Origin of the sequence: Pseudomonas sp. SMV7, from assembly GCF_052041995.1 — a bacterium.
Lineage (GTDB): Bacteria > Pseudomonadota > Gammaproteobacteria > Pseudomonadales > Pseudomonadaceae > Aquipseudomonas.
This window is the reverse complement of record NZ_JBKGGT010000018.1, coordinates 54,862-109,615: the sequence shown is the minus strand read 5'-3', so window position 1 is coordinate 109,615 and position 54,754 is coordinate 54,862. Positions and strand designations below refer to the sequence as shown.

The 54,754-nt window shown below is 63.5% G+C and carries 54 protein-coding genes and 1 other RNA gene (2 of these 55 running past the window's edge); 41 read left to right on the top strand and 14 right to left on the bottom strand.

The features are described from left to right. Window positions 1-44: the 5' end (the start) of an EVE domain-containing protein gene (locus tag ACLEJP_RS20365; protein WP_440809256.1), read on the bottom strand. 406 nt of this gene lie to the left of the window's left edge; only the first 44 of its 450 coding nucleotides appear in the window; its start codon is at window positions 42-44; its stop codon lies beyond the left edge, outside the window. 178 nt (window positions 45-222) lie between these two features. Between ACLEJP_RS20365 and ACLEJP_RS20360 the strand changes: the two genes are divergently transcribed. Further along, on the top strand, window positions 223-375 hold the full coding sequence (locus ACLEJP_RS20360; protein WP_170033651.1) for a hypothetical protein: 153 nt from the start codon (window positions 223-225) through the stop codon (window positions 373-375). A 19-nt stretch (window positions 376-394) separates the two neighbouring features. On the opposite strand, the gene ACLEJP_RS20355 is transcribed toward ACLEJP_RS20360, so the two are convergent. From ACLEJP_RS20355 to ACLEJP_RS20340, 4 genes are all read right to left on the bottom strand, one after another. Next, window positions 395-1,003: a 5-formyltetrahydrofolate cyclo-ligase gene (locus ACLEJP_RS20355; protein ID WP_289133465.1), complete on the bottom strand. Its 609-nt coding sequence runs from the start codon at window positions 1,001-1,003 to the stop codon at window positions 395-397. Window positions 1,004-1,084: 81 nt separating this feature from the next. Next, window positions 1,085-1,264, bottom strand: a non-coding RNA gene (gene ssrS, locus ACLEJP_RS20350) — 6S RNA. A gap of 17 nt (window positions 1,265-1,281) precedes the next feature. After that, the gene (locus ACLEJP_RS20345; protein WP_440809253.1) at window positions 1,282-1,602 is read right to left on the bottom strand and encodes a cell division protein ZapA; all 321 of its coding nucleotides are present in this window, start codon (window positions 1,600-1,602) and stop codon (window positions 1,282-1,284) included. Beyond that, the gene (locus ACLEJP_RS20340) at window positions 1,599-1,781 is read right to left on the bottom strand and encodes a TIGR02449 family protein (protein ID WP_170034340.1); all 183 of its coding nucleotides are present in this window, start codon (window positions 1,779-1,781) and stop codon (window positions 1,599-1,601) included. Before ACLEJP_RS20340 ends, ACLEJP_RS20345 begins: the two co-directional genes overlap by 4 nt. Window positions 1,782-1,966: 185 nt before the next feature. Between ACLEJP_RS20340 and ACLEJP_RS20335 the strand changes: the two genes are divergently transcribed. From ACLEJP_RS20335 to gcvP, 10 genes are all read left to right on the top strand, one after another. Beyond that, window positions 1,967-2,521 (top strand): YecA/YgfB family protein, encoded by a 555-nt coding sequence (locus tag ACLEJP_RS20335; RefSeq protein ID WP_225779697.1) that lies wholly within the window; start codon window positions 1,967-1,969, stop codon window positions 2,519-2,521. A 20-nt stretch (window positions 2,522-2,541) separates the two neighbouring features. Then, window positions 2,542-3,876 carry a Xaa-Pro aminopeptidase gene (gene pepP / locus ACLEJP_RS20330; protein WP_440809250.1) on the top strand — a complete coding sequence of 445 codons (1,335 nt, stop codon included), beginning with the start codon at window positions 2,542-2,544 and terminating at the stop codon, window positions 3,874-3,876. Beyond that, a complete protein-coding gene (ubiH, locus tag ACLEJP_RS20325) occupies window positions 3,873-5,072 on the top strand; it encodes a 2-octaprenyl-6-methoxyphenyl hydroxylase (RefSeq protein ID WP_440809247.1) in 1,200 nt (399 codons plus the stop codon). The genes pepP and ubiH overlap by 4 nt, the downstream gene beginning before the upstream one ends. Then, window positions 5,069-5,554 carry a DUF4442 domain-containing protein gene (locus ACLEJP_RS20320; RefSeq protein WP_186684121.1) on the top strand — a complete coding sequence of 162 codons (486 nt, stop codon included), beginning with the start codon at window positions 5,069-5,071 and terminating at the stop codon, window positions 5,552-5,554. Before ubiH ends, ACLEJP_RS20320 begins: the two co-directional genes overlap by 4 nt. Before the next feature lie 9 nt (window positions 5,555-5,563). Then, entirely contained in the window at window positions 5,564-6,781 is a 1,218-nt protein-coding gene (locus tag ACLEJP_RS20315) for a 2-octaprenyl-3-methyl-6-methoxy-1,4-benzoquinol hydroxylase (protein WP_440809244.1), read from the top strand. A 211-nt stretch (window positions 6,782-6,992) separates the two neighbouring features. After that, window positions 6,993-7,994, top strand: a complete 1,002-nt coding sequence (locus ACLEJP_RS20310; RefSeq protein ID WP_440809242.1) for an extracellular solute-binding protein — start codon at window positions 6,993-6,995, stop codon at window positions 7,992-7,994. 161 nt (window positions 7,995-8,155) lie between these two features. Further along, window positions 8,156-9,778, top strand: a complete 1,623-nt coding sequence (locus ACLEJP_RS20305; protein ID WP_440809239.1) for an ABC transporter permease — start codon at window positions 8,156-8,158, stop codon at window positions 9,776-9,778. 125 nt (window positions 9,779-9,903) lie between these two features. Beyond that, window positions 9,904-10,986: a glycine cleavage system aminomethyltransferase GcvT gene (gcvT, locus tag ACLEJP_RS20300; RefSeq protein WP_440809237.1), complete on the top strand. Its 1,083-nt coding sequence runs from the start codon at window positions 9,904-9,906 to the stop codon at window positions 10,984-10,986. 51 nt (window positions 10,987-11,037) lie between these two features. Continuing rightward, window positions 11,038-11,421, top strand: a complete 384-nt coding sequence (gene gcvH, locus ACLEJP_RS20295; RefSeq protein WP_440809236.1) for a glycine cleavage system protein GcvH — start codon at window positions 11,038-11,040, stop codon at window positions 11,419-11,421. Between the two features lie 177 nt (window positions 11,422-11,598). After that, window positions 11,599-14,472, top strand: a complete 2,874-nt coding sequence (gene gcvP / locus ACLEJP_RS20290; protein WP_440809234.1) for an aminomethyl-transferring glycine dehydrogenase — start codon at window positions 11,599-11,601, stop codon at window positions 14,470-14,472. 76 nt (window positions 14,473-14,548) lie between these two features. Here gcvP and ACLEJP_RS20285 read toward each other — a convergent pair whose 3' ends face one another. From ACLEJP_RS20285 to ACLEJP_RS20275, 3 genes are all read right to left on the bottom strand, one after another. After that, window positions 14,549-14,863: a DUF2388 domain-containing protein gene (locus tag ACLEJP_RS20285; protein WP_225779688.1), complete on the bottom strand. Its 315-nt coding sequence runs from the start codon at window positions 14,861-14,863 to the stop codon at window positions 14,549-14,551. Between the two features lie 91 nt (window positions 14,864-14,954). Then, window positions 14,955-16,640 carry a GspE/PulE family protein gene (locus ACLEJP_RS20280; RefSeq protein ID WP_440809232.1) on the bottom strand — a complete coding sequence of 562 codons (1,686 nt, stop codon included), beginning with the start codon at window positions 16,638-16,640 and terminating at the stop codon, window positions 14,955-14,957. A 131-nt stretch (window positions 16,641-16,771) separates the two neighbouring features. Continuing rightward, on the bottom strand, window positions 16,772-17,077 hold the full coding sequence (locus ACLEJP_RS20275; protein WP_289133477.1) for a hypothetical protein: 306 nt from the start codon (window positions 17,075-17,077) through the stop codon (window positions 16,772-16,774). Between the two features lie 126 nt (window positions 17,078-17,203). Here ACLEJP_RS20275 and ACLEJP_RS20270 point away from each other — a divergent pair, with 126 nt between their 5' ends. Next, window positions 17,204-17,674, top strand: coding sequence for an Lrp/AsnC family transcriptional regulator (locus ACLEJP_RS20270; protein ID WP_043198918.1), 471 nt, complete (start codon window positions 17,204-17,206; stop codon window positions 17,672-17,674). 117 nt (window positions 17,675-17,791) lie between these two features. Here ACLEJP_RS20270 and ACLEJP_RS20265 read toward each other — a convergent pair whose 3' ends face one another. Beyond that, on the bottom strand, window positions 17,792-19,159 hold the full coding sequence (locus tag ACLEJP_RS20265) for a CYTH domain-containing protein (RefSeq protein ID WP_440809229.1): 1,368 nt from the start codon (window positions 19,157-19,159) through the stop codon (window positions 17,792-17,794). A 115-nt stretch (window positions 19,160-19,274) separates the two neighbouring features. Here ACLEJP_RS20265 and argE point away from each other — a divergent pair, with 115 nt between their 5' ends. After that, window positions 19,275-20,417 carry an acetylornithine deacetylase gene (argE, locus tag ACLEJP_RS20260; RefSeq protein WP_440809226.1) on the top strand — a complete coding sequence of 381 codons (1,143 nt, stop codon included), beginning with the start codon at window positions 19,275-19,277 and terminating at the stop codon, window positions 20,415-20,417. Window positions 20,418-20,541: 124 nt separating this feature from the next. Next, entirely contained in the window at window positions 20,542-21,840 is a 1,299-nt protein-coding gene (gene argA / locus ACLEJP_RS20255) for an amino-acid N-acetyltransferase (protein ID WP_170033615.1), read from the top strand. A 151-nt stretch (window positions 21,841-21,991) separates the two neighbouring features. Here the strand turns inward: argA and ACLEJP_RS20250 are convergent, their stop codons facing one another. Beyond that, window positions 21,992-23,368, bottom strand: a complete 1,377-nt coding sequence (locus ACLEJP_RS20250; protein ID WP_225779682.1) for a glutamine synthetase family protein — start codon at window positions 23,366-23,368, stop codon at window positions 21,992-21,994. 574 nt (window positions 23,369-23,942) lie between these two features. Here ACLEJP_RS20250 and ACLEJP_RS20245 point away from each other — a divergent pair. From ACLEJP_RS20245 to ACLEJP_RS20215, 7 genes are all read left to right on the top strand, one after another. Then, window positions 23,943-25,301, top strand: a complete 1,359-nt coding sequence (locus ACLEJP_RS20245; protein ID WP_440809223.1) for a glutamine synthetase family protein — start codon at window positions 23,943-23,945, stop codon at window positions 25,299-25,301. 46 nt (window positions 25,302-25,347) lie between these two features. Then, on the top strand, window positions 25,348-26,709 hold the full coding sequence (locus ACLEJP_RS20240; RefSeq protein ID WP_225779680.1) for an aspartate aminotransferase family protein: 1,362 nt from the start codon (window positions 25,348-25,350) through the stop codon (window positions 26,707-26,709). A 169-nt stretch (window positions 26,710-26,878) separates the two neighbouring features. Beyond that, entirely contained in the window at window positions 26,879-27,976 is a 1,098-nt protein-coding gene (locus ACLEJP_RS20235) for a polyamine ABC transporter substrate-binding protein (protein ID WP_440809220.1), read from the top strand. Window positions 27,977-28,135: 159 nt separating this feature from the next. Then, on the top strand, window positions 28,136-29,230 hold the full coding sequence (locus ACLEJP_RS20230) for a polyamine ABC transporter substrate-binding protein (RefSeq protein WP_440809218.1): 1,095 nt from the start codon (window positions 28,136-28,138) through the stop codon (window positions 29,228-29,230). A gap of 71 nt (window positions 29,231-29,301) precedes the next feature. Further along, complete coding sequence (potA, locus tag ACLEJP_RS20225; protein ID WP_186672017.1) at window positions 29,302-30,444, top strand: polyamine ABC transporter ATP-binding protein; 1,143 nt, start codon at window positions 29,302-29,304, stop codon at window positions 30,442-30,444. A 35-nt stretch (window positions 30,445-30,479) separates the two neighbouring features. Continuing rightward, window positions 30,480-31,361, top strand: a complete 882-nt coding sequence (locus ACLEJP_RS20220) for an ABC transporter permease subunit (RefSeq protein WP_225780768.1) — start codon at window positions 30,480-30,482, stop codon at window positions 31,359-31,361. Then, entirely contained in the window at window positions 31,358-32,251 is an 894-nt protein-coding gene (locus ACLEJP_RS20215) for an ABC transporter permease subunit (RefSeq protein WP_186672019.1), read from the top strand. Before ACLEJP_RS20220 ends, ACLEJP_RS20215 begins: the two co-directional genes overlap by 4 nt. Window positions 32,252-32,357: 106 nt before the next feature. Here the strand turns inward: ACLEJP_RS20215 and ACLEJP_RS20210 are convergent, their stop codons facing one another. Further along, on the bottom strand, window positions 32,358-32,813 hold the full coding sequence (locus tag ACLEJP_RS20210) for an REP-associated tyrosine transposase (protein WP_440809214.1): 456 nt from the start codon (window positions 32,811-32,813) through the stop codon (window positions 32,358-32,360). A gap of 315 nt (window positions 32,814-33,128) precedes the next feature. On the opposite strand from ACLEJP_RS20210, the gene ACLEJP_RS20205 reads away from it, so the two are divergent. The 13 genes from ACLEJP_RS20205 to ACLEJP_RS20145 all read left to right on the top strand — a co-directional run bounded on the left by ACLEJP_RS20205 (window position 33,129) and on the right by ACLEJP_RS20145 (window position 46,622). Continuing rightward, complete coding sequence (locus tag ACLEJP_RS20205) at window positions 33,129-34,217, top strand: efflux RND transporter periplasmic adaptor subunit (protein ID WP_440809213.1); 1,089 nt, start codon at window positions 33,129-33,131, stop codon at window positions 34,215-34,217. Then, window positions 34,214-35,281, top strand: coding sequence for an efflux RND transporter periplasmic adaptor subunit (locus ACLEJP_RS20200; RefSeq protein ID WP_440809210.1), 1,068 nt, complete (start codon window positions 34,214-34,216; stop codon window positions 35,279-35,281). The genes ACLEJP_RS20205 and ACLEJP_RS20200 overlap by 4 nt, the downstream gene beginning before the upstream one ends. Then, the gene (locus tag ACLEJP_RS20195) at window positions 35,278-38,340 is read left to right on the top strand and encodes an efflux RND transporter permease subunit (protein WP_440809208.1); all 3,063 of its coding nucleotides are present in this window, start codon (window positions 35,278-35,280) and stop codon (window positions 38,338-38,340) included. Before ACLEJP_RS20200 ends, ACLEJP_RS20195 begins: the two co-directional genes overlap by 4 nt. A gap of 237 nt (window positions 38,341-38,577) precedes the next feature. Then, on the top strand, window positions 38,578-38,760 hold the full coding sequence (gene oscA, locus ACLEJP_RS20190; protein WP_003258557.1) for a sulfur starvation response protein OscA: 183 nt from the start codon (window positions 38,578-38,580) through the stop codon (window positions 38,758-38,760). A gap of 47 nt (window positions 38,761-38,807) precedes the next feature. Then, window positions 38,808-39,815 (top strand): sulfate ABC transporter substrate-binding protein, encoded by a 1,008-nt coding sequence (locus tag ACLEJP_RS20185; RefSeq protein WP_289133488.1) that lies wholly within the window; start codon window positions 38,808-38,810, stop codon window positions 39,813-39,815. 187 nt (window positions 39,816-40,002) lie between these two features. Then, on the top strand, window positions 40,003-40,821 hold the full coding sequence (cysT, locus tag ACLEJP_RS20180) for a sulfate ABC transporter permease subunit CysT (protein WP_289133489.1): 819 nt from the start codon (window positions 40,003-40,005) through the stop codon (window positions 40,819-40,821). Window positions 40,822-40,832: 11 nt separating this feature from the next. Then, window positions 40,833-41,705: a sulfate ABC transporter permease subunit CysW gene (gene cysW, locus ACLEJP_RS20175; RefSeq protein ID WP_225779670.1), complete on the top strand. Its 873-nt coding sequence runs from the start codon at window positions 40,833-40,835 to the stop codon at window positions 41,703-41,705. Window positions 41,706-41,708: 3 nt separating this feature from the next. Then, the gene (locus ACLEJP_RS20170; RefSeq protein WP_114171931.1) at window positions 41,709-42,698 is read left to right on the top strand and encodes a sulfate/molybdate ABC transporter ATP-binding protein; all 990 of its coding nucleotides are present in this window, start codon (window positions 41,709-41,711) and stop codon (window positions 42,696-42,698) included. Between the two features lie 296 nt (window positions 42,699-42,994). After that, a complete protein-coding gene (locus tag ACLEJP_RS20165; RefSeq protein WP_440809204.1) occupies window positions 42,995-43,792 on the top strand; it encodes an energy transducer TonB in 798 nt (265 codons plus the stop codon). A 30-nt stretch (window positions 43,793-43,822) separates the two neighbouring features. Then, window positions 43,823-44,542 carry a MotA/TolQ/ExbB proton channel family protein gene (locus ACLEJP_RS20160; protein WP_440809202.1) on the top strand — a complete coding sequence of 240 codons (720 nt, stop codon included), beginning with the start codon at window positions 43,823-43,825 and terminating at the stop codon, window positions 44,540-44,542. 1 nt (window position 44,543) lies between these two features. Next, window positions 44,544-44,945, top strand: a complete 402-nt coding sequence (locus ACLEJP_RS20155; RefSeq protein WP_440809200.1) for an ExbD/TolR family protein — start codon at window positions 44,544-44,546, stop codon at window positions 44,943-44,945. Window positions 44,946-45,147: 202 nt separating this feature from the next. Then, the gene (locus ACLEJP_RS20150; RefSeq protein ID WP_440809197.1) at window positions 45,148-45,729 is read left to right on the top strand and encodes an alpha/beta hydrolase; all 582 of its coding nucleotides are present in this window, start codon (window positions 45,148-45,150) and stop codon (window positions 45,727-45,729) included. A 62-nt stretch (window positions 45,730-45,791) separates the two neighbouring features. Further along, window positions 45,792-46,622, top strand: a complete 831-nt coding sequence (locus ACLEJP_RS20145; RefSeq protein ID WP_289133494.1) for a sigma 54-interacting transcriptional regulator — start codon at window positions 45,792-45,794, stop codon at window positions 46,620-46,622. Here ACLEJP_RS20145 and ACLEJP_RS20140 read toward each other — a convergent pair. Then, window positions 46,619-46,798 carry a hypothetical protein gene (locus ACLEJP_RS20140; RefSeq protein WP_440809194.1) on the bottom strand — a complete coding sequence of 60 codons (180 nt, stop codon included), beginning with the start codon at window positions 46,796-46,798 and terminating at the stop codon, window positions 46,619-46,621. The genes ACLEJP_RS20145 and ACLEJP_RS20140 overlap by 4 nt on opposite strands. Between ACLEJP_RS20140 and ACLEJP_RS20135 the strand changes: the two genes are divergently transcribed. The 5 genes from ACLEJP_RS20135 (at window position 46,797) to ACLEJP_RS20115 (ending at window position 50,756) form a co-directional block, all read left to right on the top strand. Continuing rightward, window positions 46,797-47,582, top strand: coding sequence for a MetQ/NlpA family ABC transporter substrate-binding protein (locus ACLEJP_RS20135; RefSeq protein ID WP_225779664.1), 786 nt, complete (start codon window positions 46,797-46,799; stop codon window positions 47,580-47,582). The two genes, ACLEJP_RS20140 and ACLEJP_RS20135, sit on opposite strands and share 2 nt — an antisense overlap. A gap of 229 nt (window positions 47,583-47,811) precedes the next feature. After that, window positions 47,812-48,477, top strand: a complete 666-nt coding sequence (locus ACLEJP_RS20130) for an amino acid ABC transporter permease (protein WP_440809271.1) — start codon at window positions 47,812-47,814, stop codon at window positions 48,475-48,477. Further along, window positions 48,458-49,117, top strand: a complete 660-nt coding sequence (locus ACLEJP_RS20125) for an amino acid ABC transporter permease (protein ID WP_440809191.1) — start codon at window positions 48,458-48,460, stop codon at window positions 49,115-49,117. Before ACLEJP_RS20130 ends, ACLEJP_RS20125 begins: the two co-directional genes overlap by 20 nt. After that, on the top strand, window positions 49,114-49,887 hold the full coding sequence (locus ACLEJP_RS20120; RefSeq protein ID WP_440809188.1) for an amino acid ABC transporter ATP-binding protein: 774 nt from the start codon (window positions 49,114-49,116) through the stop codon (window positions 49,885-49,887). Before ACLEJP_RS20125 ends, ACLEJP_RS20120 begins: the two co-directional genes overlap by 4 nt. Further along, the gene (locus ACLEJP_RS20115) at window positions 49,884-50,756 is read left to right on the top strand and encodes a transporter substrate-binding domain-containing protein (RefSeq protein ID WP_440809186.1); all 873 of its coding nucleotides are present in this window, start codon (window positions 49,884-49,886) and stop codon (window positions 50,754-50,756) included. Before ACLEJP_RS20120 ends, ACLEJP_RS20115 begins: the two co-directional genes overlap by 4 nt. A 99-nt stretch (window positions 50,757-50,855) precedes the next feature. Here ACLEJP_RS20115 and ACLEJP_RS20110 read toward each other — a convergent pair whose 3' ends face one another. Continuing rightward, window positions 50,856-53,219: a penicillin acylase family protein gene (locus ACLEJP_RS20110; RefSeq protein ID WP_440809185.1), complete on the bottom strand. Its 2,364-nt coding sequence runs from the start codon at window positions 53,217-53,219 to the stop codon at window positions 50,856-50,858. Window positions 53,220-53,305: 86 nt separating this feature from the next. Here ACLEJP_RS20110 and ACLEJP_RS20105 point away from each other — a divergent pair, with 86 nt between their 5' ends. After that, window positions 53,306-53,872 carry a sugar O-acetyltransferase gene (locus tag ACLEJP_RS20105; protein ID WP_440809182.1) on the top strand — a complete coding sequence of 189 codons (567 nt, stop codon included), beginning with the start codon at window positions 53,306-53,308 and terminating at the stop codon, window positions 53,870-53,872. Here ACLEJP_RS20105 and ACLEJP_RS20100 read toward each other — a convergent pair. After that, window positions 53,851-54,420 carry a DUF6436 domain-containing protein gene (locus ACLEJP_RS20100; RefSeq protein WP_440809180.1) on the bottom strand — a complete coding sequence of 190 codons (570 nt, stop codon included), beginning with the start codon at window positions 54,418-54,420 and terminating at the stop codon, window positions 53,851-53,853. The genes ACLEJP_RS20105 and ACLEJP_RS20100 overlap by 22 nt on opposite strands. Window positions 54,421-54,542: 122 nt before the next feature. Here ACLEJP_RS20100 and ACLEJP_RS20095 point away from each other — a divergent pair, with 122 nt between their 5' ends. Further along, window positions 54,543-54,754: the start of an alpha/beta hydrolase gene (locus tag ACLEJP_RS20095; protein WP_440809177.1), read on the top strand. 715 nt of this gene lie beyond the right edge of the window; 212 of the gene's 927 nt are visible here — the first part of the coding sequence; its start codon is at window positions 54,543-54,545; its stop codon lies beyond the right edge, outside the window.

Below are 54,754 nucleotides of genomic sequence, written 5' to 3'. Positions count from 1 at the left end.
ATGGAGAGCTCGTCGGGCTCGGACTTCATCAGCCAGTAGGCCATGAATGTGCTCCTGAAAAAGTTTGAAATAACCTGTTGCACGAAACCGACAGCCGGTTGACGTCAAGGTTTGCGTGTAGACGCAGGTTGTCGGAAAATGCGCCCCGTTAAAAGCGCGATGCTCCGGCGGTACCCAGAAAATCGCCGAGTACTGAACAGTTTGCCGGGGGGGCAATCTTCGATGAATCAACGCAACAAGCCAGACTTGCTGTGGGTCCTGGTGTTCATTTTCGGCCTGGGTGTGGTCACTACCGGTTATGCGCAAGGGTTCTGGGAGCGCAAGCTGGACAACGCCTACCAGATGCCGGTCGACGCCAGCCAGCCACAACGTTGATCTCCCTCGCTGGCGCCCTTCAGCGTGGCGCCAGGTACCAACCGCGGTCCGAGACCGTGCCCTGCAGTGGTACATCCCAGCTGGCCTGCGCCAGCCGCTCGACCTTCTGGCATTCATGCGCCAGCCCTAACAGCAATGGCTTTTTCCAGGTCTGGCGACGCGCCTGGTAGGCCAGGCTGCGATCATAGAAGCCGCCGCCCATCCCCAGGCGCCCGCCCACTTCGTCGAAACCGACCAACGGTAGCAAAATCAGGTCCAGCGACCAGATCGGGCGCTGGCGCTTGCGCTCGGTGACAGGCTCGGGAATGCGAAAGCGGTTGGGCTTGAGTTTTTCACCCTGGTCGAAGCGCTGGAACACCATCCGTGTGCGGGGCCAGGCGTGGAGTACCGGCAGGTAGACGCGCTTGCCACGGCGCTGGGCCTCGCGCAGCAGCAGGGCGGGGTCAATCTCGCCGTCATTGGGCAGGTACAGGGCAATGTGCCGGGCTCGACGGAACAGCGGGTGTTGCGCCAACTGGCGGTACAGGCCGACAGCGGCCTGGCGTTGCTGGGCCGGGGTGAGGGCGCGGCGGGCATTGCGCAGCAGGCGACGAAGCTGGGGGCGGGTGAGCGGCGCGGTGTCGGTCATGGCACGAGCGGTCCCAAGTGCGTTGGCCGGCATGGCCGACCAAAACGAATTGCCCGCCGGTAGAGGCGGGCAAGAGAATTCAGGCTCCCCGATAAGACCGCTATCGGTGTAGCCCTTGAACCCGAAAGTTCAAGGTGGAGATTGCAGGGGGCGTTAAGGCTTTCCGTCGGGCGGACATGCACACCGGCCCCAGCGTGCAACCCCCGTGGTTGTGCGTATCGGCTCAGGGACATAACCGACTGGCGCATCCCCCAGGGAGTGGCGCCAGTATAACAACCTCAGCCGATTTTGGTATCCGCATCGTCGGACAGCGCCTGGTCGACCCGCTCCAGCAGGTCGCGCACCTGTTCGCGGGTGGTAGCGCCGGCCGGTGCATCGTTGCGATCTTCCTGGCGGTGCAGCATTTCGTGGGTGATGTTCAACGCTGCCATGACCGCGATGCGGTCGGCGCCGATCACCTTGCCGCTGCTGCGGATTTCGCGCATCTTGCCGTCCAGGTAGCGCGCTGCGCTGACCAGGTTGTTGCGCTCTTCCGGCGGGCAGATGATCGAGTATTCCTTGTCGAGGATCTGCACGGTGACGCTATTGCTTGAACTCATGAGTCTTGCTCCAGAGCCTTGAGGCGTAAAATCATCGACTCGACCTTGCGCCTGGCGATCTCGTTCTTTTCGATGAGGTGGGCGCGCTCTTCGCGCCAGGATTTTTCCTGAGCTACTAGGAGTGCATTTTGCCGTTTTAGTTGCTCGACGCGTTGGATCAGCAACTCGAATCGGCTCATCAGTGCCTGCAGGTCGTTGTCTTGCGTGGATTGCACTCGATTCGCTCCGTCGTTGAGTCACCGTGGCGATGATGATGCGTCTCGCCGGGCGGCGACGGCCAGTGCCGATGGTCTTGGCGCGCCTGCCGGTGCTAGGATACAAGGTCTCCATTCTAGTCATTGCGCCGTCTGGCGCCTAGCTGCCCATGCCCAATACCCAATCGCCTTACGTTGCCTTCGCCATGCTGCTGTCCAGCAATGGCCATCCTGTCACCCCGGCCGAACTGCACGGCCTGCTGATCGGCCGCAGTTGCGCCGGTGCCGGCTTCGACGCCGAAGGCTGGCTGGCCGATGCCGCCCAGCTGCTCGAAACCGAGCCTGGCGACACGGTGCGCAACGCCCTGGTCGGCCTGCAGGAAATGGTCAAGGGTGAGCTGACCAGCGACGACATGGCAATCGTCCTGCTGCTGCCTTCCGACGACGCCGCCCTGGGCGACCGTGCCACCGCACTGGGCCAGTGGTGCCAGGGCTTCATTACCGGGTTCGGTCTGAATGCCGGGGGCAAGGACCTGTCCAGCGAGGCCAAGGAAGTGCTGCAGGACCTGGTGGCCATTTCCCAGGTCCAGGAAGCTCTCGAAGAGTCCGAGGACGGCGAGAGCGACTACATGGAGGTCATGGAATACCTGCGTGTGGCGCCGCTGCTGCTGTTCTCCGAGCTGGCCAAGCCGGCCGCTCCCGCGCCCAAGCCATCGCTGCACTGATCAACCGGGGTAGTCTGCCCATGAGCCACATTCCCAAGGCCGAATATGCCCGTCGGCGCAAGGCGCTGATGGCGCAGATGGTCCCCAACAGCATTGCCATCCTACCCGCCGCTGCGGTTGCCATCCGTAACCGCGACGTCGAGCACGTGTATCGCCAGGACAGCGATTTCCAGTACCTCAGCGGCTTCCCCGAGCCGGAGGCGGTGATTGCGCTGATTCCGGGGCGCGAGCATGGCGAATACGTGCTGTTCTGCCGTGAACGCAACCCCGAGCGCGAGCTATGGGACGGCCTGCGTGCCGGCCAGGAGGGCGCGGTGCGCGACTTCGGCGCCGACGATGCCTTCCCCATCACCGATATCGACGAGATCCTGCCGGGCCTTATCGAAGGCCGTGAGCGGGTCTACAGCGCCATGGGCAGCAACCCTGAATTCGACCGCCGGCTGATGGACTGGATCAACGTGATCCGCTCCAAGGCACGCCTGGGCGCCCAGCCGCCGAACGAGTTCGTTGCGCTGGATCATCTGCTGCACGACATGCGTCTGTATAAATCAGCGGCGGAAGTAAAGGTGATGCGCGCTGCCGCAGACATTTCGGCACGCGCCCACGTGCGCGCCATGCAGGCCTGTCGGGCCGGGCTGCATGAATACAGCCTGGAAGCCGAACTGGATTACGAATTCCGCAAGGGCGGGGCGAAGATGCCGGCCTATGGCTCGATCGTCGCGGCCGGGCGCAATGCCTGCATCCTGCATTATCAGCAGAACGACGCCCCGCTCAAGGATGGCGACCTGGTGCTGATCGACGCCGGCTGCGAGATCGACTGCTACGCCAGCGACATCACCCGTACCTTCCCGGTCAGCGGGCGTTTTTCGCCCGAGCAGAAGGCCATCTACGAGCTGGTGCTCAAGGCCCAGGCCGCGGCGTTTGCCGAAATCGCCCCGGGCAAGCACTGGAACCACGCCCACGAGGCGACCGTGCGGGTCATCACCGAGGGCCTGGTGGAACTGGGCCTGCTCGAAGGCGACGTGCAGGCGCTGATCGACAGTGAGGCTTACCGGGCCTTCTACATGCACCGCGCCGGGCACTGGCTGGGCATGGATGTGCACGATGTGGGCGAGTACAAGGTTGGCGGCGAATGGCGGGTGCTTGAACCCGGCATGGCGCTGACCGTCGAGCCGGGCATCTATATCGGCGCCGACAATCAGGCCGTGGCGAAGAAGTGGCGCGGCATCGGCGTAAGAATCGAGGACGACGTGGTGGTGACCAGGCAAGGCTGTGAAATCCTGACTTCGGGCGTACCGCGTACGGTCGCCGAAATCGAGGCGCTGATGCAGGCTGCGCGCAAGGACGTCGCATGAACCGGGTAAACCTGGCGATCATCGGTGGCGGCCTGGTCGGGGCAAGCCTGGCCCTGGCCCTGCAGGCCGGGGCCAAGGCGCGCGGCTGGAAAATCCTGCTGATCGAGCCGTTCGCCCCCGGCGACAGCTTTCAGCCCAGCTACGATGCGCGCTCGTCGGCGCTGTCGTTCGGCACCCGGCAGATCTACCAGCAGTTGGGCTCGTGGCAGGCGATCGAGGGCCGCGCCGAGCCGATCCGGCAGATTCACGTTTCCGACCGCGGCCGTTTCGGCGCTACTCGCCTGGATGCCCAGGAAGAAGGCGTGCCGGCGCTGGGCTACGTGGTGGAGAACGCCTGGCTGGGCCAATGCCTGTGGCAAGGGCTGGACAGCGAAGTGGTGAGCTGGCGCTGCCCGGCGGAAGTGACCTCGATGCAAGCAATCGAAGGTGGCTACCGCTTGCTGCTGAACGACGACACGCCACTGGAGTGCGACCTGGCGGTGCTCGCCGACGGCGGCCGCTCCGGCCTGCGCGAACAGCTGGGCATCCATGTGCGCCACACGCCTTACCAACAAAGCGCGTTGATCGCCAATGTCACCCCGGGCGAGGCCCACGGCGGCCAGGCCTTCGAGCGTTTCACCGAAGACGGCCCCATGGCCTTGCTGCCGCTGCCGGAGAACCGCTGCGCCTTGGTCTGGACCCGCCAGGGCATGGATGCGCGGCGCCTGGCCGATATCGACGAGTGCCAGTTCCTGCGCGAGTTGCAGGCAGTGTTCGGCTACCGCCTGGGCGCGCTGCGCCAGGTCGGTGCGCGGCACCTCTATCCGCTGTCGCTGATCGAGGCCGAGGAGCAGGTGCGGCCGCATCTGGTGGTGCTGGGCAACGCCGCGCACAGCCTGCACCCCATCGCCGGGCAGGGCTTCAACCTGTCGCTGCGTGACGTGCAGGCGCTGGCCGAGGCATTGCTGGCCGGCCCGCAGCGGCCTGGCGACCTGACCACCTTGCAGGCTTATCAACAGCGCCAGCGCCTGGACCAGGCCCTGACCATCGGGTTTTCCGATCAGGTTACCCGCCTGTTTGGCAGCAGCCAGCCATTGCTGGCCGCCGGGCGCAACCTCGGGCTGCTAGGGCTCGACCTGCTGCCGCCGGCGAAAAGCTGGTTTGCCCGCCAGGCCATGGGCCTGGGTACCCGCGCCGATTCGCGGGGGCAGGCATGACCGCTGATGCACGCCGGCTGGCGCGCCGCGCGCGCCTGTTGCGCTGGCGCCTGAACCTGTTCCCGCCGCACCTCGGCGCCGGTATTCGCGTGCAGCACATCAGCGCTGACCTGCGTAGCGTCAAGGTCGCGATGAAGCTGACCCGCTGGAACCGCAACTACGTCGGTACCCAGTGCGGCGGCAGCCTGTACGGCATGGTCGACCCGTTCTACATGCTGTTGCTGATCGAGCAGCTGGGGCGCGACTACATTGTCTGGGACAAGGCCGCCAGTATCGATTTCATTTCACCGGGCAAAGGCCCGGTGTATGCCGAACTCCACGTCGATGACGCATTGCTGGACGAGATCCGTCAGCAGACCGCCACCGGCAAGAAGTGCCTGCCGCGGCTGCAGGTCGATATTCGCGACGGCGCCGGCGAGCTGGTGGCGCGGGTCGATAAAACCCTATATGTGCGGCTCAAGCCGCAAGCGAGGCTGGCGTAAGGCATGGAAATGCGCGCAGATCTGTTGATTGTCGGTGCCGGTATGGTCGGCAGCGCCCTGGCCCTGGCGTTACGCCACAGCGGCCTGCAAATCCTCTTGCTCGACGGCGGCCCGCTGGCGGTCAAGCCGTTCGATGCCCAGGCCCCGTTCGAACCGCGTGTCAGCGCGCTGTCGGCGGCCAGCCAGCGCATCCTCGAGCGCCTGGGCGCCTGGGATGGCATTGCCCGGCGGCGTGCCACGCCTTACTCGGACATGCACGTATGGGATGGCAGCGGTACCGGCCAGATTCACTTCTCGGCCGCCAGCGTGCATGCCCAGGTACTTGGCCATATCGTCGAGAACCGGGTGGTGCAGGATGGCCTGCTGGAGCGCCTGCATGACAGCGATATCGGCCTGCTGGCCAATGCGCGGCTCGAACAGCTGCGCCGCTCGGGCGATGAGTGGCTGCTGAGCCTGGCCGATGGCCGCCGGCTGCGCGCGCCGCTGGTGATTGCGGCCGACGGCGCCAACTCGGCAGTGCGGCGCCTGGCTGGTTGCGAAACCCGCGAGTGGGATTACCTGCACCATGCCATCGTCACCAGCGTGCGCTGCAGCGCCGGGCACCAGGCCACGGCCTGGCAGCGTTTCACCGATGAAGGGCCGTTGGCGTTCCTGCCGTTGACCCGCGATGGCCAGCAGGACTGGTGCTCGATCGTCTGGTCGACCACGCCGGAGCATGCCGAGCAGTTGATGGCCTTGGACGAAGTGGCCTTCGTGAAGGCCCTGCAGCAGGCTTTCGAGGGACGCCTGGGGGATGTGCTGCAGGCCGACCCGCGGCTGTGCGTGCCGCTGCGCCAGCGCCATGCCAAGCGCTATGTGGATGAAGGCCTGGCCTTGATCGGCGATGCCGCGCATACCATTCACCCGTTGGCCGGGCAGGGGGTCAACCTGGGCTTCCTCGACGCTGCCGTGCTGGCCGAGGTGCTGGTCAATGCCTGCGAGCGTGGCGAGCGGCTGGCGGATGTGAAAGTACTGAGCCGTTACGAGCGCCGACGCATGCCGCACAACCTGGCGCTGATGGCGGCGATGGAAGGGTTCGAGCGGTTGTTCCAGGCCAATCCGCTGCCGTTGCGCTGGTTACGTAACACTGGCTTGAAGCTGGTGCAGCAGATGCCGGAGGCCAAGGCGCTGTTCGTGCGCCAGGCGCTGGGTTTGACCGGTGATCTGCCGGATCTCGCCAAGGCATGAGATTGCTGAAAACTGTGGGAGCGGGCAAGCCCGCGAAACAGGCAACGCGGTGTATGGCACCGGCTTTGCCGGTGTTCGCGGGCTTGCCCACTCCCACAGGAGCCTCGCAACTGTTATCCCTCTGCAACATCCAGTAACGGCTAGGTAGATGAGCGGGAAAATGGGATTCACTACCATTTGCGCCTCTCATACGATCCGAGGAGCGCTTTCCATGTTGCCACGCAAGCCCCTACTGGCCGCCCTGGCCCTGACCCTGTTCGGCGGCACTGCCCAGGCGGCGGACGAAGTGGTGGTGTACTCCTCGCGCATCGACGAGCTGATCAAACCGGTATTCGATGCCTATACCGCCAAGACCGGGGTGAAGATCAAGTTCATCACCGACAAGGAAGCCCCGCTGATGCAACGCATCAAGGCCGAGGGTGACAACGGCGTGGCCGACCTGCTGCTGACCGTCGATGCCGGCAACCTGTGGCAGGCCGAGCAGATGGGCATCCTGCAGCCGATCAAGTCCGCGATCATCGACCAGAACATCCCGCCGCAGTACCGCGCATCGTCGCATGACTGGACCGGCCTGAGCCTGCGCGCGCGCACCATCATCTATTCCACCGAGCGGGTAAAGCCGGAGGAATTGAGCACCTATGAAGCGCTGGCCGACAAGCAATGGGAGGGCCGCCTGTGCCTGCGTACGGCGAAGAAGGTGTACAACCAGTCGCTGACTGCCACCCTGATCGAGACCCACGGTGAGGCGAAGACCGAGCAGATCGTCAAAGGCTGGGTCAACAACCTGTCGACCGACGTGTTCTCCGATGACAACGCAGTAATCCAGGCCATCGAGGCCGGCCAGTGCGACGTGGGCGTGGTCAACACCTATTACTATGGCCGTCTGCACCAGCAGAACCCGCAACTGCCGGTGAAGATCTTCTGGCCCAACCAGGGGGACCGTGGCGTGCACGTGAACCTGTCCGGCATCGGCCTGACCAGGCATGCGCCACACCCGGAGGCGGCGAAGAAGCTGGTGGAGTGGATGACCGGTGAAGAGGCGCAAAAGCTGTTTGCCGATATCAACCAGGAGTTCCCGGCCAACCCGAAGGTCAAGCCATCGGACGAAGTGGCGGCGTGGGGGAGCTTCAAGGCCGACAGCATTCCGGTGGAAATCGCCGGCAAGCGCCAGGCTGAAGCGATTCGCTTGATGGACCGGGCTGGCTGGAACTAAGCGCCAGGCTTTATCCTTCCGGGGCTTATCAGGCCTTTTCGCGGGCACGCCCGCTCCCACCGGTTGCCCACTGCCGTTGACGCATGTGGGGTCCCTGTGGGAGCGGGCATGCCCGCGAACGACCGCAAGGCGGTCGCAAATCATCCGTAGAGACATTCTAGTTGCCGCACACCGCCCAACGCCGCTGGTACCTCCCGGTCGCCCTGACCGCCGCCTTGGTGCTTCTGCCCTTGAGCGTGCTGCTGCTGTCGTGGCAGTCGGTCGACCTGCAGATCTGGTCGCACCTGCTCGACACCCAGATGAGCCGCCTCTTGGGCAATACCCTGACGCTGGTGGCGGGTGTAGGCACCGGCGTCACGCTGCTGGGCGTCAGCCTGGCCTGGCTGACCAGCCTCTGCGAGTTCCCGGGCCGGCGCTGGCTGGACTGGGCGCTGATGCTCCCGTTCGCCATCCCTGCCTACGTGCTGGCGTTCGTCTTTGTCGGCCTGCTGGACTTCGCAGGCCCGGTGCAGAGTGCCCTGCGCGAAGTGTTCGGGCCCATGCGCCTGCCGCGGGTGCGCTCCACCGGGGGGGTGATCGTCGTGCTGGTGCTGGTGTTCTACCCCTACGTCTACCTGCTGGCGCGCACCGCCTTCCTGGCCCAGGGCAAGGGCCTCATGGAGGCCGCCCGGGTGCTTGGTCTGTCTCCCTTGCAAGCCTTCTGGCGCGTGGCGCTGCCCATGGCGCGGCCGGCTATCGGTGCCGGGATTGCCCTGGCACTGATGGAAACCCTGGCGGACTTCGGTGCCGTGGCGGTATTCAACTTCGACACCTTCACCACCGCCATCTACAAGACCTGGTACGGCTTCTTCAGCCTGTCCAGCGCAGCCCAGTTGGCCAGCCTGCTGTTGCTGGCGGTGATGTTGGTGCTGTACGGCGAGCGCCGGGCCCGGGGTGCCAGCCGCAGCGGCAATGAGCGGCCGCGCGGGCAGGCGCTGTACCACCTGCGCGGGGTCAAGGCGTTACTGGCCAGTGGCTGGTGCCTGCTGGTGTTCGCCTGCGCTTTCATCATCCCGCTGCTGCAACTGCTGACCTGGTTCTGGCAGCGTGGCCGGCATGACCTGGACGAGCGCTACGTCGGCCTGGTACTGCATACCCTGTACCTGGGCGGCATGGCGGCACTGGTCACGGTGAGCGTGGCGCTGTTGCTGGCCTTCGCACGGCGCCAGGCGCCGACGGGGACTATTCGCGCTGGCGTCGGGCTGGCCAACCTGGGCTATGCCTTGCCCGGGTCGGTGCTGGCGGTGTCGATCATGCTCGCCTTCAGCTACCTCGATAACCAGCTGGTCATCCCGTTGTCCAGCTGGCTGGGTGGGGCCGGCAAGCCGCTGTTGCTGGGCAGCCTTGCCGCTTTGCTGCTGGCGTATCTGGTGCGCTTCATCGCGGTGGCCTACGGGCCGCTGGAAAGCAGCCTGGAACGTATCCGTCCGTCACTTCCCGAGGCATCGCGCAGCCTGGGTGTCGGTGGCATGAGATTGTTTTTCAAGGTGTATCTGCCGCTGCTGGTACCGGGTGCCCTCAGCGCCGCCTTGCTGGTGTTCGTCGATGTACTCAAGGAAATGCCGGCAACCCTGCTGATGCGCCCGTTCGGCTGGGACACCCTGGCCGTGCGGGTGTTCGAGATGACCAGCGAGGGTGAGTGGGCGCGTGCATCGCTGCCAGCGCTGACCCTGGTGCTGGTGGGACTGCTGCCGGTCATCGGCCTGATCCGCCGTTCGGCCCGTCGACCTGGTCACAGTCACTAAGGGTGTCAGCCTGCGCCCTTGCGGCTACAATGCGCGGCACTCGCGCGGCGGGTCCTACACAAGAAGAGCTGACGACCCAACGTCATCGACCGCCGCCGCTTCGCCACGCCCGGAAGGAGAAACCCATGGGACAGCGCACGCTTTTGTATGACCTGCACCTGGCGCTGGGCGCCAAGACGGTCGATTTCGGTGGCTGGGACATGCCCCTGCACTATGGCTCGCAGGTCGAGGAGCACCATCAGGTGCGCAGCGATTGCGGGGTGTTCGATGTTTCCCACATGACCGTGATCGATGTCGATGGTAGCGACGCTACTGCCTGGTTGCAGCGTCTGCTGGCCAACGATGTGGCCCGCCTCGACGATATCGGCAAGGCGCTGTACAGCCCGTTGCTGCAGGAGCAGGGCAAGGTCATCGACGACCTGATCGTCTACCGTACCGAGACCGGCTACCGCCTGGTCACCAACGCCGCCACCCGGGCCAGGGTACTCGATTGGCTGGCAGCACAACGTGCCGGTTATGCCGTGGACTTCCGGGTCCGCCCCGACCTGGCCATCCTTGCCATCCAGGGCCCGCATGCACGCGAGAAGGTGGCCGCCTTGCTCAGCCCCGCGCGCGCCGCGCTGATTCGCGAACTGCGCCCGTTCGAGGGCGTTGCCGAAGGCGACTGGTTCATTGCCCGCACCGGTTATACCGGTGAAGACGGCCTGGAGATCATTCTTCCAGGCGAGCAAGCCGTGGCCTTCTTCAACGACCTGGTCGGTGCCGGTATTGCCCCAAGTGGCCTGGGCGCCCGTGACACCCTGCGCCTGGAAGCCGGCATGAACCTGTACGGCCAGGACATCGACGAAACCCACACCCCGCTCACCTCCAACCTCGGCTGGAGCATTGCCTGGGAACCCGCCGAGCGCAACTTCATCGGCCGCGCCGGCCTGCTGGCGGAAATCGAACAAGGGGTGCAGGAAAAACTGGTCGGCCTGGTGCTGGAAGAGCGTGGCGTGCTGCGTGCCCACCAGGTGGTGCGTGTAGCCGGGATTGGCGAAGGGGAGATCACCAGTGGTAGTTTCTCGCCTACGCTGAGCAAGTCCATTGCCCTTGCACGCGTACCCATGGCGACCGGCGACCGGGCCGAGGTGGAAATTCGCGGTAAGTGGTACCCGGTGCGGGTGGTCAAACCGACCTTCGTGCGCCACGGCAAGATCCTGATCTGATCAAATTTCAACCGGCGGACGTACCGCTGAGCCAATCGAGGAATTCAAGACATGAGCGATATCCCTAGCGACCTGCGTTTTGCCGAAAGCCACGAGTGGGCTCGCCTGGAAGCCGACGGCACCGTGACCGTGGGTATCAGCGACCACGCCCAGCAAGCCTTGGGCGACGTGGTGTTCGTCGAACTGGCCGAGGTCGGCAAGGTGTTTGCCGCTGGCGACGCTGCCGGTGTGGTCGAGTCGGTCAAGGCCGCTTCGGACATCTATGCCCCGGTCGCCGGCGAAGTGATCGCGGTCAACGAAGAACTGGCTGACAGCCCTGAGCTGCTCAACGAAGAGCCTTACGAGTCGTGGATCTTCAAGCTCAAGCCAAGCAACCCGGCCGAGCTGGGCAAGCTGCTGGATGCTGCTGGTTACGCTGCCGCGATCGGCGAGTAAGACCGCGTCGCCTGCTCCCACAGGGGTCGCGCCAGCCTCAGGGCTTGTGGTTGACCTGTGGGAGCGGGCATGCCCGCGAAGAGGCCGATACTGCAAAACAAGTTTCCCCGCACAATCGGCAATCCCTTCCTAGACTTGTAGTCTCCATGAGAGCTGGCCTAGGAAGAGAGCGTCGTCATGTCCCAGTCGCCATCCCTGCATCAACTGCAAGAGCCCAACCCTTTCCTGCGTCGCCATCTGGGCCCCGATGCTGCCGAGCAGCAGGCCATGCTCAACGCGCTTGGCGTTGCCAGCCGCAGTGAGCTGATCGAGCAGACCGTACCGCCAGACATCCGCCTCGATCGCCCGCTCGACTTGCCCGCTGCGCTGGACGAACAGGCCGCCCTGGCCAAGCTCGCCGGCTACGCCGAGCAGAACCAGGTCTGGACCAGCCTGATCGGCATGGGTTACCACGCTACCATCACGCCCACGGTTATCCTGCGCAACGTGCTGGAAAACCCCGGCTGGTACACCGCCTATACCCCCTATCAACCCGAAATCGCCCAAGGCCGGCTGGAGGCGTTGCTGAACTTCCAGCAGATGGTCATCGATCTCACCGGGCTGGCCCTGGCCAATGCCTCGCTGCTCGACGAGGCTACTGCTGCCGCCGAAGCCATGGCGTTGGCCAAGCGGGTGGCGCGTAACAAGAGCAATGCATTCTTTGCCGACGAGCACTGCCACCCGCAGACCCTTTCGGTGCTGAAGACCCGGGCCGAGGGGTTTGGCTTCGAGCTGATCGTCGACTCTGTGGACAACCTTGGCAAACACACGGTGTTCGGTGCTTTGCTGCAGTACCCCGACACTCATGGCGAAATACGCGACCTGCGCCCGCTGGTCGACCAGTTGCACAGCCAGCATGCACTGGCTTGCGTGGCAGCGGACCTGCTCAGCCTGGTGGTGCTGGCGCCGCCGGGCGAACTGGGTGCCGACGTGGTACTGGGCTCGACCCAGCGCTTTGGCGTGCCAATGGGTTACGGCGGCCCCCACGCGGCCTATTTCGCCTGTCGCGACGACTACAAGCGGGCCATGCCGGGGCGCATCATCGGCGTGTCGCGCGATGCCCGTGGCAACACCGCCCTGCGCATGGCGCTGCAAACCCGCGAGCAGCATATCCGCCGCGAGAAGGCCAACTCCAACATCTGCACGGCGCAGGTACTGCTGGCCAACATTGCCGGCTTCTACGCGGTCTACCATGGCCCTGAAGGCCTGCGACGCATCGCCCAGCGCGTGCATCGGCTGACCTTCATCCTGGCAGCGGGCCTCGAAGCCAAGGGCATCCCGCGGCTCAACCAGCATTTCTTCGATACGCTTACCGTGGAGGTAGGCGGTGCCCAGGCGGCCATCATCGAAAGCGCCGAAGCTGCGCAGATCAACTTGCGTATTCTCGGCCGCGGGCGTCTCGGTGTGAGCCTCGACGAGACCTGCACGGAGCAGACGGTACTGCGCCTGCTGGACATCTTCCTGGGGGTGGATCACGGCCTGGACATTGCCGCGCTCGACCAACTCGCCCTGCCCGAAGGGATTCCAGCGAGCCTGGTGCGGCGCACGCCGTTCCTCGCTCACCCGGTATTCAACCTGCACCACAGCGAAACCGAGATGTTGCGCTACCTCAAGCAGCTGGAGAACAAGGACCTGGCGCTGAACCAGTCGATGATCCCGCTGGGCTCGTGCACCATGAAACTCAATGCCACCAGCGAGATGATCCCCATTACCTGGCCGGGCTTTGCCCAGTTGCACCCGTTTGCCCCGGCCGCCCAGGCCACCGGCTACAAGGCGATGATCGACGAACTGGAAAGTTGGTTGTGCGCCATTACCGGCTTCGATGCCATCTGCATGCAGCCCAATTCCGGTGCCCAGGGCGAATATGCCGGGCTGATGGCCATCACCCGCTACCACCGCAGCCGTCACCAGCCGCAACGCACCTTGTGCCTGATCCCGTCGTCAGCCCATGGTACCAATCCGGCCTCGGCGCAGATGGCCGGCATGGAGGTGGTGATCGTTGATTGCGATGACCATGGCAACGTTGACCTGGCCGACCTCAAGGCCAAGGCGCACGCTGCCGCAGACCGCCTGTCGTGCCTGATGATCACCTACCCGTCGACCCACGGTGTATACGAGGAGGGCATTCGCGAAATCTGTGAAGTGGTGCACCAGCACGGCGGCCAGGTGTACATGGATGGTGCCAACCTCAATGCCCAGGTGGGCTTGGCTCGTCCAGCGGATATTGGCGCCGACGTTTCCCACATGAACTTGCACAAGACCTTCTGCATCCCCCACGGCGGTGGCGGCCCTGGAATGGGCCCGATCGGCATCCGCGCGCATCTCAAGCCGTTTGTCGCCAGCCACCCGGTGGTGCCGGTGCCCGGCCTGGACCCGAACAACCATGCGGTCAGCGCCGCACCCTGGGGTAGTGCGAGCATCCTGCCGATCAGCTGGATGTACATCGCCATGATGGGCCCGCAGCTGGCTGATGCCAGCGAAGTGGCGATCCTTTCGGCCAACTACCTGGCCAGCCAGTTGAGCAGCGCCTTCCCGGTGCTCTACCGTGGTCGCAACCAGCGGGTGGCGCATGAGTGCATCCTCGACTTGCGGCCGCTGAAAGCACTGACCGGCATCAGCGAAGAGGACGTGGCCAAGCGCCTGATGGATTACGGCTTTCACGCGCCGACCATGTCCTTCCCGGTGCCCGGCACGCTGATGGTCGAGCCGACCGAGAGTGAGTCGAAGGCCGAACTGGACCGGTTCGTCGAGGCGATGCTGGCGATTCGCGCGGAAATCGGTGAAGTGCAGGAGGGTAACTGGCCGGCGGAAAACAATCCGCTCAAGCATGCGCCGCATACGCTGGCAGACGTGCTCGGGGTGTGGGACAGGCCTTATAGCCTGGAGCAGGCGGTGGCACCCAGTGCTCACGTACGCCAGCACAAGTACTGGCCGGCGGTGAACCGGGTCGACAACGTGTATGGAGACAGGAATCTGTTCTGTGCTTGTGTGCCGGTGGAGGCTTATCGCTGAAACTAGGGCGCTCCTGCAAGGGTACCCGTCCCGTGCAGGGGCGGTCGCGACAGGGGTGCCAGGCACCCCCAGGGATTTATTCGGCTACCGCGTTCTTGGCCAGAATGGCATTGGCCAGTTCCATGTCGCTGGCCTGCAGGCCAGGGTTCTCTGCGCGGGCCTGACGAATTGCCGCTTCCAGGAACGGTCCACGAATCGCGCCTTCGCTGGCCACGAAGCTGCCGGCGTCATCCTGCGCCGCCATCACCAGCTTGTGGTCCCCCGAGGTCAGGTAGCTCGATGCCGTGGTGGCACCGGTGGTCATCACGTTACGCCAGAAGGTATCGGCCATGGCCGGGCCAATAGGCAGCGAAAGCAAGGCAGCGGCGGCGATGGCGGTTTTGAGACGCATGTTGAAAAAACCTCGAAAGGGGTGGCGGTTGAAGATGCGCGGTTGGAGTGGCGGTACAGAGGTAAGTTCCTTGAATACAAGGCGTTTTTTCTCACGAACAGGCCCGTAGCACTTCTTCTTCCCGGGTCTGCCCGCAGGCCAGCTTGGCGGCCCCGCAAGCGCGCAGGTCGAGCAGGCCATCGGCCTTTGCCTGGCGCCGCAAACTGGCCAGATCGCTGCCTGGGCCTATCAGGGCACGCAGGCTGTCGCTGGGCACCAGCAGTTCGAACAACCCGGTGCGGCCGTGAAACCCGGTACCCCGGCAGGTACGGCACGGCTGGCCGCCGGGCGCAGTCAGTGCGCCGCGACAATCCGCGCACAAGGTACGCACCAGGCGCTGGGCCATCACGCCGACCAGCGTCGCCTTGATCAGGTAGTCGGCTACGCCCAGCTCTTGCAGGCGGGTGATTGCACTACAGGCATCGTTGGTATGCAGGGTGGACAGCACCAGATGACCGGTCAGTGCCGCCTGCACCGCCACCAGCGCCGTCTCGCGGTCGCGAATTTCGCCGATCATGATGATATCCGGGTCCTGACGCAGCAGTGCCCGCACACCATTGGCAAAGCCGAGGTCCAGCGCAGGCTGCACCTGCAACTGATTGAATGCAGGCTCCAGGCGCTCGATAGGGTCCTCGATGGTGCACAGGTTGACTTGCGGCGTGGCCAGCAGCTTGAGGCTGGCATACAGCGTGCTGGTCTTGCCGGAACCGGTCGGCCCGGTGACCAGGATGATGCCCTGGCGCTGTCGCAGCAAGCCATGCCACTGGGCCAGTTGTGGCCCTTCCAGGCCAAGGCGACCGAAACCTTCCTGCAGTTGGTGCGGGTCGAACAGGCGCAACACCAGTTTCTCTCCGAACGGTGTTGGCAAGGTCGACAGCCGCAGTTCTACCTCGGCGCCACCCGGCAGGCTGCTCTGCAGGCGGCCATCCTGCGGCCGGCGTTTTTCCGCGACGTCCATGCGCGCCAGATGTTTCAGGCGGCTGACCAGCGCCAGGGTGACCCCGGCGGGGAAGGCATACACGCAGTGCAGCAGACCATCGATGCGATAGCGCAGCTGGCCCTGCTCGCGGCGGGGTTCGAGGTGGATATCGCTGGCGCGCTGTTCGATGGCGTACTGCAGCAGCCAGTCGACGATATGCACGATATGGGCGTCGTCGGCGCTGGCCTCGGCCTGGCGCTTGCCCAGTTCCAGCAGCTGTTCGAGTTCACCGAGGCTGGCCGACTGCTGGTTTTGCGCACCCTTGACCGACTGAGCCAGGCGGTGGAATGACTGCCCGGCCTGGCGAATCTGCAACGGGCTGGCCAGCACGCGACGTATCGGCCGGCCCAGGCTGCGGGCCAGGTCGGCCTGCCAGTCATCCTGGTACGGCTGGGCGCTGGCGACTGTGACAGCGGTGTCGTCGGCGGCGACGATGAGAATCCCATGGCGCTGGGCGAAGGCAGGGGAGATCAGGCCGCTGATCTGCGTCAGGTCAAGTTGCATCGGGTCGATGCGCAGGTAGGGCTGGCCGACCTTGTTGGCCAACCATCGGCAAAGGCGATCCAGGTCCAGGGGCTGGCCGGGGTGCTGGCGGTCCTCCAGGGCGCAGGCGGCGATCTGCTCCAGTGGGTGGGCGCCGGGGTGGGTGTTGGCGTGTTCGAGTACTGGCAGCGTGTCGTTGGCGTGCAGGTGCTGGTCGGCGAGCAGGGCCTGGAGCACCCGGCTGAGGTCGAGTGCCGGATTGTCGGGGGTATGCATTGGCGCTTCCGTGCTTGATGGAGAGGTGTCGATCAAGCCTAGCCGGGCGCTGGAACGTGGCTGGAGTGAAGGGTTTCTGAATCTTGCTGTTTACTCGCAGGTAAACCAGTTCCCGCAGAACAGCGAACCGTTCAGACCACTGCCAGCTCCACCCGCTGCAGGTTGGTCAGGCTCACCTCGCCCACACACACCAGATTGCGCAGCTTCTGCGCGATCACCTCGGCCCGGTGCCAGCTCAGCCCGCCGATGCCGACTTCGATATCCAGCCAGTCATCCTGTTGGCTGACCTGCACGCTGTGCGGGGTCAGGAATTGCAGGGCAAACAGGTTGAGCACCCGGCACAGGCTGTCAGGCTCGGCTTCGGCCTGCAGGCGGTAGTGCACGGTGCTATGGGCATTGGTGGCGGCCCAGGCGTCGGTTCGGGGTTGTGCGTTCATGCTGGTCTCCGCAGATGTGGGAGAAATTCTTGCACGTTGGCAGCGGTATTTTTTCGCTATGATTCAGCCATTTCGCGTTATTTACGAATAGAAATATTCATCTGCAGACGCTTTGGAGAATAGTCAATGCATAGCGAGCTGGATGCCTATGACCGCCGTATCCTCGAACTCTTGCAGGAGGACGCTTCGCTCTCCAGCGCACAGATCGCCGAACGCGTGGGGCTGTCGCAATCGCCGTGCTGGCGACGCATCCAGCGTTTGAAGGAGGAGGGGGTGATCCGCGGGCAAGTGACGTTGCTGGACCGCAAGAAGGTCGGCCTGAATACGCAGATCTTCGCCGAAGTGAAGCTGAATGCTCACGGGCGCTCCAATTTCACCGAGTTCACCGAGGCGATCCGCGGGTTTCCGGAGGTGCTGGAGTGTTATGTGCTGATGGGGTCGGTGGATTTTCTGCTGCGGATCGTCACGTCCGATATCGAGGCTTATGAGCGGTTCTTCTTCGAAAAACTGTCGAACGTGCCGGGTATCCAGGAGGTGAACTCGATCGTGGCGCTGTCGGAGATCAAGTCCACCACCAGCCTGCCTCTGTCGCGTTAAGGCATTCGCGGCGGTTCGGCGCCCCGACTCGCCCGCTCCCACAGCTACTGCGCAGGCCTTAGGTTCGGCGCAGTTCCCTGTGGGAGCGGGCAAGCCCGCGAAGCAGGCGACACGGTATCAGGCCTTGAGCAGGTGTTTCCAGCCGCGGCTCTGATCAACAACCCTTGCCTGTTCCACACGCGCTTCCAGCACCTCATCGCTGATCGGCTGCTCGGCCAGCTCGTGCAGTTTCTTCAGGTCGCCGTACAGGCGGTCCATCTGTGGCGCCTCCAGCACCTGGCGGGCATGGTGCAGCCAGGCCAGCAGCTGCTCGATACGTGGCAATTGCTCGGCCAGGTCTTCCGGGCGCTGGGTGTACAGCGGCAGCTTCAACGCACGGCCCTCTTCACCCAGCAGGTGTGCCAGCCAGCTGGCCAGTTGCGCCTTGCCCTGGCGTTCGCCACGGCCTTTACGTTCAACGGTCCAGGCACGGGCCAGCAGCCAGCGCGAGGTTTCCAGCGAGAACTGGCCCCAACGCACGTCTTCCAGCTCTTCGGCGAACTGCTCGGGGGCCGCGCGGCGGATATCTTCGTCATCGTTACCGGCCTGTACCAGCGGGCGCCAGTCTTCCAGCAGGGCATCGAGGCTGCTGCGCAGCTCGCGGGTGGTGGCACGCGGGGCAGCCTGGCCCAGGCTGGCGGTCAGGGCACGCAGTTCGCTCAGGCACTCGACCCAGTCCTGCAGCAGGCGCCAGTGGCCGTTGTGGCGGTACTGCTCGGCCAGGCGCTGGCTGCTGCCCAGCAGTTGCCAGGCCAGTGCGGCATAGGCATCGTCCACGGCGGTTTCGGCTTCCAGCTCGGCGTGTGGCAGGCCCAGCTCGTAGCTGTCCGGCTCCAGCAGGCGGTAGCCACGCTCGGCCTTGCTGATATCGCAGGGCATCAGCGGCAGGCTGGCGGCTAGCTCGGCAGCCAGTTCCAGCAGGGCCTGCGGTTCACCTTCGCGCAGTTCCAGCTCCAGCTCGCAGATCTCTTCCTTGTGCTTGCCGGCGATCACGAAGCCCTGGTCAAGCGCCGCCTCGATCACCACCTTGCTCTTGCCACGGCCCCAGGCGATTTCGGCGTATTCACGGCTGAAGTCGGTGGTGAACAGCGGTTTGATGGTTTTCTTGTCGAGGTTGGCCAGTTGCGCGGGCCAGCAGGTGGCGTCGAGCTTTTTCAGGTCGAGCTTGACCTTGTCCAGTGGCCATTCGTACTCATTGCGCTCGGACAGGCCGGCGACGCTCTGGCCGCGGCACTTGAGGGTCTGGATGATGGCTTCGCCGTCGCGGCGCAGGCGCAGGGCGACACGGGCGGCGGAAAGCTCGCGCTCGGGGGTGTCGAAGTACTGGTTGAGCAGTTCGCGGGTCTGCCAGCCGGACTTGTTGCGCTTTTTCAGCAGAGGGTGCTCGCGCAGGGCGGCAAGGGTCTCGCGGCTGGCGCGGAGCTTGAGTTCGGTTTCTTTGTGCATCACAGGCTCGAAAGAGGGGCGTGGTTGGCGGAGAGTCTACAGCAGTCGGCCGCCAACGGTTTATTCCAGACAGCGGATAGTCCTATGATGGGGCACGTTTCCGAGGAGTACGGGCATGCCGTTGCCAACGTTGAAAGACCAGTTTGCCGCCTTGATCGCCGCGCCCTCGGTCAGTTGCACCCAGCCAGCACTGGACCAGTCCAACCGCCAGGTCATCGACCTGCTGGCCGGCTGGCTGGGCGACCTTGGCTTCAACTGCGACATCCGCCAGGTCAGCCCCGGCAAGTTCAACCTGCTGGCCAGCCGCGGCAGCGGCCCAGGCGGCCTGGTGCTGGCGGGGCACAGCGACACCGTACCGTACGACGACCAGCTGTGGGCCAGCGACCCGCTGCGGCTGACCGAAGTCGATGGCCGCTGGGTCGGCCTGGGCAGTTGCGACATGAAGGGGTTCTTCGCCCTGGTCATCGAAGCGCTCATCCCGCTGCTGGAGCACGACTTCAAGCAGCCGCTGCTGATCCTCGCCACCTGTGATGAAGAAAGCTCGATGTCCGGGGCCCGCGCCCTGGCCGAAGCCGGCCAGCCGCTCGGCCGGGCGGCGGTGATCGGTGAGCCCACTGGCCTGCGGCCGATCCGCATGCACAAAGGCATCCTGATGGACCGCATCGACATCCTGGGGCGCAGCGGCCATTCCTCGGACCCAAGCCTGGGCCGCAGCGCCATGGAGGCCATGCACGCGGTGATGGGCGAGTTGATGGGGTTGCGCCAGCAATGGCAGCAACGTTACCGCAACCCGCAATTCACGGTGCCGACCCCGACCCTCAACTTCGGCTGCATCCATGGCGGCGACAACCCCAATCGCATCTGCGGCCAGTGCGCCCTGGAGTTCGACCTGCGCCCGCTGCCAGGCATGGACGTGGCGCAACTGCGCGCGGCCATCCGTGACAAGCTGGCGCCCGTGGCAGAGCGCTTCGAGGTGCGCATCGACTATGCACCGCTGTTCCCGGAGGTGCCGCCATTCGAGCAGGCTGCCGACGCCGAACTGGTGCAGGTGGCGGAGCGCCTCACCGGCCATCGCGCCGAAGCGGTGGCGTTCGGCACCGAAGCACCTTATCTTCAGCAGCTGGGCTGCCAGACCATCGTGCTGGGCCCTGGCGACATCGCCTGTGCCCACCAGCCCGGCGAATACCTTGAAATGTCACGAATCGAGCCTACCGTGCGTCTATTGCGTGACCTGATCCGGCATTACTGCCTGAACTAAACGTCAACCGAGCCGATTCGTTCCTGCCTAGAGGAGACCGCGCGTGACCGCAAGCCTGTTCCGACGATGATCCTGAACGCTCCCTGTATCGCCGTTCTCCGTCCACTTATCCACAGGCCCTGTCATGCCCGACTACGTCAACTGGCTGCGTCATGCCTCCCCGTACATCAATGCCCATCGCGACTGCACCTTCGTGGTCATGCTTCCTGGCGATGGGGTGGAACACCCTAATTTCGGCAACATCGTCCACGATCTGGTGTTGCTGCACAGCCTCGGCGTGCGCCTGGTGCTGGTGCATGGCTCACGCCCGCAGATCGAAAGCCGCCTGGCCGATCGTGGCCTGACCCCGCACTATCACCGGGGCCTGCGCATCACCGATGCCGCTACCCTGGATTGCGTGATCGATGCCGTCGGTGCCCTGCGCCTGGCCATCGAGGCGCGCCTGTCGATGGACATCGCCGCGTCGCCGATGCAGGGCTCGCGCCTGCGCGTGGCGTCCGGCAACCTGGTCACGGCGCGGCCGATCGGCGTGCTGGAAGGGGTGGACTACCACCACACCGGCGAAGTGCGCCGGGTCGACCGCAAGGGCATCAGCCGCCTGCTCGACGAGCGTTCCATCGTGCTGCTGTCGCCGTTGGGCTATTCGCCAACCGGGGAAATCTTCAACCTGGCTTGCGAAGACGTGGCCACCCGCGCCGCCATCGAGCTGGGTGCCGACAAGTTGCTGCTGTTCGGCGCCGAGCCCGGCCTGCTGGACGAGGACGGCAAGCTGGTGCGCGAGCTGCGCCCGCAGCAGGTTGCCCCGCATCTGCAGCGCCTGGGCAGCGACTACCAGGCCGAACTGCTGGATGCTGCCGCAGAAGCCTGCAAGGGCGGGGTGGCGCGCAGCCACATCGTCAGCTATGCCGAGGACGGCGCCCTGCTGACCGAGCTGTTCACCCGTGGCGGTGGCGGTACGCTGGTTTCGCAGGAGCAGTTCGAAGTGGTGCGCGAGGCGAGCATCGATGATGTCGGCGGCCTGCTGGAGCTGATCAGTCCCCTGGAAGAGCAGGGCATCCTGGTGCGCCGTTCGCGCGAGGTGCTGGAGCGGGAGATCGAACAGTTCAGCGTGGTTGAGCGCGAAGGCATGATCATCGCTTGTGCGGCGTTGTACCCGATTGCCGATTCCGATGCCGGTGAGCTGGCGTGCCTGGCGGTGAACCCGGAGTATCGCCACGGCGGGCGCGGCGATGAGCTGCTGGCGCGCATCGAGGGCCGGGCGCGGCAGGCGGGGCTCAAGACCCTGTTCGTGCTGACTACGCGCACCGCGCACTGGTTCCGCGAGCGCGGGTTTGCGCCGAGTGGCGTGGAACGGCTGCCGGCGGCGCGGGCTTCGCTGTACAACTACCAGCGCAATTCGAAGATCTTCGAGAAGCCGCTGTAAGCCTGTATTGGCCTGTTCGCGGGCTCGCCCGCTGGCACAGGTACACCGCAGGCTTCACACCTTGTGATTACCCTGTGGGAGCGGGCAAGCCCGCGAAGCAGGCGACACCGATCTCAAACGAGAACGCCGCCCTTGGGGGCGGCGTTTTCGTCTACACGGTATGCAGGTACCAGTTGTACTCGAGGTCGGAAATCGAATGCTCGAATTCCTCCAGCTCGCTCTCCTTGCACGCGACGAAGATGTCGATGTACTTCGGATCGATGTACTTGTTGAGGATTTCGCTGTCGTCCAGCTCGCGCAGCGCATCGCGCAAGTTGTTCGGCAGGCTCTGCTCCAGCTGCTCGTACGAGTTGCCTTCGATCGGCTCACCCGGCTCGATCTGGTTGGTCAGGCCATGGTGCACGCCCGCCAGCACGGCAGCCATCATCAGGTACGGGTTGGCATCGGCACCGGCCACGCGGTGCTCGATACGCACGGCGTCCGGCGAGCCGGTTGGCACGCGCAGGGCCACGGTGCGGTTGTCCAGGCCCCAGCTTGGCGCGTTCGGTACATAGAACTGCGCACCAAAGCGACGGTACGAGTTGACGTTCGGGCACAGGAACGCCATGGACGCGGGCAGGGTCTCGAGCACACCGCCGACAGCGTGACGTAGCGCGGCGTTCTGCTCGGGATCCTCGCTGGTGAAGATGTTGTTGCCATCTTTGTCCAGCACGGAAATGTGTACATGCAGGCCGTTGCCTGCCTGGCCCGGGTAGGGCTTGGCCATGAAGGTGGTGTCCATTTCATGGTCGTAGGCGATGTTCTTGATCAACCGCTTCAGCAGTACGGCATAGTCGCAGGCCTTGAGCGGGTCGGGCACGTGGTGCAGGTTGACTTCGAACTGCGCCGGGGCGCTTTCCTTGACGATGGCGTCGGCCGGGATGCCTTGTTCCTTCGCGCCTTCGAGGATGTCCTGCAGGCAGTCGGCATATTCGTCGAGGTCGTCGATCAGGTAGACCTGGGTCGACTGCGGGCGTTTGCCGGAGATTGGCGAGCGCGGCGGCTGCGGGCGGCCGTTCACGTTCTCCTGGTCGATCAGGTAGAACTCCAGCTCGAACGCGGCACAGATGGTCAGGCCCATCTCGGTGAACTTGCTCACGACCTGGCGCAGGACTTCACGCGGGTCGGCGAAGAACGGCTCGCCTTCAAGTTCGTGCATGGTCATCAGCAACTGGGCGGTCGGGCGCTTCTGCCAGGGTTCGTTGGAGAGGGTGCCAGGGATCGGGTAGCAGATGCGGTCGGCATCGCCGATGTCCAGGCCAAGCCCTGTGCTTTCGACGGTGGAACCGTTGATGTCCAGGGCGAAGAGGGAGGCAGGCAGGTTGATGCCCTTCTCGTAAACCTTGTGGAGGCTGGTGCGCTCGATGCGCTTGCCACGCACCACACCATTCATATCTGCAATCAGAAGGTCAACGTAGAGAACCTCAGGATGTTCCTTAAGGAACGCGTTCGCTTCGTTAAGCTGAACGGCACGCGGGGGTACCGACATGATGCAACACCTTTGTTGTTAAAAATATCAATCAAGGGGGGCTTGCAGGACCAGTCAATCGAAAACCCAAACTGATGTCAAGCCAACCCCATGATGCCCTGAAATGGCTCATCGACGGCAGATTTGCTGCATATCGGGGCAAGCCATTATCCGCTATTTCCCGCTCGAAGGGCTATCTCCGACAAGCCGTGTTTTATTTTTTACGGAGGTGTTGTGTAAAAAAATGAACAAGGCTAAGCTCGGTCTCAACCCAGAACACAATAATACGAGGGTCACATGGTCCGCTTGCCGCGACCTGAAAGCACTGCCTGCGCAGTGCCATCGGGTACCTCCGTCAATTTTGCAAGCTTCGTCAATGGCGTGGCCGCCATGGCCGCAATAATTGACGTTTGGCAGCCCCGGACTCGCCCTCGCAGCGGCTTGCCGCCCTTCGTTTCGTCTTCCTGCCCTTCGAACTCATTACGGATGCACCTGTTTCCAGTGTATCCAGTGTGGCTCTGCGCGGGGGTTTTTGCTTTAGCAATCTACTCCATCCAGAATCAGTGCGCGGCCCACCTTACCTCCTGAGGTATTTATGAGTAACAACCTCGACCAGCTCACCGATTGGTTGAAAGAGCACAAGATCACCGAAGTCGAATGCATGATCAGCGACCTGACCGGCATCACGCGCGGCAAGATTTCGCCTACCAACAAGTTCATCGCCGAAAAAGGCATGCGCCTGCCCGAGAGCGTGCTGCTGCAGACCGTGACCGGCGACTACGTTGACGACGACATCTATTACGAACTGCTCGACCCGGCCGACATCGACATGATCTGCCGCCCCGACGAGAACGCTGTGTTCCTGGTGCCGTGGGCCATCGAGCCGACCGCGCAGGTCATCCACGACACCTACGACAAGAAGGGCAACCCGGTCGAACTGTCGCCACGCAACGTGCTGAAGAAAGTCCTCAAGCTCTACGCTGACAAGGGCTGGCAGCCGATTGTCGCGCCGGAGATGGAGTTCTACCTGACCAAGCGCAGCGAAGACCCGGACTTCCCCCTGCAGCCCCCGGTAGGCCGTTCGGGCCGCCCGGAAACCGGCCGCCAGTCGTTCTCGATCGAAGCCGCCAACGAATTCGACCCGCTGTTCGAAGATGTCTACGACTGGTGCGAACTGCAGCAGCTGGACCTGGACACGCTGATCCACGAAGACGGCACCGCGCAGATGGAGATCAACTTCCGGCACGGCAATGCCCTGCACCTGGCCGACCAGATCCTGGTGTTCAAGCGCACCATGCGCGAGGCCGCGCTCAAGCACAACGTGGCCGCCACCTTCATGGCCAAGCCCATGACCGGCGAGCCAGGCAGTGCCATGCACCTGCACCAGAGCGTGGTCGACGTGGCCACCGGCAAGAACATCTTCAGCAATGAAGATGGCAGCATGAGCGAGCTGTTCCTGCACTACATTGGCGGGCTGCAGAAGTTCATCCCCGAGGCGCTGCCGCTGTTCGCGCCCAACGTCAACTCGTTCCGCCGTTTCCTGCCCGACACCTCGGCGCCGGTGAACGTGGAGTGGGGCGAAGAGAACCGCACCGTCGGCCTGCGCGTGCCGGATGCCGGCCCGCAAAGCCGCCGGGTCGAGAACCGCTTGCCGGGCGCCGACGCCAACCCGTACCTGGCGATTGCCGCCAGCCTGCTGTGTGGCTACATCGGCATGGTCGAAGGCATCGAGGCCAGTGCGCCGGTACAGGGCCGTGGCTATGAGCGCCGCAACCTGCGCCTGCCGCTGACGATCGAGGACGCCCTGGAACGCATGGAGAACAGCCGCGCGCTGGTGCAGTACCTGGGCAAGAAATTCATCACCGGCTACGTCGCCACCAAGCGCGCCGAGCACGAGAACTTCAAACGCGTCATCAGCTCCTGGGAGCGAGAGTTCCTGCTGTTCGCTGTCTGATCAACCCTGAGGCCGCCCGTGCGGCCGCCGGAAACTGGAGAGGCACATGAGCGTCAACAACCCGCAAACCCGTGAATGGCAAAACCTGAGCGGCGAGCACCACCTGGCCCCCTTCTCTGACTACAAGCAGCTGAAGGAGAAGGGACCGCGCATCATCACCAAGGCGCAAGGTGTGCATTTGTGGGACAGCGAGGGGCACAAGATTCTCGACGGCATGGCTGGCCTGTGGTGCGTGGCGGTGGGCTATGGCCGTGAAGAACTGGTGCAGGCGGCAGAAAGGCAGATGCGCGAGCTGCCGTACTACAACCTGTTCTTCCAGACCGCCCACCCGCCGGCGCTGGAACTGGCCAAGGCGATCACCGACGTGGCGCCGGCAGGCATGACCCATGTGTTCTTCACCGGCTCTGGCTCCGAAGGCAACGACACCGTGCTGCGCATGGTCCGCCACTACTGGGCACTGAAAGGCAAGCCGCAGAAGCAGACCATCATCGGCCGTATCAACGGCTACCACGGCTCCACCGTGGCCGGTGCCAGCCTGGGCGGCATGAGCGGCATGCACGAGCAAGGCGGCCTGCCGATTCCCGGCATCGTGCATATTCCGCAGCCGTACTGGTTCGGCGAAGGCGGCGACATGACCCCGGACCAGTTCGGCGTGTGGGCGGCCGAACAGCTGGAGAAGAAAATCCTCGAAGTTGGCGAAGACAACGTGGCTGCCTTCATCGCCGAGCCGATCCAGGGCGCCGGCGGCGTGATCATCCCGCCGGACACCTACTGGCCGAAGGTGAAGGAGATTCTCGCCCGTTACGACATCCTGTTCGTCGCCGACGAAGTGATCTGCGGCTTCGGCCGTACCGGCGAGTGGTTCGGCTCCGACTACTACGACCTCAAGCCGGACCTGATGACCATCGCCAAGGGCCTGACCTCCGGTTACATCCCCATGGGCGGTGTGATCGTCCGTGACAAGGTGGCCCAGGTGTTGAGCGAAGGTGGCGACTTCAACCACGGCTTCACCTACTCCGGACACCCGGTGGCCGCTGCAGTGGGCCTGGAAAACCTGCGCATCCTGCGCGACGAGCACATCGTCGAGAAGGCGCGCAGCGAAGCGGCACCGTATTTGCAAAAGCGTTTGCGTGAACTGCAGGACCACCCGCTGGTGGGCGAAGTACGCGGCCTGGGATTGCTCGGCGCGATCGAGCTGGTCAAGGACAAGGCGACCCGTAGTCGTCATGAAGGCAAGGGCGTAGGCATGATCTGCCGCACGTTCTGCTTTGAAAACGGCCTGATCATGCGTGCGGTGGGTGACACCATGATCATTGCGCCACCGCTGGTCATCAGCCACGCCGAGATCGATGAGCTGGTGGAAAAGGCGCGCAAATGCCTCGACTTGACGCTGGAGGCGATTCGCTAGGCGTTTGCTAGGCTAGCGGTGTGACATTAAGTGGTTACAAGGCCCTGCTTTTGTTGAAACAGAGCCTTGTACCTTGCCAGACTAGCGGCTGTTTCAGTCGCCGCGCGCTCTGCACCGTAGGTCCTGGCTACTGAACAGATGGCTAAATAAAAATTCCGGAGCATTACGCATGAGTAAAATGGGCAAGACGTTGCTGGCCGCAGCCCTGATGGGTGCCATGGCCACCGCTGTTCAGGCTGAAGACAAGGTGTTGAACGTCTACAACTGGTCGGACTATATCGCGCCGGACACCATCGCCAAGTTCGAGAAGCAGACCGGTATCAAGGTCAAGTACGACGTGTTCGACAGCAACGAAACCCTCGAGGCCAAGCTGCTGGCCGGCAAGTCGGGTTACGACATCGTGGTGCCGTCCAACAACTTCCTGGCCAAGCAGATCAAGGCTGGCGTGTACGAGGAACTGGACCGCTCCAAACTGCCGAACTGGAAGAACCTCGACCCGGACCTGCTCAAGGCCGTTGGCGATGCCAGCGACAAGGACAACAAGCACGCCTTCCCGTACATGTGGGGCTCGATCGGCATCGGCTACAACCCGGAGAAGGTCAAGGCCGCGCTGGGCGTGGACAAGATCGACTCGTGGGACGTGGTGTTCAAGCCTGAGAACATCGCCAAGCTCAAGAGCTGCGGCGTGAGCTTCCTCGATGCCCCGACCGAAATGCTCCCGGCTGCGCTGCACTACCTGGGCAAGCCGACCGACAGCACCAAGAAGGAAGACCTGAAGGCCGCCGAGGACCTGTTCCTCAAGATCCGTCCTTCGATCACCTACTTCCACTCGTCCAAGTACATTGGCGACATGGCCAACGGCAACATCTGCGTAGCCGTCGGTTACTCGGGTGACCTGGAGCAGTCCAAGGCCCGTGCCCACGAAGCCGGCGACAAGGTCAAGGTCGAGTACGTCATTCCGAAGGAAGGTGCCGGTACCTTCTACGACATGGTCGCCATCCCCAAGGATGCCGAGCACAAAGACGCTGCCTACCAGTTCATGAACTTCCTGATGCAGCCGGAAATCATGGCCGAGATCACCAACGCTGTGCGCTTCCCGAACGGCAACGCTGCCGCCACCCAGTTCGTGGACAAGGAAATCACCAGCGATCCAAGCATCTATCCGCCAGCTGAAGTGAAGAAACAGCTGTATGCCATCGCTGCTCCTGAAGCCAAGGCCCAGCGTGACATCACCCGTAGCTGGACCAAGATCAAGTCGGGCAAGTAAGCCCGGTGCAGCACCTCTGGGCCGGGATACCCGGCCCAGAGCCAGTAAAAGGCAATTGATGATTGCGGCATCGAAGCTGCGAAGGTAAGTTGCGCGCCGGTTTTGCGTGTGCGGCAGCACTGTCGCTACCCGGGCACTGATTGTAAAAGGAGCACCCACTTGTCCATTTCTGTATTCCGCAAGGCCTTGATGGCTGGTGCGGGCCTGACGCTGGCATGCAGCGTCCAAGCGGCGCCTACGGTGCACTTCTACAACTGGTCCGACTATATCGGCCCGAACACGCTCGCGGACTTCGAGAAGGCGACGGGCATCAAGCCCGTGCAGGACGTATTCGATTCCAACGAAACCCTGGAAGGCAAACTGCTGGCCGGCAACACCGGCTATGACGTGGTGGTGCCATCCAACCATTTCCTCGGCAAGCAGATCAAGGCGGGCGCGTTCCAGAAGCTCGACAAGAGCCTGCTGCCCAATTACGCCAACCTCGACCCGGCGTTGATGAAACGCCTGGAAAAGAACGACCCGGGCAATCAGTACGCGGTGCCATACCTGTGGGGCACCAACGGCATCGGTTACAACGTCGACAAGGTGAAGGCCGCGCTGGGCGTTGACACCATCGACTCCTGGGCCGTGCTGTTCGAACCGGAGAACATGAAGAAGCTCTCCAAGTGCGGCGTGGCCTTCCTCGACTCGGCGGACGAGATGTTGCCGGCGGTGCTCAACTACATGGGGCTGGACCCCAACAGCAGCAACGCCAAGGACTACCAGGCCGCCGAGAAGAAGTTGCTGGCGGTACGCCCATACGTGACCTATTTCCACTCGTCCAAGTACATCACCGACCTGGCCAACGGCGACATCTGCGTCGCGGCAGGTTTCTCGGGTGATGTGTTCCAGGCCAGGACCCGCGCTGAAGAAGCGAAAAAGGGTGTGAACCTGGCCTACGCGATTCCCAAGGAAGGCGGCAACCTCTGGTTCGATGTGCTGGCGATCCCCAAGGACGCCAGGAATGTCAAAGAGGCGCACGCCTTCATCAACTATTTGCTGAAGCCTGAGGTTATCGCCCAGGTCAGTGATTACGTCGGTTACGCCAACCCGAACCCCAAGGCTGGCGACCTGATGGACCAGGCCGTGAGGACTGACGCCGCGGTTTACCCACCGCAGGAAGTGCTGGACAAGATGTTCGTGAATGCAGAGTTGCCACCCAAGGTGCAACGGCTGATGACCCGTAGCTGGACCAAGGTCAAGTCGGGCAAGTAAAAATCCAGGCCCGTGGCGGCACCTGCAGAGCAGGCCACGCGGGCACAAAAATCTTGTTGGGAGTTTCACTCATGGCAGTTGCCTCCGGTGCCTATAAAAAAGCCCTCGAGGGTGGCCAGCAACCCAAGCAGGTGCTGGTCAAGATCGACCGGGTCACGAAAAAATTCGACGAAACGGTAGCCGTGGACGATGTGTCCCTGGAAATCCGCAAGGGTGAGATCTTTGCCCTGCTGGGTGGCTCCGGTTCCGGCAAGTCCACGTTGCTGCGCATGCTGGCCGGTTTCGAGCGCCCGACCGAAGGGCGGATTTTCCTCGATGGCGTCGACATCACCGACATGCCGCCCTACGAGCGGCCGATCAACATGATGTTCCAGTCCTATGCGCTGTTCCCGCACATGACCGTGGCTCAGAACATCGCCTTCGGCCTGCAGCAGGACAAGATGCCCAAGGCCGAGATCGATGCCCGCGTGGCCGAGATGCTCAAGCTGGTGCACATGACCCAGTATGCCAAGCGCAAGCCGCACCAGCTGTCCGGTGGCCAGCGCCAGCGCGTGGCCCTGGCCCGCTCGCTGGCCAAGCGTCCCAAGCTGCTGCTGCTCGACGAGCCGATGGGCGCGCTGGACAAGAAGCTGCGTTCGCAGATGCAACTGGAACTGGTGGAAATCATCGAGCGCGTGGGCGTGACCTGCGTGATGGTGACCCACGACCAGGAAGAGGCCATGACCATGGCCCAGCGCATCGCCATCATGCATTTGGGCTGGATCGCCCAGATCGGCTCGCCGGTGGACATCTACGAGACCCCCACCAGCCGCCTGGTGTGCGAGTTCATCGGCAGCGTCAACCTGTTCGACGGTGAAGTGGTCGACGACGCCGAAGGCCACGCGATCATTGCCAGCCCCGAGCTTGAGCGCAAGATCTACGTGGGCCACGGCATCACCACCTCGGTGGAAGACAAGCACATCACCTACGCCCTGCGCCCGGAGAAGATGCTGGTCACCACCCAGCAACCGACCTGCGAGCACAACTGGTCGCGCGGCAAGGTCCACGACATCGCCTACCTCGGTGGCCACTCGGTGTTCTACGTCGAGCTGCCGAGCGGCAAGATCGTCCAGTCGTTCGTGGCCAACACTGAGCGCCAGGGCACCCGGCCGACCTGGGGCGACGAAGTGTACGTGTGGTGGGAAGACGACAGCGGCGTGGTACTGCGGTCATGAAGCCTCGCAAGCTCAAGCGAGCCTTCCAGCGCATCATTCCGGAGGGGCGGCACCTGGTGATCGGCGTGCCGTTCATCTGGCTGTTCCTGTTCTTCATGCTGCCGTTCTTCATCGTGCTGAAGATCAGCTTCGCCGAAGCCGATGTGGCGATCCCGCCCTACACCGAGATCTACAGCTACGTCGAGGACAAGGTCCAGCTCGTGCTGAACCTGGCCAACTATGGCCTGCTGACCGAAGACGAGCTGTACATCTCGGCCTACCTGGGTTCGCTGAAGATGGCCTTCTTCAGCACCCTGCTGTGCCTGTTGATCGGCTACCCGATGGCCTATGCCATCGCCAATGCCAGGAAGGAGACCCAGACGGTCCTGCTGCTGCTGATCATGATGCCGACCTGGACCGCGATCCTGATCCGCGTCTACGCCTGGATGGGCATCCTCAGCAACAACGGCCTGCTCAACGGCTTCCTGCTGTGGACCGGGCTGATCGACCAGCCGCTGCAGATCCTCAACACCAACCTGGCGGTCTATATCGGCGTGGTCTACTCGTACCTGCCGTTCATGATCCTGCCGCTGTTCGCCAACCTGGTGAAGCACGACCCGAGCTTGCTCGAAGCCGCTTCCGACCTGGGTTCGAGCACCTTCAACAGCTTCTGGAAGATTACCGTGCCGCTGTCGAAGAACGGCATCATCGCCGGCTGCATGCTGGTGTTCATCCCGGTGGTGGGCGAGTTTGTGATTCCGGAACTGCTTGGCGGCCCGGAAACCCTGATGATCGGCAAGGTGCTGTGGCAGGAATTCTTCAACAACCGTGACTGGCCGGTGGCCTCCGCGCTGGCGGTGGTGATGCTGGCGATCCTGATTGTGCCGATCCTGCTGTTCAACCGCAGCCAGGCCAAAGAAATGGAGGGCAGGGCATGAAGCGCTTCAGTTTCTCCAAGCTGATGCTGGTGCTCGGCTTGCTGTTCATCTACCTGCCGATGCTGATCCTGGTGATCTACTCGTTCAACGCCTCCAAGCTGGTGACCGTGTGGGGCGGCTGGTCGGTGAAGTGGTACGTCGGCCTGCTCGACAACACCCAGCTGATGGGCTCGGTGATGCGCTCGCTGGAAATCGCCTGCTATACAGCGGTGGCGGCGGTCGCGCTGGGTACCCTGGCGGCATTCGTGCTGACCCGCGTCACCCGGTTCAAGGGCCGCACCTTGTTCGGCGGCCTGGTCACCGCACCGCTGGTGATGCCCGAGGTGATCACCGGTCTGTCGCTGTTGCTGCTGTTCGTGGCCATGGCGCAGATGATCGGCTGGCCGCAGGAGCGGGGTATCGTCACCATCTGGATCGCCCACACCACGTTCTGTGCGGCGTATGTGGCGGTGGTGGTGTCGGCACGCCTGCGTGAGCTGGACCTGTCGATCGAAGAAGCAGCGATGGACCTGGGCGCCAAGCCGTGGAAGGTGTTCTTCCTGATCACCATTCCGATGATCGCGCCGTCGCTGGCGGCGGGCGGCATGATGTCGTTCGCGCTGTCGCTGGATGACCTGGTGCTGGCCAGCTTCGTCTCCGGCCCGGGTTCGACCACCTTGCCGATGGAAGTGTTCTCGGCGGTGCGCCTGGGGGTGAAACCGGAGATCAACGCCGTGGCCAGCCTGATCCTGCTGTCGGTGTCGCTGGTGACCTTCCTGGTCTGGTACTTCAGCCGCCAGGCCGAAGAGCGTCGCCGCAAGGCGATTCAGCAGGCGATCGAAGAGGGTGCGGCAGCCAACGCTTCGCAGCCGCAGGTCAAGCGGCCGGCGCAGGTTGCTGCTTCGGCCTGATCCGGCCTCTACGCGGGCTCGCCCGCTCCCTCAGGGACATCACAGCCTTAAGGTCAATGGTGATCCCTGTGGGAGCGGGTTTACCCGCGAAAGCCGCAGCACCTATTCAAAGCCAGGCTGCATCCCAATGTGGATAGTCCCTGACGCTTCTGACCAAGCCGGCTCGCAAGGGGTTGGCAATAATGTATCTGGCAACATGCACCGTGCTCTCCTCCCGCCGCAGTGCACGGTCCTGATATCCAGGCTGCCACACCGGATCATGCTCAACCCCCGCCTGATGCAAAACCAGACTGGACCTGGATTTGAACCTGCGCATCAAAGTGCCTAGCGTCGTGCCTTTCAATTCGATTAGCCAATGCAGATGGTCGGGCATCAGCACCCAGGCCAGAGACCGGCATGCGTATTCCTGGTCAGATTTCCGAAGTTGGTGAATGACCAGCCGGGCATGGTGGAAATCGTAGAACAGCGGCTTGCGCTGGTGGGTGACGGTGGTCAGCAGATAGAGCCGGCCAAATTCTGAATAGCGACCGCGGCGAAGCAGGTGAGACTGAGCTCGCGACATTGGCTTCTTCCTTGAAAAGCAGATGACTTTTCAAAGGTAGTGGCTGAGATGCAGGTGCTGTGTAGATGATGGTTTCTGGATATGGCAGAGATTTGTGGATGGCAGTACCGGCCCTTTCGCGGGTGAACCCGCTCCCACACGGTCATGTGCAGCCTCAGGGTTTGCGCAATCCCTGTGGGAGCGGGTTCACCCGCGAAGAGACCCGCACAGGCGCTGAAAATGCCTAACTGATCCTCGTCAGTGCTGTTTATCGAACCCTGAACTACGCTGACAGTCGCATCCCACAAATCATTTGTGCGCAAGCAAGGAGCCTGCATGACGTTGTTGCGTCCGCTGTCGGTCGTTTGCCTGGGGCTGTTGTACATGCTCACGGGCTGTAGCAAGGAAGAAGTCCCCGAGACACTGCCCCGGGTGGGCGTGCAGCAGGTCCAGCCGACCGACTTCGCCGCCAGGGTCACCCTGACCGGCGACGTACAGGCTCGCGTGCAGACCGACCTGTCGTTCCGCGTCGGCGGCAAGATCATCTCGCGCAGCGTCGATGTCGGCGACCACGTCAAGGCCAACCAGGTACTGGCGCGCCTGGACCCGAAAGACCTGCAGAACAATGTCGACTCGGCCAAGGCCGAGGTGTTCGCTGCCCAGGCGCGGGTCACCCAGAGCAGCGCCGCTTTCGTACGCCAGCAAAAACTGCTGCCCAAGGGCTACACCAGCCAGAGCGAATACGACGCTGCCGAGGCCGCCCTGCGCAGCGACCAGAGCGCACTCAAGGCCGCCCAGGCGCAATTGGCCGATGCCAATGAACAACTCAGCTACACCGCGCTGGTGTCCGAAGCCGATGGCGTAATCACCGAGCGCCAGGCCGAGGTTGGCCAGGTAGTGCAAGCGACCATGCCGATCTTCAGCCTGGCCCGCGACGGCGACCGCGATGCCGTGTTCAACGTCTATGAGTCGCTGCTGGTGGCGCCGCCCAGCGATGCCGGGGTGATCGTCAGCCTGCTGGACGACCCCAAGGTAAAGGCGCATGGCGTTGTCCGCGAAATCACCCCGACGGTGTCCGAGCAAAGCGGCACGGTTCAGGTCAAGGTCGGCCTCAGGGACGTGCCAGCGGCGATGCAGCTTGGCGCACCGGTAACCGCCACTACCAATGCCGAGGGGCGGCCCAGCATCGAGCTGCCCTGGTCCGCGTTGACCAAAGCTCTGCATGAGCCCGCGGTATGGGTGGTGGGCGAGGGCGACAAGGTGGAACTGCGCAAAGTTGAAGTCAGCCGTTACCTCACCGGCAGGATCGTGGTCGCCAGCGGCCTGAAAAGTGGCGAAACCGTGGTGGTCAATGGCGGGCAGTTGCTGCACCCCGGCATGCAGGTACAGAAGATCGATGCCAAGGCCAAGGGGGGTGAGCTATGAAGCGCCTGCTGATGATGCTGTCGGCCGGCATGCTGCTGGTCGGCTGCAGTAGCGAGGACGAAACGCCGGAGCCGATTCGGCCGGTGCTGTCGGTCAAGGTCGAACCCCAGGTGCAATCGCAGCTGGGCCGCTTTGCCGGCTCTATCCAGGCGCGTTTCGAAAGCACCCTGGGCTTTCGCGTGTCCGGGCGCATCGCCCGGCGCTGGCTGGATGTGGGTGCCCAGGTCAAGGCGGGGGACACGCTGGCCACGCTCGATCCGACCGACCAGCAGAACCAGTTGCGCGCCGCTGAAGGCGACCTGGCCAAAGTGCAGGCGCAATGGATCAACGCCCAGGCCGATGCCCGCCGCCAGCAGCAGTTGTATGACCGCGGCGTTGGCGCCCAGGCCCAGCTGGACATCGCCCAGACCAACCTGAAAACCACCAGTGCCGCGTTGGAGCAGGCGCGCGCGGCCGTCAGCCAGGCCCGTGACCAGCTCGACTACAGCACCCTGCGCAGCGACCATGCCGCGGTGATTACCGCCTGGAAAGCCGAAGCCGGGCAAACCGTCACCGCCGGCCAGGCCGTGGTGACCCTGGCCCGGCCAGACGTGAAGGAAGCGGTAATCGACCTGCCGATCGGCCTGGCCGAGCAGTTGAGCAAAGGGCTGACCTTTACCGTTGCCTCGCAACTCGACCCGACCATCAACACCACGGCCAGCCTGCGCGAACTGGAGCCCCAGGCCGACGCCACCACCCGTACCCGCCGCGCCCGCCTGACCCTGGCCAGCACGCCGGCGGCATTCCACCTGGGCACCGCCATCAGCGTGACCCTGAGTTCGGCGGTGACGCCGCGCAGCGAGCTGCCCCTGAGCGCCTTGCTCGAACGGGATGGCAAGACCCAGGTGTGGGTGATCGACCCGCAACAGAAAACCGTGGCCACCCGCGACGTGGCCCTGATCGACCGCACCGACCAGAGCATCGTCCTGACTTCCGGGGTACAGCCCGGTGAGCGGGTGGTGACGGCGGGCGTGAACAGCCTCAAGCCTGGCCAGAAGGTCACCTTCGACGAGGATGCGCAATGAAAGGAAGCTTCAACCTGTCCGACTGGGCACTCAAGCATCAATCGTTCGTCTGGTACCTGATGTTCGTTGCGCTGTTGATGGGGATCTTCTCCTACTTCAACCTGGGCCGTGAGGAAGACCCGTCGTTCACCATCAAGACCATGGTGATCCAGACTCGCTGGCCGGGCGCGACCCAGGACGAGACCCTTTACCAGGTCACCGACCGCATCGAGAAGAAGCTCGAGGAACTCGACTCGCTCGACTACACCAAAAGCTACACCCGCCCGGGTGAGTCCACGGTCTACGTGTACCTGCGCGACACCACCAAGGCCAAGGACATCCCGGAAATCTGGTACCAGGTGCGCAAGAAGATCCAGGACATTCGCGGTGAGTTCCCGGCCGGCATCCAGGGCCCGGGGTTCAACGACGAGTTCGGCGACGTGTTCGGCTCGATCTACGCCTTTACCGCCGACGGTCTGACCCTGCGCCAGCTGCGCGACTACGTGGAGCAGGCGCGGGCTGAGGTGCGTGACGTACCCAACATCGGCAAGATCGAGCTGATCGGCACCCAGGACGAAGTGCTGTACCTGAACTTCTCCACCCGCAAGCTGGCAGCCCTGGGCATCGACCAGCGCCAGGTGATGCAAGCACTGCAATCGCAGAACGCGGTGACCCCGGCCGGGGTGATCGAGGCGGGCCCGGAGCGCATTTCCGTGCGCACCACCGGGCAATTCGCCTCGGAAAAGGACCTGCAAACCGTCAACCTGAAGATCAACGACCGCTTCTTCCGCCTGGCCGACATCGCCGACATCGAGCGCGGCTACGTCGACCCACCTTCGCCGATGTTCCGCTACAACGGCCAGACAGCGCTGGGCCTGGCTATCGGCATGAAAGCCGGTGGCAACATCCAGGTGTTCGGCGCGGCACTGAAAAAACGCATGGACCGGGTGGTCGAGGACCTGCCGATAGGCGTCGGGGTGCATACCGTTTCCGACCAGGCCGTGGTGGTCAAGCAGGCGGTTGGCGGCTTCACCAGCGCGCTGTTCGAGGCGGTGGTGATCGTGCTCGGGGTGAGCTTTGTCAGCCTGGGGGTGCGCGCCGGCCTGGTGGTGGCCTGTTCGATCCCGCTGGTGCTGGCCATGGTGTTCGTGTTCATGGAATACAGCGGCATCACCATGCAGCGTATTTCGCTGGGTGCGCTGATCATTGCCCTGGGCCTGCTGGTGGACGACGCGATGATCACCGTGGAAGTCATGGTCACGCGGCTGGAGATGGGCGAAAGCAAGGAACAGGCGGCGACCTTCGCCTACACCTCGACGGCGTTTCCGATGCTCACCGGCACCTTGGTCACCGTGGCCGGGTTCGTGCCCATTGGCCTCAACGCCAGTTCGGCGGGCGAATATACCTTCACCCTGTTCGCGGTGATTGCCGTGGCCCTGCTGGTGTCGTGGATCGTGGCGGTGTTCTTTGCCCCGGTGCTGGGCGTGCACATGCTCAGCAGCAACCTCAAGGCCCATAATGCCGAGCCTGGCAGGCTCGGCCGGGCCTTCGAGCACGGCTTGCTGTGGTGCATGCGCAACCGCTGGCTGACCATCATCGGCACCGTGCTGCTGTTCGCCCTGGCGATCTTCTGCCAGCGTTTCGTGCAGAACCAGTTCTTCCCCTCCTCGGACCGCCCGGAAATCCTCGTCGACCTCAACCTGCCGCAGAACGCCTCGATCGAAGAGACGCGCAAGGTGGTCGACCGCTTCGAGGCGCGGATCAAGGACGACCCGGACCTGGTGCACTGGAGCACCTACATCGGCCAGGGCGCGATCCGCTTCTACCTGCCGCTCGACCAGCAGCTGCAGAACCCTTACTACGCACAGCTGGTGATCGTCAGCAAGGGCTTCGAAGAGCGCCAGGGCATGATGGAGCGGCTGCAGAAGATCCTGCATGAGGAATTCGTCGGCATCGGCACCAACGTGCAGTCCCTGGAGATGGGCCCGCCGGTGGGCCGGCCGATCCAGTACCGGGTCAGCGGCGCCAATATCGACGAGGTACGCAAGCATGCCATCGAGCTGGCCACCTTGCTCGACCAGAACGAACACATTGGCGAGATGATCTACGACTGGAACGAGCCAGGTAAGGTGCTGCGGGTGGAAATTGCCCAGGACAAGGCGCGCCAGCTGGGCCTGTCATCGGAAGACGTGGCCAATGTGATGAACAGCATCGTCAGCGGCGTCCAGATCACCCAGGTCAATGACAACATCTACCTGGTCGACGTGGTTGCCCGTGCGCAGGACAGCGAGCGTGGCTCGCCGGATACCCTGCAGAACCTGCAGATCCTCACCCCCAACGGCACCGCGATCCCGCTGCTGTCGTTCGCCACCGTGCGCTACGAGCTGGAGCAGCCGCTGGTGTGGCGCCGTGACCGCAAGCCGACCATTACCATCAAGGCCTCGGTCAATGGCGACATCCAGCCCACCGACCTGGTGGCCCAGCTGAAGCCGAAGATCGACGAGTTCGCCAGCAAGCTGCCGGTGGGCTTCGAAGTGGCTACCGGCGGTACGGTGGAAGAGAGCGCCAAGGCGCAAGGCCCGATCCGCAAGGTTATCCCGCTGATGCTGTTCCTGATGGCGACCTTCCTGATGATCCAGTTGCACAGTGTGCAGAAGCTGTTCCTGGTGGTCAGCGTGGCACCGCTTGGGCTTATCGGCGTGGTGCTGGCGTTGGTGCCCACCGGCACGCCGATGGGCTTCGTGGCGATTCTCGGGATTCTCGCGCTGGCGGGCATCATCATTCGTAACTCGGTGATCCTGGTGACCCAGATCGACGAGTTCGAGGCACAAGGCCTGTCGCCGTGGGATGCGGTGGTGGAGGCTACCAATCACCGGCGCCGGCCGATCCTGTTGACCGCAGCGGCGGCGAGCCTGGGCATGATCCCGATTGCCCGCGAGGTGTTCTGGGGGCCGATGGCCTACGCCATGATTGGTGGGATCATCGTGGCGACCCTGCTGACACTGTTGTTCCTGCCAGCGTTGTATGTGGCCTGGTACAAGATCCGCGAGCCTGAAAACAAGACCGAAACCCAGCACTGAACCCTGTGGGAGCGGGCGTGCCCGCGAATGCGATGGTGAATTCACTGACGCATTCGCGGGCACGCTCGCTCCTACAGGAGCCTTCTGTTGTCTTCAAAACGAGATTTTATTTTCAGTTATATAAACATTCTTAAACAGTATTTTTAAGAATAACCTGGCCTCACTACTATTGCCTCAAGCCAGGCGTAATTCCCCTTCAAACCTCAGCCCGGCAACTTCATTCCAAGGAGAACGAGCATGAGTGCATCTCTGCGTAGCATCGACGGTCAGGACGAAGCCACCATTCTGCGGGAAATCCAGAGCGCCCTGCGCGACCTGCGTTTCGGTGCGGTGGAGATCACTGTGCACAACGCTCAGGTCGTACAGATCGAGCGCAAGGAGAAATTCCGCCTGCAACAGCCCGGCAACAAGACCGGCTGACGCGCCACCCCTTCAAAACTAGAAAAATGCCAATCGGGAGCTTCACCATGTCCATCCGCCGTTATGCGCTCGCCGCCCTGGCCAGTGCTGTTTTTGCCGGTTCCGCCATCGCCAAGGACTACGAACTGCTGAACGTGTCCTACGACCCGACCCGTGAGCTTTATCAGCAGTACAACGCCGAGTTCATCAAGCACTGGCAACAGGCCCACCCGGGCGACACGGTGAAGATCCAGCAATCCCATGGCGGCTCGGGCAAGCAGGCCCGTGCGGTGATCGACGGCCTGCGCGCCGACGTGGTGACCCTGGCCCTGGCCGGCGACATCGACGAAGTCGCCAAGCTCGGCAAGACCTTGCCCGAGGACTGGCAGAAGCGTCTGCCGGACGCCAGCACGCCTTATACCTCGACCATCGTGTTCCTGGTGCGCAAGGGCAACCCCAAAGGCATCAAGGACTGGGGCGACCTGATCAAGAAGGATGTGTCGGTGATTACCCCGAACCCGAAGACCTCCGGCGGCGCCCGCTGGAACTTCCTCGCCGCGTGGGCCTACGGCCTGAAGACCGGGGGTAGCGAAGACAAGGCCAAGGCCTACGTGCAGGAGCTGTTCAAGCATGTGCCGGTGCTGGATACCGGCGCCCGTGGCTCGACCATCACCTTCGTCAACAACGGCCAGGGCGACGTCCTGCTGGCCTGGGAAAACGAGGCCTTCCTGGCGCTGAAGGAAGACGGTGGCGCCGACAAGTTCGAAATCGTCGTGCCGTCGCTGTCGATCCTTGCCGAGCCGCCGGTGGCAGTGGTCGACAAGAACGCCGAGAAGAAGGGCAATACCGAGATTGCCGGCGAATACCTCAAGCACCTGTACAGCCCGGCCGGGCAGAAGATTGCTGCCGAGAACTTCTACCGCCCGCGTGATGCCAAGGTGGCGGCCGAGTTCGGCAAGCAGTTCCCGAAACTGGACCTGGTGACTATCGACAAGGACTTCGGTGGCTGGAAAACTGCACAGCCCAAGTTCTTCAATGATGGCGGTGTGTTCGACCAGATCTATCAGGCACAGTAAGCGCCAGGGAAAAGCAGGGGCCGCTTTGCGGCTCTTTCGCGACGCAAGGCCGCCCCTACGAGGAATACGCGATCTTCTGTAGGAGCGGCCTTGCGTCGCGAAAGGGCTGCAAGGTCGCCCCAGGATTCACAAGCCTGCACCGGCCCGGGATCGATCCCGGGCTTCGTGCGTTCAACCAGGGATATTTATGTCACGTCGCATTTCCCCCGTCATACCCGGCTTCGGGCTGACGCTGGGCTACACCTTGGTGTACCTCAGCCTGATCGTGCTGATACCGCTGGCCGCCATGTTCGTACATGCCGCGCAGCTGACCTGGGAGCAGTTCTGGAACGTCATCAGTGCACCGCGGGTGATCGCCGCGCTCAAGCTGAGTTTCGGTACCGCCCTGTTCGCCGCCATCATCAACGGCCTGATCGGCACCTTGCTGGCCTGGGTGCTGGTGCGCTACACCTTCCCCGGGCGCAAGGTCATCGATGCGATGATCGACCTGCCATTCGCCCTGCCCACCGCCGTTGCCGGCATCGCCCTGACTGCCCTGTACGCGCCTTCGGGCTGGGTCGGCCAGTTCGCCACCGACCTGGGCTTCAAGATCGCCTACACCCCACTGGGCATCACCCTGGCGTTGACCTTCGTCACCCTGCCGTTCGTGGTGCGCACGGTACAACCGGTGCTGGCCGACATTCCGCGTGAAGTGGAGGAGGCCGCTGCCTGCCTGGGCGCCAAGCCGCTGCAGGTGTTTCGCCATGTACTGGCGCCGGCGCTGCTGCCCGCCTGGCTCACCGGTTTTGCCCTGGCCTTTGCCCGCGGTGTGGGCGAGTATGGTTCGGTGATCTTCATTGCCGGCAACATGCCGATGAAGACCGAGATCCTGCCGTTGCTGATCATGGTCAAGCTCGACCAGTACGACTACACCGGCGCGACCTCCATCGGCGTATTGATGCTGGTGGTTTCCTTCATCCTGCTGCTGCTGATCAACCTGCTGCAGCGCCGCATCGAAACCCCTTGAAGGAGGCCGGCATGTCCAGTTCAACCCTGAATGCAACCGCCGCCGCCAACGCCGCCCGCCGTGGCAGTGCGACCTCGCGGCGCGTCCTGATCAGCCTTGGCTGGCTGGTATTCGCGCTGTTCCTGCTGCTGCCGCTGGTGATCGTGGTGTCGCAAGCGTTGAAGAACGGCTTTGGCACGTTCTTCGAAGCGATCCTCGAGCCAGATGCGCTGTCGGCCTTGAAGCTGACCCTGATCGCGGTAGTCATTTCGGTACCGCTCAACCTGGTGTTCGGGGTCAGCGCCGCCTGGTGCGTGAGCAAGTACACCTTCCGTGGCAAGAGCCTGCTGGTCACCCTGATCGACCTGCCGTTCTCGGTGTCGCCGGTGATCGCCGGCCTGGTGTACGTGCTCATGTTCGGCGCGCAGGGCCTGTTCGGGCCATGGCTGCAGGACCACGACATCCAGATCGTGTTCGCCCTGCCGGGTATCGTCCTCGCCACCATCTTCGTCACCGTGCCGTTCGTGGCCCGTGAACTGATCCCGTTGATGCAGGAGCAGGGCACGCAAGAGGAGGAGGCTGCGCGCCTGCTCGGCGCCAATGGCTGGCAGATGTTCTGGCATGTGACCCTGCCGAACATCAAATGGGGCCTGATCTACGGCGTGGTGCTGTGCACCGCGCGGGCCATGGGCGAGTTTGGCGCCGTGTCGGTGGTGTCGGGCCATATTCGCGGCGTGACCAACACCTTGCCGCTGCATGTGGAGATTCTCTACAACGAGTACAACCACGTGGCGGCCTTCAGCGTGGCCAGCCTGCTGCTGATCATGGCGCTCTTCATCCTGCTGCTCAAGCAGTGGAGCGAGAACCGTATTAACCGCCTGCGCCACAGCGCCGCGGAGGAATGATTCATGTCGATCGAAGTTCGTAACGTCAGCAAGCGCTTCAACAGCTTCCAGGCACTGGACAACATCAACCTGGATATCAACAGCGGCGAGCTGGTGGCCCTGCTTGGCCCGTCCGGCTGTGGCAAGACCACCTTGCTGCGCATCATTGCCGGGCTGGAAACCCCCGACCAGGGCAATATCGTGTTCCATGGCGAAGATGTGTCCGGGCATGACGTGCGGGACCGCAACGTCGGCTTCGTGTTCCAGCACTACGCCTTGTTCCGCCACATGAGCGTGTTCGACAACGTCGCCTTCGGCCTGCGCATGAAGCCCAAGGGCGAGCGCCCGAGCGAAAGCAGGATTGCCGAAAAGGTGCATGAGCTGCTGAACATGGTGCAGCTGGACTGGTTGTCCGACCGCTACCCCGAGCAGTTGTCCGGTGGCCAGCGCCAGCGTATCGCCCTGGCCCGTGCGCTGGCTGTGGAACCCAAGGTACTGCTGCTGGACGAACCGTTCGGTGCGCTGGATGCCAAGGTGCGCAAGGAGCTGCGTCGCTGGCTGGCGCGCCTGCACGAGGACATCAACCTGACCTCGGTATTCGTCACCCACGACCAGGAAGAAGCCATGGAAGTGGCCGACCGCATCGTGGTCATGAACAAGGGCGTGATCGAGCAGATCGGTTCGCCGGGCGAGGTGTACGAGCACCCGGCCAACGATTTCGTCTACCACTTCCTGGGGGACTCCAACCGCCTGGCCTTGAGCGAAGGGCACCATGTGCTGTTCCGCCCGCACGAAGTGTCGTTGTCGCGGCACGAGACCGAAGGGCACCATGCCGCCGAGGTGCGCGATATTCGACCGTTGGGCGCTACCACGCGGGTGACCCTGAAGGTAGAAGGGCAGAGCGAGCTGATCGAGGCCGAGGTGGTCAAGGACCACGACAGCCTGACCGGGTTGGCGCGGGGCGAGACGTTGTTCTTCCGGCCGAAGGTCTGGCAGAAAGTGGCGGATATCTGAGCCGCCTTCGAACATGAGAAACCCGGGCGCTGTCCCGGGTTTTTCATGCCTGGCGGGTGGCCGGGGCTGCTTCGCAGGCCTGAAAAACCATGCATTCTGCGCATATGCTGCATGCGTCTGACGCACCGCTTTTTCCCGCCCCAGCTACAGCCCACGGAATCCGCGGCCTCGAAGGCAGCGCAAAAAACGGATATTCATTTACGTTCTAAGCATAATTTTAAACATTCCTTTAAGGGATAAGCCCCCTGGTTCCATGATTCAGTCAGACCTGAATCGAGACCCTGGGAGTTTTATCAATGGCTAATGTCCAGCCGGCCATGAAGGCCTACGACCAGCCATGGCGCCCCGCTCCGGGTGACCTGGTCGAGCTTGGGCGCACGCTTCGCCTCCCGCTCGGCCAGCTGCGCCTGCAACGCACGCCTGTCAGCGGGCTCAAGCAGCGCGACAAGCTGGCGCTGGGCTTGCTGGCGCTGGCGCTGCATGCTGCCGTCGCCTACTGGATCAGCCGGGCGCCTACGCCCGAGCTACCGGTGGTGCCGCCGCAGGTGCCGCCCATGACCATCGAATTCGCCGCGCCTGCCCCGCCTGTGGTCGAGCCTCCGCCGCCCGCCCCGGCACCGCCCGTGGTCCAGCCGCCACCGCCGCCAGTGGTCGACGAACTGGCCAGCAAACCCAAAGCCAAGCCCAAACCCGTGCCCAAGCCGGTGGTAAAGCAACAACCCAAGCCACAGCCCAAGCCGGTCGAAGCTGCGCCACCGGTCCCGGTAGCCGCCCCGGCACCGCCGGCGCCCGCGCCTGCCGCGCCAGCCCCGGTAACCCCGGCATCGGCGAACGCCGCGTACCTGAAGAACCCGGCGCCGGAGTACCCGCAGTTGGCCCAACGCCGTGGCTGGGAGGGCACCGTGCTGTTGCGCGTCGAGGTGCTGCCCAGCGGCGCGCCCGGACAGATCCAGATCCAGAAGAGCAGTGGCCGCGATGCCCTCGACACCGCCGCGCTGGCGGCAGTCAAGCGCTGGCGTTTCGTCCCGGCCAAGCAGGGCGACGTGGCCCAGACCGGCTGGGTCAGTGTGCCGATCGATTTCAAGCTTCGCTAACTTTTCCGCAGAACACAGGAAGACATCATCATGAGCCTGCTGGCATCCCCTCTCGAGTCCGTTGAAAGCGCAGTTATCTGGCTGTTGGTTGGTTTCTCTGTCGTCACCTGGGGCCTGGCCCTGGTCAAGGCCGTGCAGTTCGTGCGGTTGAAGCATCAGGACAAGCGCTTCCACCAGCGCTTCTGGGCCGCCTCGAGCCTGGACTCGGCCGCCGAGCCCAGCCACGACCTGCCGGGCCCGGCTGCACGCGTGGCGCAGTCCGGCTACGCCGCCATCGCGGTGGGCGATACCCAGGCCAGCGACTTGAGCCACGCCATCAACCATCAGGACCGCCTGGAGCGCGCGCTGCGCCAGCAGATCGTGCGGGAGCGCCGTTCGCTGGAAACCGGCCTGGCGGTGGTCGCCAGTATTGGCAGCACGTCGCCCTTCATCGGCCTGTTCGGCACCGTGTGGGGCATCATGGAAGCGCTCAAGGGTATCAGTGCGGCCGGCTCTGCCAGCCTGGAAACCGTCGCCGGGCCGATTGGTGCGGCACTGGTGGCCACCGGTGTGGGTATTGCCGTTGCGGTACCGGCGGTACTGGTCTACAACTACTTCCTGCGCCGCCTCAAGCTCACTGCGGCCGACCTCGATGACTTCGCCCACGACTTCTACAGCCTGGCGCAGAAGAGTGCCTTCCGCGTACTGGTGCACCCGGCCGTGCACGCGCACCAGGGCGGGTTTACCCAGCCCGTGAAGGAGGCATCCTGATATGGCCTTCTCGACCCAGGACAATGACGAAGTCCTCAGTGAGATCAACGTTACGCCCCTGGTGGATGTGATGTTGGTGCTGCTGGTGGTGTTCATCGTCACCGCGCCGCTGCTGACCAACGCGATCCCTGTGAACCTGCCCAAGACCGAAGCCGTGGCACCGGTGGAGCAGAAGGACCCGCTGGTGGTCAGCATCGACGGTGACGGCAAGCTGTTCATCAACAAGGACCAGATCCAGCCCGATCTGCTGGAAACCAGCCTCAAGGCCGCCAAGGACAAGGATGCGCAAGTGCGTGTGCAGCTGCAGGCCGACGACGGTGTCAACTACGGCGAAGTGGCACGGGCCATGGCGGCGATCGAACGTGCGGGCATCAGCAAGCTGGCGGTGATTACCGCGCGCTGAACCCCGGCAAACCCTCTTCAGGCAAGTGCTTATGGGCCATATCTCTTGGCAGGGGATGGCCCTTTTTTTTGCCATACGCGCCCACGCACAGAGCGTACCGATTGGCGATTTTGTTATTAATAAATAGCTTCTTATTCCTTTACTGATATAACTCCCGCCCTATACTGGTCTCCAAGCACGCAAACCCACTGGAGGCGTCCCCATGCGCAACGAGTCGATCCGTTACCTGATTGTGCCGGGCTGGCAAGGATCGCCAGACAATCATTGGCAAAGCCACTGGCAGCGCACCCTGCCCAACAGCGCGCGGGTCGAGCAGCAGGACTGGTTGACCCCGCAGCGCCAGGACTGGGTCCAGGCGCTGGACCTGGCGATTGCTGCCGAGCGCTCGCCGGTGATCCTGATTGCCCACAGCCTCGGCTGCGTCACGGTCGCCCATTGGGCCGCCCAGGCCAACCCGGCCTTGCTGCGGCGGGTGCGTGGCGCCTTGCTGGTGGCGCCGGCGGATGTCGAGCGGCCCAGTTGCGCACCCGCCTTGCGCAACTTCGCACCGATCCCGACCGAGGCGCTGCCGTTCCCCAGCCAGGTGGTCAGCTCGGACAACGACCCGGCCGTGAGCGTGCCACGGGCGTTGTACCTGGCCCAGGCCTGGGGCGCCGAAGCGGGGCTGCTGACCAACGCCGGACACATCAACGTCAAATCCGGCCATGAGCGTTGGGAACAGGGGTTCGCTTACCTGTATCGCTTGCAGAACCGGGTCGAGCAGCGGGCACTACGCCGCGCCTGATCACCCTACTGTCTATTGTTTGCCGACGCCCGGCCACTGCAGGCCTGGGGCGGGAGTTCGTCATGACTTTTCAAAACCCGTTTGGCCAGCCGTTGCTGACTTTCCCCGAACTGGACAAAAGCCCGCTGAGCATTCGCGCCAAGGCGCTGGTATTCATCGACCCGCGTTCCCAGCAGTTGCGCGAGCAACTCGAACGCCTGGCGCCACAGCCCCTGCCGGTGCTGATCCGTGGCGAAACCGGTACCGGCAAGGAGCTGCTGGCTCGGCAGATTCACCGCGCCAGTGACCGCGGAGGGTTGTTCGTGTCGGTCAACTGCGCGGCCATCAGCCCCACCTATGCCGATGCCGAGCTGTTCGGCTACAGCGCCGGTAGCCACGCGGGCACGGCCAGCAGCCGCGCCGGCTGGTTTGGCTCGGCCAACGGCGGCACGCTGTACCTGGACGAGATCGCCGATTTGCCGCTGGCCATTCAGGGCAAGCTGCTGGCCGCCCTGGAAAACCGCGAGGTTACCCGGGTGGGCGCGCAGCAGCCGCAGCCGGTGGACGTACGCCTGGTAGCCGCCACCAGCATCGACCTGGCCCGGGTGGTAAGCGCGGGGCGCTTCAACGAGCGCCTGTACCAGTACCTGCGCGAAGGGGCGCTGGAGCTGCCGCCACTGCGTGAGCGGCCGGGCGACATCCTGCCCTTGGCCGAGTATTTCGTCGGCATCTACAGCGCACGCCTGCAAAGGCCTGTGCCGCTGGTGAGCGAGGCCGCACAACAGCTGCTGGAAGCGCACCTCTGGCCGGGCAACACCCGCGAGCTGGAGAACATTATCCACTTCGCCCTGCTGGTGAATGACGGCGAGGAAATCCTGCCGAAGGACCTCGATTTGCCCAGCCCTGCGCGCTAGACGCCGCTCATGAACAAAATGGCTGATGGCAATTTGGTTTTGGAATAAGCAGCTAAATAAAAGATATTTTTGCGGAATAAAAAATCTAGGTATTGTCCGCCATACGCCCGCTGATGAACCGGTTGGGCACCCGATTCGCCATCGTCGATGGCCAGAACCAGAACAAGGATCACCATGAAGAAGACCCTGCTGACCACCGCCCTGGCTGCTGCCCTGTCGTTCGCCGGCCTGGCTGCTGCCGCCGAGAAACTGGTGGTTGCCGCTACCCCGGTACCGCACGCTGAAATCCTCGAGCTGATCAAGCCGACCCTGGCCAAGGAAGGCGTGGACCTGCAGATCAAGGTGTTCACCGACTACGTGCAGCCCAACGTGCAAGTTGACCAGAAACGCCTGGACGCCAACTACTTCCAGACCCTGCCGTACCTGCAGAATTTCAACGAAGGCAAGGGCACCCACCTGGAAACCGTGATCGGCGTTCACGTCGAGCCGTTCGGTGGCTACTCGAAGAAGGTCAAGAACCTGAGCGAGCTGAAAGAAGGCGCCACCGTTGCCATCCCCAACGAGGGTAGCAACAGCGGCCGTGCCCTGCTGCTGCTGCAGAAGGCTGGCCTGATTACCCTGAAAGACCCGAAAAATGCCCTGGCCACACCCAAGGACATCGCCGAGAACCCGAAGAAGCTGAAGTTCCGCGAGCTTGAATCGGCCATGCTGCCGCGCGTGCTGGACCAGGTCGACCTGGACATGATCAACACCAACTATGCCCTGGAAGCCGGCCTGAACCCGGCCAAGGATGCGCTGGTGATCGAGGGCAGCGACTCGCCGTACGTGAACTTCCTGGTCGCCCGCCCGGACAACAAGGACAGCGAAGCCATCCAGAAACTGGCCAAGGCCCTGACCAGCCCGGAAGTGAAGGCGTTCATCGCCAAGAAGTATGAAGGTGCGGTACTGCCGGCGTTCTGATCTGCAAGTATGAAAACAACGCCGACGCATTCGTGTCGGCGTTTTTGTTTGCGGAGCATTCACCTGTGCTGGCGGCGGGCCCGTTAGCACCGGCGTAGCCGCTGCCATCCACCGGGTCGGCACGACGTCTTGGTGATATGTTTATTCTATAAAGATATTTATCAAAATATTTTTATATCTTTAGAGTCTATGCATCGTGCCGCTGCGCACCCTGCCGACCCGCTCTACCATGACCCTCGACACCGCATTCATCCTCAGCACGTTGCCTGCCTTCCTGCAGGCCGTGGGTGTGACTTTGCAGGTGGGCCTTATCGCCATCGCCACTTCGCTGCTGGTTGCCTTGGTCAATGCCACGCTGCTGGTATTGCGCACCCCGTACCTGTGGCGTCTGGTCAAAGCCTACGTGGAACTCGCCCGCAACACGCCTCTGCTGATCCAGCTGTTCTTCGTCTATTTCGCCTTGCCCAGCCTGGGCCTGAAGATTTCCGGTTTTGCCGCTGCGATCATCACCATGACCTTCATGGGCGGCGCCTACCTCACCGAGGTACTGCGTGCCGGTGTCGAGGCCGTGCCCCGGGCCCAGCTGGAGTCCGCGCGCTCGATCGGCCTGTCCGAGGGCCAGCTGCTGCGCCACGTGGTGTTGCCCCAGGCCGGCATCCTCAGCCTGCCGGCACTGTTCGCCAACTTTATCTTCCTGCTCAAGGAAACCACTGTGGTGTCGGCGGTGGCCGTGCCGGAAATTCTCTACACCACCAAGAATTACATCGCGCTGTACTACAAGACCTACGAAATGCTCACCGTGCTGACCCTGCTCTGCGTGCTGCTGTTCCTGCCGCTGTCGTTGTTGCTGCGTCATGTGGAAAGGAGGCTGCAACATGGCCAGCTCGGCCTCTGAACTGTTATTGCAGGCGCTGCCGCAGCTGGCTGGCGGCGCCGCGCAGACCTTGGCCATTTCCGCGCTGGGCATCCTTTTCGCGACGCTCGGGGGCGTGCTCTATGGCGTGTTGGCAACGCTGGGCAACCGCCTCCTGAGCATCGCCTTGCAGGTGTACCTGGAGCTGTTTCGTGCCATCCCGGTGCTGGTCTGGCTGTACCTGGTTTTCTTCGGCCTGCCGATCTTCTTCGGTTTGAGCATTCCCAGCTTCTGGTGCGCGGTACTGGTGCTGGGCCTGTGGGGCGCCAGCGAGGTTGGCGAGGTGGTGCGGGGCGCGCTGCGTTCGCTACCGCGCGGCCAGCGCGAGGCCGGGTTGTCGATTGGCCTGGCCGGCTGGCAGCTGTATGGCTACGTCCTGTTGCCGCAGGCGCTCAAGCGCATGACCCCGCCGACCATCAACATCTACACGCGGATCATCAAGACCAGTTCGCTGGCGGTGCTGATCGGCGTGGTCGAGGTGATCAAGGCCGGCCAGCAGATCATCGAACGCACCTACGAATCGGTGCTGATCTACGGCGCCTTGTTCCTGTTCTTCTTCATCGTCTGTTATCCGCTGTCCGCCGCTTCGCGCGTGCTGGAACGCCGCTGGGCCCACTCATGAGCGCATTGATCGAATTCCAGGGTTTCAACAAGTTCTTCGGCGAGCAACAGGTGCTCAAGGGCGTCGACCTGAAGGTGGCGGCCGGCGAAGTGGTGGTCATCCTCGGCCCCAGCGGCTGTGGCAAAAGCACCCTGCTGCGTTGCCTCAACGGCCTGGAGCAGGCCAACGGCGGCCACCTGCGCCTGGCCGGGCAGGAGCTGCTCGACCCGCGCACCGACTGGCGCGCCGTCCGCCAGCGGGTTGGCATGGTGTTCCAGAGCTATCACCTGTTCGGCCATATGAGCGTCATCGATAATCTGCTGCTCGGCCCGCTCAAGGTGCAGAAGCGCGAGCGTGCCGAAGCGCAGGCGCAAGCCGAGGCGCTGCTGGCGCGGGTTGGCCTGCTGGACAAGCGCGATGCCTTTCCCCGGCAATTGTCCGGGGGCCAGCAGCAACGTATCGCGATCGTGCGTTCGCTGTGCATGAACCCCGAGGTGATGCTGTTCGACGAAGTCACCGCGGCCCTCGACCCGGAAATGGTCAAGGAGGTGCTGCAGGTGATCCAGGGCCTGGCCCGCGACGGCATGACCTTGCTCATCGTTACCCACGAAATGGCCTTCGCTCGCGCGGTGGCCGACCGCATCGTGTTCATGGAGGCCGGCAGGATCCTTGAACAGGGCGACCCCGAGAGCTTCTTCACCCGACCGCAGACCGCACGCGCGCAGCAGTTCCTGGAGAAATTCTCCTTCGTAGAAAGCCTGCCGAAGACACTGCACAAGGAACTGTCATGAAAACTGCCAACTTCACCAAACTGCTGGCGCCGCTGTTCGGCCTGGCCCTGCTGGCCGGCTGCAACAAGGCCGAGGAACCCCCCAAGCCGGCGGCCGCGTCGCCGGCCACCAGCTACCTGGAAACCATCAAGGCTCGCGACAAGCTGATTGTCGGGGTATTCACCGACAAGCCGCCGTTCGGTTTCGTCGATGAAAAGGGCCGCTACGTGGGCTTTGACACCGACATCGGCCGGCGCCTGGCCAAGGACCTGCTGGGTGACGAGAACAAGGTCGAGTTCGTTGCCGTGGAGCCGGCCAGCCGTATCCCGTTCCTGCAGAGCGACAAGGTCGACCTGATCCTCGCCAACATGACCGTGACGCCAGAGCGCAAGGAAGCGGTGGACTTCACCAACCCCAACCTGCGCGTTGCCGTGCAGGCCATCGTGGCGGACGGCAGCCCGGTACAGAAACTCGATGACCTGGCCGACAAGACCATCATCGTCACCACCGGCACCACCGCCGATATCTGGCTGACCAAGCATCATCCAGACTGGAAGCTGCTCAAGTTCGAGAAGAACAGTGAGTCGCTGCAAGCGCTGGCCACAGGGCGTGGCGATGCCTATGCGCAGGACAACCTGATCTTGTTCAGCTGGGCCAAGCAGAACCCGGGCTACCGTGTGCTGCCTGAGCTGCTGGGTGACGAGGCACCGATTGCACCGGCGGTGAAGAAGGGCAATATCGAGCTGCGTGATTGGGTCAATGCCGAGTTGGCCAAGCTGGGGGAAGAGAAGTTCCTGCTGAAACTGTATGACCAGTACGTGCGCAAGGAACTGAGCGATGACACCAAGCCGGAAAGCGTGATCGTCGAAGGCGGCAAGTGGCAGGGTTGACTGTTTGAAGGGGGCCGCTTTGCGGCCCATTGCGACACCAGGCCGCTCCCGCAGGGGGTGTGAAAGCCGAAGCGAGCGGCCTGGTGTCGCGATGGGCTGTCACGGCCCCGGTACCAGTCGCAAGCTACTTTGCGCCGGTATCATGCCCATCTGCACCCGCTGGTACTGCCCCTGCACATACCCCTCGGCCTGGTCCGAGTAATGCCTGTCGAACGGTACGCCACTCTGCCCGACCGGGTTGCTGGTCAGCGCCTGTCCGGCATCGGCGAAGTCGATCAGCCGTCGGGTAGACGGCCCATAGTTCACCGGCCATGGCGCCGGGCCGATCTTCGCCGAGAGGTTGTTCGGTACCTCGTGGGTTCCCGGCGCGGCGAACGGGCCGACGTTGAACAGCAGATGCAGTGGCTTCTTTACCCCCAGCGGGTGGTTATGGGTCAGGGTGTGCGCCTTGCCCCACTGCCAGCTGGCCGGGTCGTTACCCAAGGTGTCGCGCAGGTGCTTCAGGCTGTTCTGCCAGGCCACGCGCACCACGGCGCTCCGGTCGGTGCGCTGGTTGCCACCACGGGTGTTCCACCAGGGCGAATCGGCATCCGCCGCCAGGCGTGGCAGGGCGGCGTCGATGATGCGGGTGCTGATCAGCACCGGGAACCAGGTATCGCCCAGTTCGTCATGCAGTGCGGCGAATGCCAGTTCGTAGAGGAACTGGTTGAACAGCGTGGCGCTGACCGAGTCCACCGGATAGTCGCCTGCCCAGGCGGCCAGTTGTTCCACCAGTTCCTTCTCTTCGTCACCCTCGGCCACCGCGCGCAGCGTTGCCAGCAGCGGGGCAAGGGTACGCGGGCCATAATCGCTGGCGGTGCCCAGTTGCAGCTGCTGGCTGTTCTGGGTGTCCCATTTCACCTCGGGGTTGGCCAGTTGGTTGTCGAGCTGACGGCCTCGGTCTGGCAGGTTGTAGTAACCCGGTATCGGCACCACCGCCGGCGGCTGGTAGTTGGCCGAGACAATATAGCCGCGCGCCGGGTTTTCCTGCTGCGGGTTGACGCTGAACGGGTAGAAACCGAGCTTGGCGGCCTGGGCACTGGCCCCGTCGAGAATGAACGCCGGGTCGACCCCGTCGGGGCGAATCGGTAACCGCGCAGCCGCCCACCAGCCAATGTCGCCGCGCGCATTGGCCCAGACAAAATTCAGCCCGGGCGCGTGCACTTTGGCGGCAGCCTCGCGCATCTTGCCCAAGGTATCGGCACGGTTGATCTGGTAGAAGCCGTCGAGGATCGGGTTTTCGGTTTCCAGGAATGCCCACCACATGGCAATTGGCGTGGGCCCGGCGGTGGCGCCCAGCACGTCGTTGACGATCGGGCCGTGGGTTGAGCGGCGCAGGCTCAGGGTGACCGGTGCTTCACCCTTCACGGCGATCTGTTGCTCGGTCTTTTCCAGCGCCTGCCACTGGCCATCGATCATGACCTGGTTTTCGTCGGCCGGGTTGCTGCGTTCGGCGATCAGGTCGACGTCATCGTTCTGGAACATGGTCAGGCTCCAGCCGAAGTCGCGGTTGTGGCCGAGCAGGGCGAACGGGTTGAGCGCCTGGAAGTAGCCGTACAGGTTGAAGCCCGGCGCTGACAGTTCGGCCTCGTACCACACTGCCGGCACGGCGAAACCGATGTGCGGGTCGCCGGCCAGCAACGGCTTGCCGCTGCGCGTGCGACTGCCGGCCACGGCCCAGGCGTTGCTGCCTTCGAACTGCGGGATGCCGGCCGCGCCGAGCGCCTCATGGCTAAGACGGGCGAGGGCTTCAAGGCTTTGCCAGTCGGCAGCGGCCAGTGGTGTACCCAGGGCGCCCTCCGGCTGCCAGCCGAGGTCGAAGATGCCCAGGTACTCGGGGCCCAGCTGGTCACGGATATAGGTCAGGGCCGGTTCGGTACGAAAGGCGGCGGCGAAGCTGTAGGCCAGGTATCCAGCGATGCTGAGCGTGTCTTCTGCGGTGAACGGGCGCGGGTTGATACCCAGCAGGTCGAATTCGACGGGCTTGGGATGGCCGGCCTGCCAGCTGTTCACGCCATCGAGATAGGCTTGCAGGGCCTGCCAGGCCGGGGACTGGCGGTCCTGACGCTTGGCCATCAGGGCGGCCTGTTCGCGAATGCGCAGGCTGCGGAACAGGGTGTCGGTGGGTAGCAGCTTGGCGCCCAGCACCTCGGCCAGCTCGCCACGGGCCAGGCGGCGCAGGATCTCCATCTGGAACAATCGGTCCTGGGCATGCACATAGCCTAGTGCCCGGTACAGGTCCGCCTCGCTCTGCGCCTGTAGGTGCGGCACGCCGCGGGCGTCGTAGCGCACGCTGACCGGGGCCTGCAGGCCGGCCACGGCCACCTCGCCCTCGCGCTGCGGCAGTTTGCCCTGCACATACCAGTATCCAGCGCCGGCGGCCACGGTAACCACCACGGCCAACAGGGTCAGGCTGCGCTTCATTCAGGCTCCTTGTGCATTCCAGGGAAAAGTGTGGTCCGATCATGGGCGGATTCGCGAACAGAGCATAGTCCCAGGAAGGAGTTTCCATGTCCCTCAGCGAAAAACAGAAAATGCTTACAGGCCAGCTCTATCATGCCGGTTGCCCCGAGCTGCAGGCCGAGCAGATCGCCAACAAGCACTGGATGCACCGTTACAACAACAGTGTCGAATTGCTCAACGACGCACGGCATGGGCTGTTGGCCGAGCATTTTGCCCAGGTTGGCGAAGGCGCGGTGATCCGCCCACCGTTCTATTGCGACTATGGCTACAACATCAGTGTTGGTCGCAATACCTTCATGAACTTCAACTGCGTGATTCTCGATGTGTTGCCGGTGCGGATCGGCGACGACTGCCAGATTGGCCCCAACGTGCAGATCTACACCGCCGACCATCCGCTCGACCCCGAGGTGCGGCGCACCGGGTTGGAAAGCGGGCGGCCGGTGACCATCGGCAACAACGTGTGGATTGGCGGTGCAGCGATCATCCTGCCGGGGGTGACCATTGGTGACGATGCCGTGGTGGGTGCCGGTAGCGTGGTCACGCGGGATGTACCGGCTGGGGCGACGGTGGTGGGTAACCCGGCGCGGGTGCTTCAGCCGCGCCAGGGGCAGTAGCAGCCCACCGCCAGGGTATTCGAGGCGTTCACCTGCCGGCCGTCGAGCAGGGCCTTCAGGATGGGCTCGACAAAACTGTTGCTGGCGTTGCACACAGCCCCTTCGCTGTACGGGCCGAAGTAGGCCAGATGCCCTTGTCGGTCCCAGATGGCTACGGCCGGAGAGGCCGGCAGCCGTTCGCTACCGGGCAAACTGGCGATGGGCTGCAGACCGCTCAGGTTGGCTGGCAATTGACCATGGCTGCCTGGCTTTTGCAGCACATGAAAGATCACCCCTTGCTCGGCAAACTGGCTGACCAGCTCGCCCAGGTGCTGCTGGTTACCGACGTTGCACGGGCAGGTTGGGTCCCAGAAATGCACCACACGGATCGGCCCGGGGCCGGCCAGTCCGGCGGGCAGTTGCAGTTGGCTGCCGTCGAACAGCGTGGCCTGGTTGTCGAAGGGGCGTAGGTAACGGGCCTGGAAGGTGGTGTAGGCCTGCCAGAGGATGGCGGCTCCGACCAGCAGGGCGATTGCGGTGCACAGCGGTTTGATGATCCGGTTCTTCATGAAGTTCTTCCGCGGTCCCCTTGTAGGAGCGGTGCTGGTCGTTCGAAGCTGAGCAAGCTTGCCACGACGCCGACCAGAGCTGAATATCGCAGATCAATACTTGCTTCGCTGTGGATGTACCGATGCCCGCCACCTTTCACCCCGATCTCCTGCGCACCAGCCTGGGGCCGTTGACCGCTCGCCAGCCGTTGTCGGCCCAAGGCCTGGAATACCAGCGCTTCTATGGCCTGGACCTGCCGGCAGGAACCTGGCTGGGCGGCTTTCAGGCCGCGGGCTTCGACCTGGTCGGGCAAGTCTGGCTACCCGAGCAGGTGACCGCGACGCTGTTCCTGCT

Bases quoted from the DNA above. Each gene is read 5' to 3' on its own strand.
- ACLEJP_RS20270 (WP_043198918.1), top strand. From the start codon at position 17,204: ATGCATAGCGAGCTGGATGCCTATGACCGCCGTATCCTCGAACTCTTG.
- ACLEJP_RS20165 (WP_440809204.1), top strand. From the start codon at position 42,995: ATGGCTAATGTCCAGCCGGCCATGAAGGCCTACGACCAGCCATGGCGC.
- ACLEJP_RS20245 (WP_440809223.1), top strand. From the start codon at position 23,943: ATGAGTAACAACCTCGACCAGCTCACCGATTGGTTGAAAGAGCACAAG.
- ACLEJP_RS20145 (WP_289133494.1), top strand. From the start codon at position 45,792: ATGACTTTTCAAAACCCGTTTGGCCAGCCGTTGCTGACTTTCCCCGAA.
- gcvH (WP_440809236.1), top strand. From the start codon at position 11,038: ATGAGCGATATCCCTAGCGACCTGCGTTTTGCCGAAAGCCACGAGTGG.
- ACLEJP_RS20135 (WP_225779664.1), top strand. From the start codon at position 46,797: ATGAAGAAGACCCTGCTGACCACCGCCCTGGCTGCTGCCCTGTCGTTC.
- ACLEJP_RS20285 (WP_225779688.1), bottom strand. From the start codon at position 14,863: ATGCGTCTCAAAACCGCCATCGCCGCCGCTGCCTTGCTTTCGCTGCCT.
- ACLEJP_RS20340 (WP_170034340.1), bottom strand. From the start codon at position 1,781: ATGAGCCGATTCGAGTTGCTGATCCAACGCGTCGAGCAACTAAAACGG.
- ACLEJP_RS20115 (WP_440809186.1), top strand. From the start codon at position 49,884: ATGAAAACTGCCAACTTCACCAAACTGCTGGCGCCGCTGTTCGGCCTG.
- ACLEJP_RS20110 (WP_440809185.1), bottom strand. From the start codon at position 53,219: ATGAAGCGCAGCCTGACCCTGTTGGCCGTGGTGGTTACCGTGGCCGCC.
- oscA (WP_003258557.1), top strand. From the start codon at position 38,578: ATGAGTGCATCTCTGCGTAGCATCGACGGTCAGGACGAAGCCACCATT.
- ACLEJP_RS20205 (WP_440809213.1), top strand. From the start codon at position 33,129: ATGACGTTGTTGCGTCCGCTGTCGGTCGTTTGCCTGGGGCTGTTGTAC.
- gcvT (WP_440809237.1), top strand. From the start codon at position 9,904: ATGGGACAGCGCACGCTTTTGTATGACCTGCACCTGGCGCTGGGCGCC.
- ACLEJP_RS20280 (WP_440809232.1), bottom strand. From the start codon at position 16,640: ATGCATACCCCCGACAATCCGGCACTCGACCTCAGCCGGGTGCTCCAG.
- ACLEJP_RS20105 (WP_440809182.1), top strand. From the start codon at position 53,306: ATGTCCCTCAGCGAAAAACAGAAAATGCTTACAGGCCAGCTCTATCAT.
- ACLEJP_RS20150 (WP_440809197.1), top strand. From the start codon at position 45,148: ATGCGCAACGAGTCGATCCGTTACCTGATTGTGCCGGGCTGGCAAGGA.
- ACLEJP_RS20355 (WP_289133465.1), bottom strand. From the start codon at position 1,003: ATGACCGACACCGCGCCGCTCACCCGCCCCCAGCTTCGTCGCCTGCTG.
- ACLEJP_RS20320 (WP_186684121.1), top strand. From the start codon at position 5,069: ATGACCGCTGATGCACGCCGGCTGGCGCGCCGCGCGCGCCTGTTGCGC.
- ACLEJP_RS20120 (WP_440809188.1), top strand. From the start codon at position 49,114: ATGAGCGCATTGATCGAATTCCAGGGTTTCAACAAGTTCTTCGGCGAG.
- ACLEJP_RS20200 (WP_440809210.1), top strand. From the start codon at position 34,214: ATGAAGCGCCTGCTGATGATGCTGTCGGCCGGCATGCTGCTGGTCGGC.
- gcvP (WP_440809234.1), top strand. From the start codon at position 11,599: ATGTCCCAGTCGCCATCCCTGCATCAACTGCAAGAGCCCAACCCTTTC.
- argE (WP_440809226.1), top strand. From the start codon at position 19,275: ATGCCGTTGCCAACGTTGAAAGACCAGTTTGCCGCCTTGATCGCCGCG.
- ACLEJP_RS20125 (WP_440809191.1), top strand. From the start codon at position 48,458: ATGGCCAGCTCGGCCTCTGAACTGTTATTGCAGGCGCTGCCGCAGCTG.
- ACLEJP_RS20215 (WP_186672019.1), top strand. From the start codon at position 31,358: ATGAAGCGCTTCAGTTTCTCCAAGCTGATGCTGGTGCTCGGCTTGCTG.
- potA (WP_186672017.1), top strand. From the start codon at position 29,302: ATGGCAGTTGCCTCCGGTGCCTATAAAAAAGCCCTCGAGGGTGGCCAG.
- ACLEJP_RS20275 (WP_289133477.1), bottom strand. From the start codon at position 17,077: ATGAACGCACAACCCCGAACCGACGCCTGGGCCGCCACCAATGCCCAT.
- ACLEJP_RS20160 (WP_440809202.1), top strand. From the start codon at position 43,823: ATGAGCCTGCTGGCATCCCCTCTCGAGTCCGTTGAAAGCGCAGTTATC.
- ACLEJP_RS20100 (WP_440809180.1), bottom strand. From the start codon at position 54,420: ATGAAGAACCGGATCATCAAACCGCTGTGCACCGCAATCGCCCTGCTG.
- ACLEJP_RS20235 (WP_440809220.1), top strand. From the start codon at position 26,879: ATGAGTAAAATGGGCAAGACGTTGCTGGCCGCAGCCCTGATGGGTGCC.
- ACLEJP_RS20315 (WP_440809244.1), top strand. From the start codon at position 5,564: ATGCGCGCAGATCTGTTGATTGTCGGTGCCGGTATGGTCGGCAGCGCC.
- ACLEJP_RS20335 (WP_225779697.1), top strand. From the start codon at position 1,967: ATGCCCAATACCCAATCGCCTTACGTTGCCTTCGCCATGCTGCTGTCC.
- ACLEJP_RS20185 (WP_289133488.1), top strand. From the start codon at position 38,808: ATGTCCATCCGCCGTTATGCGCTCGCCGCCCTGGCCAGTGCTGTTTTT.
- cysT (WP_289133489.1), top strand. From the start codon at position 40,003: ATGTCACGTCGCATTTCCCCCGTCATACCCGGCTTCGGGCTGACGCTG.
- ACLEJP_RS20265 (WP_440809229.1), bottom strand. From the start codon at position 19,159: ATGCACAAAGAAACCGAACTCAAGCTCCGCGCCAGCCGCGAGACCCTT.
- pepP (WP_440809250.1), top strand. From the start codon at position 2,542: ATGAGCCACATTCCCAAGGCCGAATATGCCCGTCGGCGCAAGGCGCTG.
- ACLEJP_RS20140 (WP_440809194.1), bottom strand. From the start codon at position 46,798: ATGGTGATCCTTGTTCTGGTTCTGGCCATCGACGATGGCGAATCGGGT.
- ACLEJP_RS20195 (WP_440809208.1), top strand. From the start codon at position 35,278: ATGAAAGGAAGCTTCAACCTGTCCGACTGGGCACTCAAGCATCAATCG.
- ACLEJP_RS20240 (WP_225779680.1), top strand. From the start codon at position 25,348: ATGAGCGTCAACAACCCGCAAACCCGTGAATGGCAAAACCTGAGCGGC.
- argA (WP_170033615.1), top strand. From the start codon at position 20,542: ATGCCCGACTACGTCAACTGGCTGCGTCATGCCTCCCCGTACATCAAT.
- ACLEJP_RS20360 (WP_170033651.1), top strand. From the start codon at position 223: ATGAATCAACGCAACAAGCCAGACTTGCTGTGGGTCCTGGTGTTCATT.
- ACLEJP_RS20210 (WP_440809214.1), bottom strand. From the start codon at position 32,813: ATGTCGCGAGCTCAGTCTCACCTGCTTCGCCGCGGTCGCTATTCAGAA.
- ACLEJP_RS20170 (WP_114171931.1), top strand. From the start codon at position 41,709: ATGTCGATCGAAGTTCGTAACGTCAGCAAGCGCTTCAACAGCTTCCAG.
- ACLEJP_RS20250 (WP_225779682.1), bottom strand. From the start codon at position 23,368: ATGTCGGTACCCCCGCGTGCCGTTCAGCTTAACGAAGCGAACGCGTTC.
- ACLEJP_RS20130 (WP_440809271.1), top strand. From the start codon at position 47,812: ATGACCCTCGACACCGCATTCATCCTCAGCACGTTGCCTGCCTTCCTG.
- cysW (WP_225779670.1), top strand. From the start codon at position 40,833: ATGTCCAGTTCAACCCTGAATGCAACCGCCGCCGCCAACGCCGCCCGC.
- ACLEJP_RS20155 (WP_440809200.1), top strand. From the start codon at position 44,544: ATGGCCTTCTCGACCCAGGACAATGACGAAGTCCTCAGTGAGATCAAC.
- ACLEJP_RS20345 (WP_440809253.1), bottom strand. From the start codon at position 1,602: ATGAGTTCAAGCAATAGCGTCACCGTGCAGATCCTCGACAAGGAATAC.
- ACLEJP_RS20310 (WP_440809242.1), top strand. From the start codon at position 6,993: ATGTTGCCACGCAAGCCCCTACTGGCCGCCCTGGCCCTGACCCTGTTC.
- ubiH (WP_440809247.1), top strand. From the start codon at position 3,873: ATGAACCGGGTAAACCTGGCGATCATCGGTGGCGGCCTGGTCGGGGCA.